The sequence below is a fragment of the Hymenobacter humi genome (assembly GCF_042665855.1).
Taxonomy (GTDB): domain Bacteria; phylum Bacteroidota; class Bacteroidia; order Cytophagales; family Hymenobacteraceae; genus Hymenobacter; species Hymenobacter humi.
The window spans coordinates 284,839-341,786 of sequence record NZ_JBHTEK010000001.1 but is presented as its reverse complement, the minus strand read 5'-3'; the positions used below and the strand labels follow the sequence as shown (position 1 = coordinate 341,786).

Annotated in this window: 51 protein-coding genes, 1 tRNA gene and 7 pseudogenes (2 of these 59 only partly in view); 32 read left to right on the top strand and 27 right to left on the bottom strand. The window is 61.6% G+C overall.

What is annotated here, in order from left to right:
- The 5 genes from ACFQT0_RS01875 to ACFQT0_RS01855 form a co-directional block, all read right to left on the bottom strand.
- Positions 1–537 carry the 5' portion of a hypothetical protein gene (locus ACFQT0_RS01875; RefSeq protein ID WP_380199914.1) on the bottom strand. 18 nt of this gene lie to the left of the window's left edge, so 537 of the gene's 555 nt are visible here — the first part of the coding sequence; it begins with the start codon at positions 535–537; its stop codon lies beyond the left edge, outside the window.
- A 206-nt stretch (positions 538–743) separates the two neighbouring features.
- The gene (locus ACFQT0_RS01870; RefSeq protein ID WP_380199912.1) at positions 744–2,807 is read right to left on the bottom strand and encodes a glycosyltransferase family 117 protein; all 2,064 of its coding nucleotides are present in this window, start codon (positions 2,805–2,807) and stop codon (positions 744–746) included.
- Positions 2,807–2,995, bottom strand: a complete 189-nt coding sequence (locus ACFQT0_RS01865) for a hypothetical protein (protein ID WP_380199910.1) — start codon at positions 2,993–2,995, stop codon at positions 2,807–2,809. The genes ACFQT0_RS01870 and ACFQT0_RS01865 overlap by 1 nt, the downstream gene beginning before the upstream one ends.
- A 273-nt stretch (positions 2,996–3,268) precedes the next feature.
- A complete protein-coding gene (locus ACFQT0_RS01860; RefSeq protein WP_380199908.1) occupies positions 3,269–3,613 on the bottom strand; it encodes a T9SS type A sorting domain-containing protein in 345 nt (114 codons plus the stop codon).
- Positions 3,614–3,916: 303 nt separating this feature from the next.
- Positions 3,917–4,654 carry a biotin--[acetyl-CoA-carboxylase] ligase gene (locus ACFQT0_RS01855; RefSeq protein WP_380199906.1) on the bottom strand — a complete coding sequence of 246 codons (738 nt, stop codon included), beginning with the start codon at positions 4,652–4,654 and terminating at the stop codon, positions 3,917–3,919.
- Positions 4,655–4,742: 88 nt separating this feature from the next.
- Here ACFQT0_RS01855 and rsfS point away from each other — a divergent pair, with 88 nt between their 5' ends.
- The 9 genes and pseudogenes from rsfS (at position 4,743) to ACFQT0_RS01810 (ending at position 14,138) form a co-directional block, all read left to right on the top strand.
- Positions 4,743–5,123 (top strand): ribosome silencing factor, encoded by a 381-nt coding sequence (rsfS, locus tag ACFQT0_RS01850; RefSeq protein WP_380199904.1) that lies wholly within the window; start codon positions 4,743–4,745, stop codon positions 5,121–5,123.
- Positions 5,124–5,229: 106 nt separating this feature from the next.
- Positions 5,230–7,353 (top strand): annotated as a pseudogene (gene ftsH / locus ACFQT0_RS01845) (ATP-dependent zinc metalloprotease FtsH).
- A gap of 127 nt (positions 7,354–7,480) precedes the next feature.
- Positions 7,481–8,143 (top strand): LutC/YkgG family protein, encoded by a 663-nt coding sequence (locus ACFQT0_RS01840; protein WP_380199902.1) that lies wholly within the window; start codon positions 7,481–7,483, stop codon positions 8,141–8,143.
- A 96-nt stretch (positions 8,144–8,239) separates the two neighbouring features.
- Positions 8,240–9,022, top strand: a complete 783-nt coding sequence (locus ACFQT0_RS01835) for a UDP-2,3-diacylglucosamine diphosphatase (protein ID WP_380199900.1) — start codon at positions 8,240–8,242, stop codon at positions 9,020–9,022.
- A 127-nt stretch (positions 9,023–9,149) separates the two neighbouring features.
- Positions 9,150–9,953 carry a hypothetical protein gene (locus ACFQT0_RS01830; protein ID WP_380199898.1) on the top strand — a complete coding sequence of 268 codons (804 nt, stop codon included), beginning with the start codon at positions 9,150–9,152 and terminating at the stop codon, positions 9,951–9,953.
- A 199-nt stretch (positions 9,954–10,152) separates the two neighbouring features.
- Positions 10,153–11,334, top strand: a complete 1,182-nt coding sequence (locus tag ACFQT0_RS01825) for a zinc-dependent alcohol dehydrogenase (RefSeq protein ID WP_380199896.1) — start codon at positions 10,153–10,155, stop codon at positions 11,332–11,334.
- A 274-nt stretch (positions 11,335–11,608) separates the two neighbouring features.
- On the top strand, positions 11,609–12,469 hold the full coding sequence (locus ACFQT0_RS01820; protein ID WP_380199894.1) for a S8 family serine peptidase: 861 nt from the start codon (positions 11,609–11,611) through the stop codon (positions 12,467–12,469).
- A 12-nt stretch (positions 12,470–12,481) separates the two neighbouring features.
- Positions 12,482–13,579, top strand: a complete 1,098-nt coding sequence (locus tag ACFQT0_RS01815) for a hypothetical protein (RefSeq protein WP_380199893.1) — start codon at positions 12,482–12,484, stop codon at positions 13,577–13,579.
- Positions 13,548–14,138, top strand: a complete 591-nt coding sequence (locus tag ACFQT0_RS01810; protein ID WP_380199891.1) for a T9SS type A sorting domain-containing protein — start codon at positions 13,548–13,550, stop codon at positions 14,136–14,138. The genes ACFQT0_RS01815 and ACFQT0_RS01810 overlap by 32 nt, the downstream gene beginning before the upstream one ends.
- Positions 14,139–14,277: 139 nt before the next feature.
- Here the strand turns inward: ACFQT0_RS01810 and ACFQT0_RS01805 are convergent, their stop codons facing one another.
- From ACFQT0_RS01805 to ACFQT0_RS01790, 4 genes are all read right to left on the bottom strand, one after another.
- On the bottom strand, positions 14,278–14,973 hold the full coding sequence (locus tag ACFQT0_RS01805) for a M57 family metalloprotease (protein ID WP_380199889.1): 696 nt from the start codon (positions 14,971–14,973) through the stop codon (positions 14,278–14,280).
- Positions 14,974–15,255: 282 nt separating this feature from the next.
- On the bottom strand, positions 15,256–16,008 hold the full coding sequence (locus ACFQT0_RS01800; RefSeq protein ID WP_380199887.1) for a M57 family metalloprotease: 753 nt from the start codon (positions 16,006–16,008) through the stop codon (positions 15,256–15,258).
- Positions 16,009–16,242: 234 nt separating this feature from the next.
- Positions 16,243–17,010, bottom strand: a complete 768-nt coding sequence (locus tag ACFQT0_RS01795) for a M57 family metalloprotease (protein ID WP_380199885.1) — start codon at positions 17,008–17,010, stop codon at positions 16,243–16,245.
- A 414-nt stretch (positions 17,011–17,424) separates the two neighbouring features.
- Positions 17,425–17,715 carry a hypothetical protein gene (locus ACFQT0_RS01790; protein ID WP_380199883.1) on the bottom strand — a complete coding sequence of 97 codons (291 nt, stop codon included), beginning with the start codon at positions 17,713–17,715 and terminating at the stop codon, positions 17,425–17,427.
- 31 nt (positions 17,716–17,746) lie between these two features.
- Between ACFQT0_RS01790 and ricT the strand changes: the two genes are divergently transcribed.
- Positions 17,747–19,189, top strand: a complete 1,443-nt coding sequence (gene ricT / locus ACFQT0_RS01785; protein ID WP_380199881.1) for a PSP1 domain-containing protein — start codon at positions 17,747–17,749, stop codon at positions 19,187–19,189.
- 142 nt (positions 19,190–19,331) lie between these two features.
- Entirely contained in the window at positions 19,332–19,799 is a 468-nt protein-coding gene (locus ACFQT0_RS01780) for a gliding motility lipoprotein GldH (RefSeq protein WP_380199879.1), read from the top strand.
- A 108-nt stretch (positions 19,800–19,907) separates the two neighbouring features.
- Here the strand turns inward: ACFQT0_RS01780 and ACFQT0_RS01775 are convergent, their stop codons facing one another.
- A complete protein-coding gene (locus ACFQT0_RS01775; RefSeq protein ID WP_380199877.1) occupies positions 19,908–20,102 on the bottom strand; it encodes a cold-shock protein in 195 nt (64 codons plus the stop codon).
- A 233-nt stretch (positions 20,103–20,335) separates the two neighbouring features.
- On the opposite strand from ACFQT0_RS01775, the gene ACFQT0_RS01770 reads away from it, so the two are divergent.
- On the top strand, positions 20,336–21,646 hold the full coding sequence (locus ACFQT0_RS01770) for a hypothetical protein (protein WP_380199875.1): 1,311 nt from the start codon (positions 20,336–20,338) through the stop codon (positions 21,644–21,646).
- Between the two features lie 75 nt (positions 21,647–21,721).
- Here the strand turns inward: ACFQT0_RS01770 and ACFQT0_RS01765 are convergent.
- Positions 21,722–24,098 (bottom strand): annotated as a pseudogene (locus ACFQT0_RS01765) (M1 family metallopeptidase).
- Between the two features lie 433 nt (positions 24,099–24,531).
- On the opposite strand from ACFQT0_RS01765, the gene ACFQT0_RS01760 reads away from it, so the two are divergent.
- Both ACFQT0_RS01760 and ACFQT0_RS01755 read left to right on the top strand, forming a co-directional pair.
- Positions 24,532–24,816 carry a DinB family protein gene (locus ACFQT0_RS01760; protein WP_380199873.1) on the top strand — a complete coding sequence of 95 codons (285 nt, stop codon included), beginning with the start codon at positions 24,532–24,534 and terminating at the stop codon, positions 24,814–24,816.
- Between the two features lie 129 nt (positions 24,817–24,945).
- A complete protein-coding gene (locus tag ACFQT0_RS01755; protein ID WP_380199871.1) occupies positions 24,946–25,128 on the top strand; it encodes a hypothetical protein in 183 nt (60 codons plus the stop codon).
- A 98-nt stretch (positions 25,129–25,226) separates the two neighbouring features.
- Here ACFQT0_RS01755 and ACFQT0_RS01750 read toward each other — a convergent pair whose 3' ends face one another.
- Positions 25,227–26,048: an outer membrane beta-barrel protein gene (locus tag ACFQT0_RS01750; RefSeq protein WP_380199869.1), complete on the bottom strand. Its 822-nt coding sequence runs from the start codon at positions 26,046–26,048 to the stop codon at positions 25,227–25,229.
- 176 nt (positions 26,049–26,224) lie between these two features.
- On the opposite strand from ACFQT0_RS01750, the gene ACFQT0_RS01745 reads away from it, so the two are divergent.
- The 7 genes and pseudogenes from ACFQT0_RS01745 (at position 26,225) to ACFQT0_RS01715 (ending at position 33,353) form a co-directional block, all read left to right on the top strand.
- On the top strand, positions 26,225–28,159 hold the full coding sequence (locus ACFQT0_RS01745) for a hypothetical protein (protein ID WP_380199867.1): 1,935 nt from the start codon (positions 26,225–26,227) through the stop codon (positions 28,157–28,159).
- Positions 28,069–29,871, top strand: coding sequence for a hypothetical protein (locus tag ACFQT0_RS01740; RefSeq protein WP_380199865.1), 1,803 nt, complete (start codon positions 28,069–28,071; stop codon positions 29,869–29,871). The genes ACFQT0_RS01745 and ACFQT0_RS01740 overlap by 91 nt, the downstream gene beginning before the upstream one ends.
- Positions 29,846–30,085, top strand: coding sequence for a hypothetical protein (locus tag ACFQT0_RS01735; protein ID WP_380199863.1), 240 nt, complete (start codon positions 29,846–29,848; stop codon positions 30,083–30,085). Before ACFQT0_RS01740 ends, ACFQT0_RS01735 begins: the two co-directional genes overlap by 26 nt.
- Positions 30,022–30,168, top strand: a pseudogene (locus ACFQT0_RS01730) (hypothetical protein); the annotation flags it as partial. The gene ACFQT0_RS01735 and the pseudogene ACFQT0_RS01730, both read left to right, overlap by 64 nt.
- A gap of 48 nt (positions 30,169–30,216) precedes the next feature.
- The gene (locus ACFQT0_RS01725) at positions 30,217–31,158 is read left to right on the top strand and encodes a hypothetical protein (RefSeq protein WP_380199861.1); all 942 of its coding nucleotides are present in this window, start codon (positions 30,217–30,219) and stop codon (positions 31,156–31,158) included.
- Positions 31,056–32,401, top strand: a pseudogene (locus ACFQT0_RS01720) (alpha-2-macroglobulin family protein). Before ACFQT0_RS01725 ends, ACFQT0_RS01720 begins: the two are co-directional and overlap by 103 nt.
- Positions 32,402–32,531: 130 nt before the next feature.
- Positions 32,532–33,353 carry a hypothetical protein gene (locus tag ACFQT0_RS01715; RefSeq protein ID WP_380199859.1) on the top strand — a complete coding sequence of 274 codons (822 nt, stop codon included), beginning with the start codon at positions 32,532–32,534 and terminating at the stop codon, positions 33,351–33,353.
- 148 nt (positions 33,354–33,501) lie between these two features.
- Here the strand turns inward: ACFQT0_RS01715 and ACFQT0_RS01710 are convergent, their stop codons facing one another.
- The 10 genes from ACFQT0_RS01710 to ACFQT0_RS01665 form a co-directional block, all read right to left on the bottom strand.
- Positions 33,502–34,953, bottom strand: a complete 1,452-nt coding sequence (locus ACFQT0_RS01710; protein ID WP_380199857.1) for a family 43 glycosylhydrolase — start codon at positions 34,951–34,953, stop codon at positions 33,502–33,504.
- Between the two features lie 843 nt (positions 34,954–35,796).
- The gene (locus tag ACFQT0_RS01705; protein ID WP_380199855.1) at positions 35,797–36,498 is read right to left on the bottom strand and encodes a sensor histidine kinase; all 702 of its coding nucleotides are present in this window, start codon (positions 36,496–36,498) and stop codon (positions 35,797–35,799) included.
- Between the two features lie 21 nt (positions 36,499–36,519).
- On the bottom strand, positions 36,520–37,203 hold the full coding sequence (locus ACFQT0_RS01700; protein ID WP_380199853.1) for a HAMP domain-containing protein: 684 nt from the start codon (positions 37,201–37,203) through the stop codon (positions 36,520–36,522).
- A complete protein-coding gene (locus ACFQT0_RS01695) occupies positions 37,179–37,448 on the bottom strand; it encodes a hypothetical protein (protein WP_380199851.1) in 270 nt (89 codons plus the stop codon). The genes ACFQT0_RS01700 and ACFQT0_RS01695 overlap by 25 nt, the downstream gene beginning before the upstream one ends.
- Positions 37,449–37,951: 503 nt before the next feature.
- Positions 37,952–38,968, bottom strand: coding sequence for a hypothetical protein (locus ACFQT0_RS01690; RefSeq protein ID WP_380199849.1), 1,017 nt, complete (start codon positions 38,966–38,968; stop codon positions 37,952–37,954).
- Between the two features lie 377 nt (positions 38,969–39,345).
- A complete protein-coding gene (locus ACFQT0_RS01685) occupies positions 39,346–39,807 on the bottom strand; it encodes a DinB family protein (protein WP_380199847.1) in 462 nt (153 codons plus the stop codon).
- Positions 39,808–39,924: 117 nt separating this feature from the next.
- Positions 39,925–40,374, bottom strand: coding sequence for a DUF7684 family protein (locus ACFQT0_RS01680; RefSeq protein ID WP_380199845.1), 450 nt, complete (start codon positions 40,372–40,374; stop codon positions 39,925–39,927).
- An 86-nt stretch (positions 40,375–40,460) separates the two neighbouring features.
- Positions 40,461–40,667, bottom strand: a complete 207-nt coding sequence (locus ACFQT0_RS01675) for a glycoside hydrolase domain-containing protein (protein ID WP_380199843.1) — start codon at positions 40,665–40,667, stop codon at positions 40,461–40,463.
- A gap of 116 nt (positions 40,668–40,783) precedes the next feature.
- Positions 40,784–40,855, bottom strand: a tRNA-Arg gene (locus ACFQT0_RS01670).
- Between the two features lie 43 nt (positions 40,856–40,898).
- Positions 40,899–41,882 carry a Pycsar system effector family protein gene (locus ACFQT0_RS01665; protein ID WP_380199841.1) on the bottom strand — a complete coding sequence of 328 codons (984 nt, stop codon included), beginning with the start codon at positions 41,880–41,882 and terminating at the stop codon, positions 40,899–40,901.
- Between ACFQT0_RS01665 and ACFQT0_RS01660 the strand changes: the two genes are divergently transcribed.
- The 9 genes and pseudogenes from ACFQT0_RS01660 to ppk1 all read left to right on the top strand — a co-directional run bounded on the left by ACFQT0_RS01660 (position 41,875) and on the right by ppk1 (position 50,987).
- Positions 41,875–42,249 (top strand): hypothetical protein, encoded by a 375-nt coding sequence (locus tag ACFQT0_RS01660; RefSeq protein WP_380199840.1) that lies wholly within the window; start codon positions 41,875–41,877, stop codon positions 42,247–42,249. The two genes, ACFQT0_RS01665 and ACFQT0_RS01660, sit on opposite strands and share 8 nt — an antisense overlap.
- A 444-nt stretch (positions 42,250–42,693) precedes the next feature.
- Positions 42,694–43,743: a metallophosphoesterase gene (locus ACFQT0_RS01655; RefSeq protein ID WP_380199838.1), complete on the top strand. Its 1,050-nt coding sequence runs from the start codon at positions 42,694–42,696 to the stop codon at positions 43,741–43,743.
- Positions 43,700–45,346, top strand: a complete 1,647-nt coding sequence (locus ACFQT0_RS01650) for a hypothetical protein (RefSeq protein WP_380199836.1) — start codon at positions 43,700–43,702, stop codon at positions 45,344–45,346. The genes ACFQT0_RS01655 and ACFQT0_RS01650 overlap by 44 nt, the downstream gene beginning before the upstream one ends.
- Positions 45,347–45,621: 275 nt before the next feature.
- Positions 45,622–46,434: a BamA/TamA family outer membrane protein gene (locus tag ACFQT0_RS01645; RefSeq protein WP_380199834.1), complete on the top strand. Its 813-nt coding sequence runs from the start codon at positions 45,622–45,624 to the stop codon at positions 46,432–46,434.
- 382 nt (positions 46,435–46,816) lie between these two features.
- The gene (locus tag ACFQT0_RS01640; RefSeq protein WP_380199832.1) at positions 46,817–48,088 is read left to right on the top strand and encodes a M43 family zinc metalloprotease; all 1,272 of its coding nucleotides are present in this window, start codon (positions 46,817–46,819) and stop codon (positions 48,086–48,088) included.
- Between the two features lie 256 nt (positions 48,089–48,344).
- Entirely contained in the window at positions 48,345–48,731 is a 387-nt protein-coding gene (locus ACFQT0_RS01635) for a SixA phosphatase family protein (RefSeq protein WP_380199830.1), read from the top strand.
- Positions 48,732–48,867: 136 nt separating this feature from the next.
- Positions 48,868–49,218: a hypothetical protein gene (locus tag ACFQT0_RS01630; protein WP_380199828.1), complete on the top strand. Its 351-nt coding sequence runs from the start codon at positions 48,868–48,870 to the stop codon at positions 49,216–49,218.
- A pseudogene (locus ACFQT0_RS01625) lies at positions 49,169–49,507 on the top strand (polyphosphate kinase 1); the annotation flags it as partial. The gene ACFQT0_RS01630 and the pseudogene ACFQT0_RS01625, both read left to right, overlap by 50 nt.
- Before the next feature lie 52 nt (positions 49,508–49,559).
- Positions 49,560–50,987, top strand: coding sequence for a polyphosphate kinase 1 (gene ppk1 / locus ACFQT0_RS01620; RefSeq protein WP_380199826.1), 1,428 nt, complete (start codon positions 49,560–49,562; stop codon positions 50,985–50,987).
- Between the two features lie 110 nt (positions 50,988–51,097).
- On the opposite strand, the gene arsS is transcribed toward ppk1, so the two are convergent.
- The 5 genes and pseudogenes from arsS to ACFQT0_RS01595 all read right to left on the bottom strand — a co-directional run bounded on the left by arsS (position 51,098) and on the right by ACFQT0_RS01595 (position 55,727).
- Positions 51,098–52,144 carry an arsenosugar biosynthesis radical SAM (seleno)protein ArsS gene (arsS, locus tag ACFQT0_RS01615; RefSeq protein WP_380199824.1) on the bottom strand — a complete coding sequence of 349 codons (1,047 nt, stop codon included), beginning with the start codon at positions 52,142–52,144 and terminating at the stop codon, positions 51,098–51,100.
- 44 nt (positions 52,145–52,188) lie between these two features.
- Positions 52,189–52,521: an arsenosugar biosynthesis-associated peroxidase-like protein gene (locus ACFQT0_RS01610; protein WP_380199822.1), complete on the bottom strand. Its 333-nt coding sequence runs from the start codon at positions 52,519–52,521 to the stop codon at positions 52,189–52,191.
- 230 nt (positions 52,522–52,751) lie between these two features.
- Entirely contained in the window at positions 52,752–53,834 is a 1,083-nt protein-coding gene (locus ACFQT0_RS31495) for a hypothetical protein (RefSeq protein ID WP_449272031.1), read from the bottom strand.
- Between the two features lie 189 nt (positions 53,835–54,023).
- Positions 54,024–55,354: pseudogene (gene hflX, locus ACFQT0_RS01600) on the bottom strand (GTPase HflX).
- Positions 55,355–55,415: 61 nt separating this feature from the next.
- Positions 55,416–55,727, bottom strand: coding sequence for a c-type cytochrome (locus tag ACFQT0_RS01595; RefSeq protein ID WP_380199820.1), 312 nt, complete (start codon positions 55,725–55,727; stop codon positions 55,416–55,418).
- Between the two features lie 118 nt (positions 55,728–55,845).
- Here ACFQT0_RS01595 and ACFQT0_RS01590 point away from each other — a divergent pair.
- A pseudogene (locus tag ACFQT0_RS01590) lies at positions 55,846–56,822 on the top strand (glycosyltransferase family 4 protein); the annotation flags it as partial.
- A 39-nt stretch (positions 56,823–56,861) separates the two neighbouring features.
- Positions 56,862–56,948 carry the 5' portion of a hypothetical protein gene (locus ACFQT0_RS01585; RefSeq protein ID WP_380206144.1) on the top strand. It continues 45 nt past the right edge of the window, so 87 of the gene's 132 nt are visible here — the first part of the coding sequence; it begins with the start codon at positions 56,862–56,864; the stop codon falls past the right edge of the window.

Sequence of the window (56,948 nt, the reverse complement as noted above, 5' to 3'; positions counted from 1 at the left end):
GTTCATCAGGCCCACGGCCTTTTCGCTGCGGGCCTTGTCGCCGCTTAGCTCGGCGGCGCGGTACACGCTTTGCAGGCCCAGCAGGTAGCCGCGCTGGTCGTCCTCAAACAGGCTGGCGTCGGGCTTGGCCGCGTAGTAAGCCAGCATTTGCTCGGAGCGGCGCGTCATGGTGTCGAGGATGTCGTCGGCTTTCTTTTCTCGCCGCCGGCTACCAGGGCGGGCACCAGCCTGCGGCGAGTAGTAGTCGTACGGGATTGTATTGTCAGGCATCAGCTCCAAGCACTTGTCGGCCACTTCCTTGGCCTTGGCCACGTTGCCGGCCGAGAGGTAGGCCGAAGCCAGGCGGGCGAACTTATCGCGGTAGTTGGCCGGGAAGCGCAGGTGGTTTTCGTCGTAGAAAATGTGCGGGTTTTGCAGGCCGCGGTACTGGAAATCCTTTAGCAAGTGCTTGTAGGTGATGTCCTTCTCCACAAATCCTTCTTCGCCGCTGCGGGGGTCGTAGTTCGGGTCCTTCAGCGGGAGTAGGCGGTAGGCCATGCCTTCGAGCCTGGAAGTAAGGCTGCAGGTTCATGTAGTCGCTCGGGGCCACGGTGCTGCTGAAGTAGATGGGGCGCTGCCAGTTGTTGGTGGCAATCATGTCGAGAATCACCAGGTTTTTCTTCTCAATGGCACGCTTGCCCATGCTCCATTCCATGCGGGATACGAGCTGCTTTTCGCGGTCCTTGGGGATGATGCCCAGCTTCTTAACCGCTGCCGTGTCGATGGGCAGGTAGAAGTTGGGCGTCGGGAACGACATCATGCCCGGGCCGCCTTCCTGGTACTGCACCTGCAGCAACGGGTTGTTGTCGGAAACCAGGCTGAATGAATTCCTTCAGGTTCACGCTCTGCACCGACGGATTGGCCGCGAAGGGCAGCATGTCGTTGGTGCCCTGGGCGTAGCGGTCGGGGCCCATGCTGATGGGGAAAGGCTGCGACAGGTAGGAGCGGCGCTTCATCTGGGCAATGTACCAGTCGGTGTTCAGGTAGCTGAGCACGGCCACGCGCACGTCGGTACGCACGCCTTCCACTTCCTGGGCGTACCAGAGCGGGAAGGTGTCGTTGTCGCCGTTGGTGAACAGGATGGCGTTCGGGGCGCAGCTGTTGAGCAGGTTCTTGGCCGAATCCACGGAGTTGTAGCGGTCGGAACGGTCGTGGTCGTCCCATCCCTGGGCCGCCATGATGCCCGGCACCAGCAAGCCGGCGGCCAGGGCTAGGCCGGCGCGCAGGCCGTCGGTTTTCACCACTTTGCCAAACAGCTCGGCCAGTCCCAGCACACCCAGGCCTATCCAGATGGCAAAGGCAAACGTGGCCCCGGTAAAGGTGTAGTCGCGTTCGCGCGGCTCGCGCGGGGGCTGGTTGAGGTAGAACACAATGGCCAGGCCGGTCATCAGAAACAGCAGGCCGGTTACCCAAGCGTCTTTGCTGTTGCGACGGCTCTGGAAAAACAGCCCAATCAAGCCCAGAATCAGGGGCAGGGCCAGGAAGTTGTTGTGGGCCGGGCTCTCGCCGATGCGCGGCGGTAGGCTGTTGGCGCCGGGGCTCAGCGGCGTAACCACGCCGGCCTGCTGCACGTCAGATTCGCGGCCCACGTAGTTCCACATGAAGTAGCGCCAGAACATGTGGCCCATCTGGTAACGGAACATAAAGGCCAGGTTCTGGCCCATGGTGGGCTTCACGCCGTCCTGAATGTCGACCCACTTCTTGTAGTTGGCCACCTGGTCGGGCTCGTAGTTGTAGATGCGCGGCAGCAGCATCTTGTCGCTTTCGGGGTAGCCGGCCTCTTGCTGGCGGGGTAGGATTTCCTTGTAAGTCCCGGTCTTGAGGTCGCGGGCGTAGCGCGGGGCGCCTTCCTCGTAGTGGTCGGGCTGCGAGAAGAGGTGCGGGCCATAGAGCAGGGGCCGCGAGCCGTACTGCTCGCGCTTGAGGTAGCTCACGAAGGAGAGCACATCCTCGGGGTCGTTTTCGTTGATAGTGGGCTTAAACGAGCTGCGAATCGGAACGATGAGGTAGCTCGAGTAGCCAATTAGGATGAACACAAAGCAGAGCATGGCCGTGTTCAGCAACCGACTGCGGCGCTGGAACGACAGCCGGAACCCGAAGTAAATCAGGCCCGCAAACACCAGCAGGAAGATAATCAGGCCGGCGTTGAACGGCAGTCCGATGGTATTCACGAAGAATACCTCGAAGTTGCCGGCTAGCGTGGGCAGGCCAGGGATGATGCCGACCATGATGAGGCCCACGATGGCCATGGTCACCACCAGCACAATAATGCCTCCCTTGGTAGTAGGATTGGCGGTGCGGCGGTAGTAGTAGATGAAGCCCAGGGCCGGCAGCGTGAGCAGGTTGAGCAAGTGCACGCCGATGCTCAGGCCAATTACGTAGGCGATGAGGATGAGCCACTTGTCGGAGTCGGGCTCGTTGGCGTGGGCTTCCCACTTCAGCATTATCCACACCACGGCGGCCGTGCACAGCGCCGACATGGCGTATACCTCGCCCTCCACGGCGTTGAACCAGAACGAGTCGGAGAAAGCAAACGCCAGCGCGCCGACCGCGCCCGCACTCAGAATAAGAAAGGTCTGGGAGCGTGAGGGCTCAATGGCCTCGGCCGCCAAAGCGCTGTTCGTAACGGCCTCGCGCAGCACCAGCTTGCGGGCCATGCGGGTGATAATCCAGAACAGAAACAGGACCGTGAAGGCGCTGCTCAGGGCCGACAGGGCGTTGATAAGCACAGGTACTTTGGTCACGTCGCCGAACGAGAACAGCGACATCAGGCGGCCCAGCAGCAGGAAGGTGGGCGCGCCCGGGGGTGGGGCACCAGCAGATTGTAGGAGCAGGCAATGAACTCGCCGCAGTCCCAGAACGAAGCGGTGGGCTCCAGGGTGAGCAGGTACGTGACGGCAGCAATGGCAAAAACGAGCCAGCCGACGAGGTTATTCAGGCTTTTGAAGGAACGCATAGAATCGTAGTGAGCGCGGGCCCCAATGGCCAACGCAGCAGGCAGAGGGTCGGGAAACGAAAGTTAAGAAACCAGTGAAAGGTCAAAAGTAGGCATTGTACCGTTGCGGTCACACCAAGTTCTGGCTTCGTGCTTCGCGGCAAATCAACGTGCTAGCTTTCGCCGGCGATTTGCGCGGCCCCCGCGGCAACAGGAGAACATCTGCCGGGTAGCTCACAAACGCGAAAAGCAGCCAGGGGCTGCTTTTCAATCGTCAAATCAGGAAATTTTAGCTCAATTCTGCAGCACGAGGCGTTTCGTGCTCACCACTTTGCCGTCGACCACCAGGCTGTAGAAATACATGCCGGTGCGCAGGTCGCTCAGGTCAACCTGCAGGCCGGCGCTGGAACTCTCGGGCTTGAGGGCGATGGTGCGCACTTCCTGGCCGATGATGTTGCTCAGGCGCAGTTTGTAGTCGCCGGCGGCTCGCTGGCTCAACTGCACCGTAATCTGGCCGCGGCTGGGGTTGGGGTACACGGTGAGCCCGACGGTGGCCGCGCGCTGCTCGGCAGCGGCGGGCGCTGGGGGTCCTTGCGCCACGGGGGCCGTGGCAGCCAGGGCCGATGCCAATGGCAGCACCAGCAAGAAAACTATGCAACGAGTAAAGAGGGTCATGACGAATGCAGAAAAAGCAGAAGGGAAAAGAAAAAGTATCCGGTGACTACCCGAAAGACAAGCACCGTGCCGGGTTGAGCCAGCCAAGGCTCCGGCGTGCGCAGTGGCCCTATTGTCAGCATTATAGACACGCAAACCGGCCAAAAGTTGCCAGGCCTGAGCAAAAAACATTTACGCCCTGGCCGCTGGGGTAGCGCGCCGGGTAGGTTTGGGGCCTTCGGGCTTTTTGGAATTACTTCCCTGATGCAAAACAGGAGGGAAGGGTTGCTACAGGTAGCGGATTTCCTGCAGGCCAAACCGCCGCAATTCCTGGCCGATGGCTACGGCCAGCCGGCCGTCTTCTTCGACCCCGACAATATGGCCGCTCACCGGCTTGCCGTCCACGACGAACGAATGGGTTTCCTGGTAGCGGTACAGTGCCTGCAGGTAGTCGCGCCGCAGCCGGCCCACCTGCCCGGCCCGCAGCTGCAGGTAGCGCCCCTCCAGGCACTCGAGTAGGCGGGCGGCCAGCACCGCGCGGTCGTAGGCGCGCCCCGTGAGCTGGGCCATGGACGTGGCCGTGGGCAATGCAAAATGTTGCTGGTTAATATTCAGCCCAATACCCACGACGCTGGATTGAATCTTTGGGCCGCTTAAGCTGTTTTCAATGAGTATACCACCCAGCTTCTGGTCACCGTAGTAGAGGTCGTTGGGCCATTTCAGCTTCAGCTTGGCGTTGGGGCCCAGCAGCGCGGCGGCCCAGTCGTGCACGCCCAGCGCCACGGCTTGGCTCAACTGAAACTGCTCGGCGGCGGCCAGAAAGGTAGGCTTCCACACCACCGAGAGCATCAGGTTTTCGGCGGGGGCGGCCTCCCACTGGTTGCCGCGCTGGCCCCGGCCAGCGGTCTGAAAGTCCGTAATTATGGTGCAGCCGTCGCTGGCCCGGTTTTGGACAATCAACGCCTGCGCCTCCGTATTGGTGGAGGCACACACCGGCAACCATATCAGTTGCTGGCCCGTGAACAAGGTTTGAGGGGTGAGAACCACGGCCTTCTTTCGCGTTTCGTTAACTTCGTAGACTTTTGGCTGCAAAGCTCAAACCTAACAACACAATATGAAAAGCACTTTGGTCCGTCAGGATTCAGACACATTGGCAGATTTGGTAATCCGCGGCATGCAAGACAAGAAAGCGTCTGACATCGTGGTGCTGAATTTGAAGGAATTAAAAAACGCCGTCGCCGACTATTTTATCATCTGCTCGGCCAATTCGGACACGCAGCTGGAAGCCGTAGCGCGCTCGGTAGAAGAGGAAATTGAAAAAGTAACCGGCGAAAGCCCCTGGCAGACCGAAGGCCGCACCAACCGCGAGTGGGTGCTGCTCGACTACGTGGACGTGGTTGTGCACGTGTTTCTGCGCGACCGGCGCAAGTTCTACGCGCTCGAGGAGCTGTGGGGCGATGCCAACATTAGCTACATCGAAGCCGAAGAAGCTTAGGCTGGGTTAAAATAAATAAGCTGGTACTGCGTCTTCCCCATACCGAACATTTGCTTTCGGGGTGGTGTTTCGCCTGTAGTTATACCTGATTTAACTAGCTATTTTCATGTCGGATAAAAATCCAAATAACAATAAAAAGAAGAAGGCTCTCATGCCGGCTCCCAACCCCGTCCGGGGGTGCAGCTGTGGGTGTTGGCCGGCCTGTTGGTGTTTTTGTTTGGGGTGATGTGGGTGAACAACCTGAACTCTCCCGCCAAAATCAACCAGAAGCGCTTCGAGCAGATGCTCACGGCCGGCGACGTGAAGGAAATCACCATCATCAACGAAAAGATGGTGGAGGTGGCCCTCAAGCCCGAAGCCCTGGCCAAGCCCGAGTACCGGCAGGAGCTCACCCGCCGCACGCCGTTTGGCGCCACCGGTACCGGGGCTCAGTTCTATTTCCCGGTAGTTGACGCCAAGCTGTTCCAGGAAAACTTGAACACTCTGCAGAAAGACGTGCCGGCAGAGCAGCGCTTGCCGCTGAACATTGACTCCCGCCAGAGCCCCGGCGACTACATCGGCACCTACGGCTTCATCATCCTGATGATTGTCGGCTTCTGGTTCCTGATGCGCCGCATGGGCAGTGCCAACGGCCCCGGCGGCCAGATTTTCAGCATCGGCAAAAGCCGCGCGGCCTTGTTTGAGGGCGGCGATAAAGTGAAAATTACCTTCAAAGACGTGGCCGGCCTCGAAGAAGCCAAAGAAGAAGTGCAGGAGATTGTGGAGTTCCTCAAGAACCCAAGCAAGTTCACTGTCCTTGGTGGCAAGATTCCGAAAGGCGCCTTGCTCGTAGGTCCTCCCGGTACTGGCAAAACCCTGCTGGCCAAAGCCGTAGCCGGCGAAGCCGACGTGCCCTTCTTCTCGCTTTCGGGTTCCGACTTCGTGGAGATGTTTGTGGGTGTGGGCGCGGCCCGCGTGCGCGACCTGTTTAAGCAAGCCAAAGCCAAGGCGCCCTGCATCATCTTTATTGATGAGATTGACGCTGTGGGCCGCAGCCGCAGTAAAGGCAGCATGCCCGGCGGCAACGACGAGCGGGAGAACACCCTGAACTCGCTGCTGGTGGAGATGGACGGCTTCGGCACCGATTCCGGCGTCATCATCCTCGCCGCTACCAACCGCCCCGACACCCTGGACTCGGCCCTGCTGCGTCCCGGTCGTTTCGACCGTCAGATTAGCATCGACAAGCCGGACATCAACGGCCGTACCGAGATTTTCCAGGTGCACCTCAAGCCCTGACGCTGGGCCCCGATGTGGACGCCCGTCGTCTCTCGGCCCAGACTCCCGGTTTTGCCGGCGCCGAAATCGCCAACGTCTGCAACGAGGCGGCCCTGATTGCGGCCCGCCGCGACAAGAAGATGATTACCGACCAGGACTTCACCGACGCCATCGACCGCGTAATTGGAGGCCTGGAGAAGAAGAATAAAATCATCTCGCCCGGTGAGAAGCGCATCGTAGCTTACCACGAAGCCGGCCACGCCATTGCGGGCTGGTTCCTGGAGCACGTCGACCCTTGGTAAAGGTGAGCATTGTACCCCGCGGCGTGGCTGCGTTGGGCTACGCGCAGTACCTGCCCAAGGAGCAGTTCCTGTACAACACCGAGCAGCTGACCGACGAAATGTGCATGGCCCTGGGCGGCCGCGCCGCCGAGGAGCCTGGTTTTGGTAAAATCTCCACCGGTGCCCTGAGCGACCTGGAGCGCATCACCAAGATGGCCTACTCCATCGTGACGATGTACGGCATGAACGCCAAGCTCGGCAACGTGTCGTTCTACGACTCGAAGGGGCAGAACGAATACGGCTTCTCGAAGCCTTACTCGGAAGCCACGTCGCAAATGATTGACGAAGAAGTTCGTACCATCATCGAAAACGCCTACACCCGCACCAAGGAGCTGCTCACTGAGCGTCGCCACGAACTGGAAGTGGTAGCCAAGGAGCTGCTGGAGAAAGAAGTGCTGCAACAGGAAGACCTGACCCGCCTCGTGGGCAAGCGGCCCTTCGACAACCAGACCAACTACCAGGCCCACATGGCCGGCACCGACCGCAGCGAAACCGCCAGCGAGGTGAAAGGTGAGCAGGCCGCCGGCGGCAAGCTCGGCAACGACCTGCCCGAGCTGAACCTGCCCGGCATGGATAACAACGACCACAATAACGAAACGTCCGCTCCGAGCGGCAATGCCGTAGCTGGCGTGTAGCACTCACTTCATTGCCACCAGAAGCCAGTCCGCAAGGGCTGGCTTTTTTGTGGGCTTCGCGTACCAACCGTTTCACTACTGGGAAGCCGATTACCTTTGAAGCTTCAACCCGGCTTCCTTTTATTCCATGGCAGAAAGTTCTCGCGACGCCGTGCTCGCCCGCATCCGCCAAAGCCTGGCGCAGCCTGCGCTGCTCCCACCTCAGCCCGATTTTGCTGCTCCGGTGCACCCGCCGCTGGCTAGTAGCGATGCCGTGGTGGCCTTTGCCGAAAGCTTTCAGCGGGTGGGCGGCGAGTTTTACTACTGCGAGTCGTTGAGCCACCTGGGCGCGCAACTAACTGCTTTTCAAAAGCGCAAGCAAGTGGGCGCGCCTTACGTGTGGGAGCCCCAGCTGCAGGCCTTGTTACGGACCGCTGGCGTCGCTTTTCGGGCCGATGAAGCGGAGTTTATTGAGCAGGCCGACTGGAGCCTGACTTCGTGCGAGGCCCTGGTGGCCAGAACGGGCAGCGTGCTGGTGTCGGCCGCTACGGCCAGCGGCCGGCGCCTGAGCATCTACCCTGACCAGCATGTGGTGCTGGCCCGCCCCAGCCAGGTAGTGGCCGAAATAGGGAATGCCCTGCGGGTAGCACAGGCCAGGTTCGGTGAGCAAATGCCTTCGATGGTGTCGCTCACCACCGGCCCCAGCCGCACCGCCGACATCGAAAAAACCTTAGTGCTTGGGGCGCACGGCCCCCGCCGCTTGGCCCTTTTCCTCCTGGAAGACGACGGTGCTGCGATTAATGAAGAATGAGGAATGAAGAATGAAAAATTGCTGCTCCCGAAACGGCAGGTACAATTTCTCAGTCCTCCTTTGCATTCCCTCTTCCTTCATTCCTCATCAATATTTATGAAGCATCCCCTGACCTTGCCTGACCTGGCATTGCCGCCCGGCAAGCGGGTGTACTTCGCCTCCGATTTCCACCTGGGCGCGCCCGATGCCGCGTCTTCGCTGGCCCGCGAGCGGCGCATCGTGCGCTGGCTTGATGAGGTGGCCAAGGACGCGGCGGCCATCTACCTGCTGGGCGACTTGTTCGATTTCTGGTTTGAGTACAAGCACGCCATTCCGCGGGGCTTCAGCCGGCTGCAGGGCAAGCTAGCGGAGCTCACCGACGCCGGCCTGCCCATCACCATCTTCACCGGCAACCACGACATGTGGATGTTCGGCTACTTCACCCAGGAAATGGGCATCCCGGTGCTGCGCCACGAGGTGTCGCAGCGCATCGGCAATCAGTTCTTTCACATCGGCCACGGCGACGGGCTGGGGCCCAAGGACTACAGCTACAAGGCCCTGAAACGGGTATTTACTTCGTCGCTGGCGCAGTGGCTGTTTGCCCGGCTGCACCCCAACTTCGGCATCGGCATCGCCAATAAGTGGAGCCGCCGCAGCCGCATGCAGTCCGGCAAGGACGACACCAAGTATTTCGGCGACGAAGAGTGGCTGCTGCAGTACTGCCGCGAGCTGGAAACCCTGGTGCACCACGACTACTACGTGTTTGGCCACCGCCACCTGCCGCTCGATGTAGCCGTGGGCCCCGGCAGCCGCTACATCAACCTCGGCGAATGGGTCAATTATTGCTCTTATGGCGTGTATGATGGCAACGAGCTGGCTTTGCGGCACTTTGAGCAGTAGCAAGCGTATTGCTAAGGAGCAGTTATGTGCTGTAGAGACGCAATATGTTGCGTCTCCGGGACTGCGCTTTTGGAACGATGACCACACGGCGCAGTCCCGGAGACGCAACATATTGCGTCTCTACCTTATGCTGGCGGTTCTGCTCTCTTCTGGAGCTGCTTATGCCCAGGTTACCGTGCCCTCAGCGGCTTCCGTCGCGCCGCCGTCCAAGGTGGTGGTCGCGCCGGTGCAGCCGGCACTGGCTCCTGAAACTAATGCTCCGGCCGCGGCCTCCTGGAAATTCATCCGCCTCATCAAGCTGCCCAATGCCGGCGCCGCCTCGCTCGACCGGCGCGGCGCCCTCTACGTAGCAGATGCCGATAACAACCTCCGCCAGTACGGGCCCGAAGGCCTGCCTCTAAATACGTACGCGCCCACCCAGCCCGGGCACGTGGCGCAGGTAGAAGCCTGGAACGTGACGAGCACGCTCGTCTTCTACGACGACCGCCAACAGCTGGTCCTGCTCGACCGGTTTCTGGCGCCCATTACCGAAGTGCGCCTGGGCGACGTGCTGGACGGCACGGTGCGCACCGCCACCCTGGCCCCTGACAACCGCATCTGGCTGCTCGATGAAAGCAATCTGGTGCTTCGCGAGTTGGATCCCAATACCCTGCGCGGCGGCCAGAACACGCCCCTGGATTTGATTATCGGCCGCTCCCGGCCCGACTTCCGGTTTCTGCGCCAATACCAGAACAACACCTACTTAGTCGACCGCAACACGGGCGTGTACGTGTTCGACAACCTGGGCACTTACAAAAAGAAGCTTCCTTTCGTTGGGCTGAATATGGTGGGCTTCCGGGGCGATGAGCTGTACTACTTCGATGCCGGCGCCATTCACTTTGCGCACCTCTATACGCTGGCCGAGCGCCGCGTGCCCTGCCAGCCGGCGTGAACGCGACCGAGGTACGCCAGGTGCTGATGGGAGAGTCCTATGCTTACATTTTCACTCCTCTGGGAATAGCTGTTTATCAGTATAAGTAGTGCGGCTAGTGTTGAGCTTGGGCTAGGGCCTGGCCCGGCAGGGGTAACCTCCGGGAAAGTGGGTCGTTAGGTTAAGAAGGTAATTCCTTTCTTCACCAACACCCTTTCCCATGAAAGCACTCCGAATTCACGGCATGAGAGACGTCCGCGTAGATAACGTCGACGACCCCGAACTTCAGGATTCGCGCGACGCCATCATCCGCGTCACCAGCACGGCCATCTGCGGGTCGGACCTGCACATCTACAACGGCAGCATTCCGCAGCCGCGGCCCATGACCCTGGGCCACGAATTCATGGGCATTGTGGAGGAAGTGGGCCGGGGCGTGGGCAACCTCAAGCGCGGTGACCGCGTGGTGGTGCCCTTCCCCATTGCCTGCGGGCATTGCCTGTTTTGTGACCACGAACTGCCCGGCCACTGCGAAAATTCCAACCCCGAGCACTACGGCCCCGAGGGCGGCCTGATGACCGAAAAAGGCGGTGCCCTCTTCGGCTACACCGATTTGTACGGCGGCTACGACGGCGGCCAGGCTGAATTTGTACGCGTGCCCTACGCCGACTTTGGCCCCCGCAAAGTGCCCGACAACCTCACCGACGAGCAGGTACTCTTCCTCACCGACATCTTCCCCACCGGCTACACCGGCATCGATTGGGCCGGGGTGAAAGGCGGCGAAGTGGTGGCCATTTTCGGTGCGGGCCCGGTGGGCATCATGGCGGCCAAATCGGCTTGGCTGCGCGGGGCGAGCCGCGTCATCATCGTCGATACCCAACAGTACCGCCTCGACAAAGCCCGGCAAACCGCCCACGCCGAAGGCATTCTGTGGGAAAACCACAAGCAGGTGGTGGACGAAATCCGCAGCAAGAGCAAAGGCTACGGGGCCGACGTGTGCGTGGAAGCCGTCGGGTTCGAGCCCGACCGCAGCCTGGGCGACCGGGCCAAGGCCGTCATCAACCTGGAAAAGGGCTCCGACAAGGTGCTGCTAGCCTGCATGAGCGCCGTGCGCCGCGGCGGCTTTGTGTCGGTGCTGGGCGTGTACTCCTCGCCGTTCGACAACTTCCCCATCCACCAGTTCTTCGACAAGGGCATCACCCTGAAAGGCGGCCAGGCGCCCGCCCACAAGCACATCGACCGGCTGCTCAAGCACGTTTCCGATGGCGACGTGCGGCTCGACGACATCATCAGCCACCGCCTGCCGCTGAGCGAAGCCGCCCACGGCTACGACATCTTCCGCAACAAGAAAGACAACTGCACCAAGGTGGTGCTCAAGCCTAGCATAGGGGCGTTTTCGTGCTGATTATCAAAGGAGCCTGCCCCACGCAGGCTCCTTTACGGGGCCGGCCGCGTATTTGGCTCAATTAAGAAACTGCTCTGTTTATATTTACCAGGGAGCGCACTTTGTCTCCTTTTCTACCAAACTATCTGCCTGCATGGGTCTACCAATACATTGGCTAACTGGCTATGGAAAGCTGCGACATAACCTGCTGAATTGGAGGACGCCGGCGCTCGTATTGCTGAGCGCCGGGCTGCTGCAGGCCCAGACTCCATCCCAGTCCACGCTTCAGCTCAAGTTGGCTCCCGGCTTGCAGACACCAGTAGCTCAACGGGCCGCTAGAACGGTGCGCGTACGCGTGGCCAACCCGGCGGCTTTCCAAACCTGGATGCGCCAGTATCTGCCGGGCGGGCATGTGTCGCAGCCCAGCGCTTCCACGCACACCTTAGCCGTGGCCGGCTTGGATGCTACCATGCTGGCTCAACTGGCCGCCTGCCCGCTCGTCGAGTTTGTGGACGTGGCCGACCGCCGGGCCCACGAAGAGCGGCAGCTCAATAATTCGGACTTATCGGTAAATGCCATTGCGACCGTGCACGCCCGATTTCCGGAGCTCGCCGGGCAGGGGCTGACGGTTTCGGTAAAAGAGCTGCCCTTTAACCCCGACGACATTGATTTTAAAGGGCGGGTGCTGAGTGCGGGTACTTTTCCTGGGCCGGCTTCTACCCACGCCACGGCCATGGCCACGCTCATCGGCGGCGCCGGCAATTCGCACCCGCTCGGGCGGGGCGTGGCCCGGCAGGTCAAGCTCGCCACGTCGGACTTTGCCCGCCTGCTGCCCGACGACGGCCAGCAACTAACTCAAGCCGGCGTGTCGGTGCAGAACCATTCCTACGGCGTAACCATCGAGAACTACTACGGCATTGAGTCGCTGGAATATGACCGGCAGGTGCGGCAGTTCCCGACCTTGCTGCACGTGTTTTCGTCGGGCAATGTGGGCACGCAGGCCAGCGCCGCCGGGCCGTACACAGGCCTGGCCGCGGTGGCCAACGTCACCGGGCAATTCAAAATGTCGAAGAATACCCTGAGCGTGGGCGCCACCGACCCCTCGGGCCAAGTGGCGGCGCTCGCTCGCGCGGGCCGGCGTACGACGGCCGCGTGAAACCCGAGCCTGGTGGCGTACGGCGAAGGCGGCTCATCCGAGTCGGCCGCGCTGGTGTCGGGCCTCAGCGTGCTCTTGCAGCAAGTGCACCGCGACCAGAACAACGGCGCCCTGCCGCCCGCGGCCCTGGTAAAAGCCGTGCTGCTCAACAGCGCCGACGACTTGGGCCGGCCGGAAGTGGACTTTGTGAGCGGCTTCGGCCAGGCCGATGCCCTGGGGGCCATCAGCACCATGCGCAGCCGACAGTACTTCAACGGCACCGTCGGGCAGGCCGCCGAGCAAGTATTCACCATCACCGTGCCAGCCGGGCAGCAGCAGTTCAAAGCCACCCTGGCCTGGACCGACCCCGAAGCCGCCGCCAACGCCGCCCGCGCCCTCGTCAACGATTTGGACCTGGAGCTGGTGGCCACGGCCACTGGGCAGCGCTGGCAGCCTTGGGTCCTGAGCACCTTCGCCAACACCGATTCCCTCGCTAGCCCCGCCCGCCGCCGCGCCGACCACGTCAACAATGCCGAGCAAATCACCCTCGCGGTGCCCGCGGCCGGCACCTACGAGCTGCACGTGCGCGGCTACAATGTGCCGCAAGGCCCCCAGGCATTTAGCCTGGCCTATGAAGTAAGTGCCCCGGGCGTGGAGTGGGTGAGCCCGCAACGTGCTGGCAACGTGAAACCGGGCGCGGCTACCACGCTGCGCTGGCACTGGAACGGCCCAATTGCCACGGGCCGCCTGGAGTACCGGCCCGTAGGCCAGGCGCAGTGGCGCATCGCCAGCCCAACCGTGGCTTTGGCCCAGAACAACCTGAGCTGGACCGCACCAGATACCGTGGCCCTGGCTCAACTTCGCCTGGTAGCTGGCAGCCAGACGTATCCATCCGACACTTTTGCCATCGTGCGGGCCCCAGCACTGCAAGTGGGCTACACCTGCTCCGACGAAACCCTGCTGCAGTGGGCGAGGTTGCCCGGCGTAGCAAAGTACCAGGTGTACCAGGGGGGCCACCACAATGGTGCCCCTGGCGCTTACGCCCGACACGGCTTTGGTGCTCAACGGGGCCCAAATGGCGGCCACCCGATACTATACCGTGGCGCCCCTCTTGCAGGGCAAGCTGGCTGAGCCCGGCGGCACCATTGACTATGTCACCCAGGGCACGGCGTGCTACTTCCGCTCGTTCCTGCCGCGCCAGCTGGTCGACAACAGCATTCAGTTCAACGTGGAGCTGGGGAGCGTGTACCGCCTGCGGTCGGCTACCTTGGAGCGCCTGGGCGCCGCGGGCTACGAAGCCGTGCAAACCATCGCGCCGCTTACAAAGACCAAGTTTGCTTTCACCGATTTGCCGCAGGCTGCCGGCCGCTACCTCTACCGCGTGCGGCTGGAGAACCTGGCCGGGCAACCCTTTTACAGCCAGGTCGAAGAAGCGTATTACATCCAGTCCGGGGCGGCTCAAGTCTTTCCTAACCCGGTGTTGGCCGGCGAAGCCCTGCGGCTGATTGCCGGTACGAGCAGCCCGGTGAGCATTCGCCTCTACGACATGCTGGGTAAGTTCCAACGCGAGACCACTGTCAATGGTCTCATCAACCAACTCGACACCAGCGGCCTGAAGCCCGGGCTGTATTTGCTCCGGGTGACCATGGACAGCCATGCCGAACAAACCATTCGGGTGGTCATCCAATAGAAAAGGCCGCCGGTCAAGCGCTTAGCCGCAAGCACACAGATAAGGCTTGTGGTGGCAAGGCACAACAAAAAGCCCCGGCTCTGATGAGCCGGGGCTTTTTGTTGTCGTACTACTTATAGTATACGAGCAGCCGAAGCAACTAGTACAAGTAAGTCAGGGCCGTAAGGTCGTTGGCGGTGAAAGGGCGGTTCACGCCGTTGCCCACGCAAGCCAGCATCCAGGAATTGGGCTCGGCAAGCGACGGCGTGCCAGGAATCAGGATGGCGCCCACGTTGCTGGCACCTTCGTTGGCAGTACTGCCGCCGCAGCTATACGCCCGGTTGTAGTAGTCGGTGTGGCGCATGCCGATGCAGTGACCCATCTCGTGGGCCATGATGGTGCCAATGTAATTGGTGTTCGTACTGTTAATTACGCTTGGAACCAGCGTGAAACCAGGGGCAGGGTTGCCACCGCTTGGGAAGCCGCCCGATTGGCCGAGTACGCCAGCGCCGAGGCTAGCCGAATACTTAACGGGCAGGTCAGAAGCGGCGTCATTGGCGACGCGGGTGAAGTGCAGTTGCAGGTTAGCGTTATTGTAGCGGAGAATGGCTTCGTCAATGGCCGCCGAGTACGCCGCTGGAAACTGGCTTGATAAGCTCACGGTCAGCGTGCGCGGCAGGCGGGTCACCAGTTTGGTGGTGCGGTACTGCTCTTCGCCGCCCACGCGCAGCGTGCCGTAGCCAGCTTCAGTAGCCAGCATTTCCTTGGTTAGCAGCATGTCGCCTTCTACCACGAAGCCGCCATTCACCGCGCGAACGTTTTGCGTGCTAAAGCCCAGGGCTTTGATTTGGCTCAAAACATCTTGTGAAACGGCCGTAGGGGCAACAGCGGCCTCCTCCTTTTTGCTGCACGAGGAAAGGGATAGGGCCGAAATGGCACAGAAAGCAGTAGCGGTAAGTAAGTTTTTGATTTTCATACAATCAGGTTGAAATGGGGAGTGGAAATGGTGGGAAAGATTAACAACTATTGTCTTCTGAGAAAAAATCCAAGCCTTGATGCTGCTAGTAACGGCTAAAAAACAAGGAGCCTCAGTTTAAGCTGAGGCCCCTTGTTTTTTAATCAGTGCAATCGGGTTAAACTAGTAAATGTATTGCAGGGCCGTGAGGTCGTTGGCAGTGAAAGGACGGTCAACGCCGTTACCTACGCAAGCCAACATCCAGGAATTGGGCTCAGCAACCGACGGCGTGCCGGGAATGAGGATAGCACCAACAGTGCTGGCACCTTCGTTGGATTTACGACCACCGCAGCTGTACTGACGGTTGTAGTAGTCGGTGTGGCGCATGCCGATGCAGTGACCCATTTCGTGGGCCATGATGGTGCCAATGTAATTGGCGTTCGTGCTGTTAATCACGTTGGGAACCAGCGTGAAACCCGGTGCGGGGTTGCCGTTGGAGGGGAAGCCGCCCGACTGGCCGAGCACGCCCGGGCCGAGGTCAGCCGACCATTTAACGGGCAAGTCAGAAGGGGAGTCATCGGCGACACGCGTCATTTGCAATGTCAGGTTGGCGGCATTGTACCGGCTAATGGCCACATCAATGGCCGACGAGTACGCAGCTGGAAATTGGCTTGATAGGCTCACGGTCAGTACGCGGCCCGTGCCCGCGGTCACCAGGTTGGTGGTGCGGTACTGCTCTTCGCCGCCCACGCGCAGTGTGCCGTAGCCAGGCGCGCTGGCCAGCATTTGCTTGGTCAGCAGCATGTCGCCTTCTACCACGAAGCCGCCATCCACCGCGCGAACGTCATCAGTACCAAAGCCCAGGGCTTTGATTTGACCTATAACTTCTTGTGAAACGGGCGTGGGGGCCACAGCGGCCTCCTCTTTTTGCTGCACGAGGAAAGCGCTAGTGCCGAAGCAGCACAGAAAGCAGTAGCGGTAAGTAAGTTTTTGATTTTCATGAAATGGGTTGAGAATGGGGTTGAAAAATGGGAAATTTGGAAAAAGTAAAAAGTGGAATCAAATGCAGAGGGTAAAATGATTGTTGTATAAGTCTTTAACACGTGGGCCCCGGTTGCGATGAACCGAGGCCCGGTGTTGACTTGCTTAGGATTTAAGCAAAAGGGTTGGCTAGTACACGTAGCGGAGGGCCGTTACGTCGTTGGCGTTGAACGGACGGTTGCCGCCGTAGCCGATGCAGGCCAGCATCCATGAGTTCGGGTCGGCGCCGCTGGGGGTGCCGGGGATGTACACGGCACCCACAGTGCTGGCACCTTCGTTGGCATAAGAGCCGCCGCAGCTGTAGCTCCGGTCCATGTAGTCGGTGTGGCGGAAGCCGATGCAGTGGCCGATTTCATGCGCCAGGATGGAGGCGATGTAGGTGCTGGCGTACGAGGTGCCAATGGCGCCATTGTTCACCAATACCTGCGAGTAGGGGTTGCCACCGGAAGGGAAACCAGCCGAAGCCAGGTAGCTGGCGCCCGACGGAGAGGGGTTCAGTACGATGTTGCCACCGGAGGTAACGCGGGTGAAGCGCACAAGCAGGCCCTGCGCGTTGTAGCGGGCAATGGCTGCATCGGCCGCTGTCACGTAGGCCGACGGCAACGAACTCGAGACCCGTACGGTGATGGTGCGGCCCGAGCCCACGCTCACGAGGTTGCTGGTGCGGTACTGCTCCTGGGCACCCACGCGCAACAGGCTGTACTCGGGCTTTTGAGCCAGGTTCTCGTCGGTCACTACGATGTCGCCTTCAACCAGGTAGCCGCCGTCCACGCGCTTGATGTCGGCGGTGGTGAGGCCCATCTCCCGGATTTGGCTAATCACGGCAGCCGAAACCTTGTCCTGAACCACGGGGGCCGCGGCCTCCTTTTCTTTCGAGCACGAGGATAGTGCCAACACCGAGGCGGTGCATAAGGCAGCGGCAGAGAGTACGTTTTTAAGTTTCATAAGCTTGTTGGGGGTTTGGTAGGTGGAAAAATGTTAAAGGATGGACGCAATTAGAGGAGAATAATTATCATCAGCAATATGAATATTGTGAAACATTAAAAATATTTCAAAGTATGCGTGCGCAGGGGCCTTCACGGGCCTGCACGGGGCATATGACTATCTCAATAATTTAGAATTGCCAAAATCTTATACGTTTCTGCCAAAAGTGCTAAAAATGAGATTTTATTGGACGGCGTAATGTTACCCCATCTATTCGCAGGTTTAGCAAGGCGTGCCTTATTTAGCCCAACCGCCTCGGCGGGGGTGCCCTTGTTGAATTTCGTACCTTTGTTTGGAACCGAATTTTCGTGGAAAATTTATTTTCCCTCAACTATATAATTTCTCGCTAGTGGCTTGTTCATCATGTTCTTCCGGAGGGGCTGCGGCACCAAACCGGGCGGCTGCAAATCCAATGGAGGATGCAGCACCGGAGGCTGCAACCGCCTCAATGTTTTCGATTGGCTGCAGGACGTAGCAGTACCGGACTCCTTTGCCGGCTTCGACATCGTAGAAGTCCGCTTCAAGGGCGGCCGTAAAGAGTTTATGCGCAACGACCTGCGCCTGCCGCTGGTCACGGGCGATGCCGTGGTGGTGGACGCCGCCGGCAGCGGCTGGCACCTAGGCCACGTGAGCCTGAAAGGCGAGCCTGGTGCGCCTGCAGATGCGCAAAAAGAAAGTGCCCACCGACTCCAAGGAAATCCGCGGCATCCTGCGCATTGCCACGCCCGACGACGTGGAGCGCTGGGAAGCCGTGCGCGACCTGGAAACCGGCACCATGTTCCGGGCCCGGGCCATGGTGGGCGAGCTGCGTCTGCGCATGAAGCTCAGCGACGTGGAGTACCAGGCCGACCGCACCCGCGCCCTGTTCTACTACTCGGCCGAAGACCGGGTCGATTTCCGGGAGCTGATTCGGCGCCTGGCCGACGAGTTTCGGGTGCGCGTGGAAATGCGCCAGATATCGCTGCGCCAGGAAGCCGGCCGCATCGGCGGCATCGGCGTGTGCGGGCGCGAGTTGTGCTGCTCCACCTGGCTGCAGGACTTCAAAACCGTGAGCACCACGGCCGCCCGCTACCAAAACCTGAGCCTGAACCCGCAGAAGCTGGCCGGCCAGTGCGGCCGCCTCAAGTGCTGCCTCAACTACGAGGCTCGACGCTTACCTCGACGCCCTCAAGGACATTCCGCAGGTGCAGCGCCCGCTGAAAACGTCGCGGGGCGAAGCCTTTTGCAGAAAACCGACATCTTCCGCCGCCGCATGTGGTTTGCCTTCAAAGGCGACAACAACTGGGTGATGCTCGACACGGCCCGCGTGCGCGAGCCTGCTGGACATGAACAAGCGCGGCGAAATCATCGAAAGCCTGCTGGCCCCCGCGAAGAGGCTCCCGAGCCCGAAGTATCGGCCATCGTGGAAGGCTCGCTCGACCGCCTCGACGATAAAATCAAGTCGAGCACCAAGCGCTCCAAGCGCAAGAAAACCCGTGGTGAAGGCGAGTCCGAAGCCCGCGCCCCGCGTGAGCCCCGCGAAGTCCGCGAACCCCGCGAGCCTCGGGCCGCCACCGAAACAAGCCCCGAGCCCCGCGAAGCCCGTCCGCCGCGCGAGCCGCGGGAAGGCCGCCCCGGCCGCGACGGCCGCCGCCCGGCGGGCGCCGCACCCGGCGGCCCCCGCCCGCCCGAGCAAATGACCAGCCCCGGCCCCGGCGACCTCGACAACCCGGTGCCTGCCCTGGGCGACGTGCCCGAGCAGCGCGGCCGGCGTGGAGCCGCCGCCCGGCCCCTCAACCGCCGTAGCGGGCGCAACCGCTCCGACGCACCCCGCCCCGAAGGCGAAGCCGGCGAGCCGCGCCCCGAAGGCGGCCGCAACCGACGGCCCGAAGGACCACGGCGCGCCGATAGCGCAGCCAATGCCACGCCACGCCCGCCTGCAGAAGGCACCGGGGGCGAGCCCCGGCCCCGCCGCGAGGGCGGGGAGCGCCGGCCCGAAGGCGGCGAGCGCCGCGAAGGCCGCGGTGGCCGCAACAACCGGCGCGGCGGCCGTGGGCCTGCCGGCGAAGCCGGCGCGGCGCCGGCTCCCGGGCCAGCCCCAGTCGGTGCCTAAATAATTGTTTTTGATTGCCAGTCTAGCAATTTTGTGGCAGCGGCAATGACAGGTAAAATGCCTGTCGTTGCCGCTGCCATTGGCTAACTGCCCGATTATTTAATCCCCCTTACCTGATATGAACCAACGCTTTGCATTTCGATTGGCTACGGCTGCCGGGTTACTGTGCGTGCTCACGGCCTGCGACCCCAATCGGGTGTTTGAGCAGAACATCGACTTCCCGAACTACTCCTGGGACGTGCAGCAGAAGCCGGCCTTCACCTTTGCCATTGAAGACACGGTGGCGCGCTACGATGTGTATTTCAACGTGCGGCACGCCTCCTCTTATGGGTTTTATAACCTGTATGTGAAGCACACGCTTACGGGACCAGCCGGCCCGGTGGGCCGGCCCTTGCTGCACCAGATGCTGCTGATGGACCCCAAAACCGGGGAGCCCAAGGGCAGCGGCACCGGCGATATTTACGACATCCAGCTGCTGGCCTTGCCCAACCAGCGCTTCGCCAAGGCCGGCAACTACACGCTTACCCTGGAGCAATACATGCGCCAGGCCCAGCTCCCGGGCCTCATGGCCGTGGGCATTCGGGTGGCCAAGCACGCCGAGAAAAAGTAAGGGGAGCTCAATTTTAGCTCAATCAGAAAGGCCGGCCCCGCATTGTGCAGGGCCGGCCTTTTTGAGTGGGTTGCTCGCTAATATGAGTGGGTTGCTCGCTAATACAGATTACTGCAAGCGGGTGACTTCTACGGCATTGGGGCCTTTTTTGCCCGCTTTAATGTCGAATTGAACCCGGTCGCCTTCCTGAATTTCATGGATAAGGCCGGTTTGATGGACGAAGATTTCTTCCTGGGTGTCGTCGGCGAGAATGAAGCCGAAGCCTTTGGTGTCGTCGAAAAACTTAACGGTGCCGGTAAGCATAAGTGTGTGGAGGGGTGAAATGAATGGGCTTCGTCCTAACGCACCCGCCCGGCCCGGGGTTGGCGGCTGGGGTGGGGTAGGGCGCGGCGCTGCAAAGGTAAAATTGCGCGGCCGAACTCCTCGCTGGCGGCTCGGAAATGAGAGCCGCTCAGGCCCAGGAAAACAACGGGATAGGGGGCGCGTATAGCAACAGTAGTTCATCCTTTCACAGATTGTAACGCCTACCAGACGCCATGGAAAACGAGCAAACAAACCTGAACAACGAGCCCAACGACATTGCCGGCAACCGCATAGACGGGCCCGTGGGCAACACGGCCGCCAAGCCCGGCCGGCCCGGCATGGGAACCGGAATTCCGGGCGGCCCGCCAGCCCAGGCCCCGACTAACGTGCCGGATATCAGCAGTCCGGAGGCGCCGGCCTCGAGCGAGTCGTTGGTCGAAGCCGAGGTGTTTCCCGGGGACGGGGCGGTGGATGCCGACGGCGAGAAACGGGAAAACCGGGAAGCCAACCCCGACGACCTTACCCCCAAAGAGACCTACGGCGGCAACTTCAGCAACAGCACCCAGGGCAGCTACCGCGACCAAAGCCGCCGCGACAACCAGGACAGCGACCCCAACCGGGGCGAGTTCGGCGCCCAGGATTTGGGCGGCACCACCCACGGCGGCTTCGGCAACCAGAACCGACTCGCCGACTACGAGCCGCAGGGCACGCCCGAAGACCGCTACTACGGCGGCCCGGGCCGCCCCGGCCACCAGGACAACGCCTACCGCAGTTACGACGGCCGCGACGAGCGCCTCGACACGCGCACCGAATACGGCTTCGAGGCGGGCACCGGCGTAGCCAATACCTCCGGCCGGGCCGCTGAAGCCGGGCAAGTGCGGGGCCAGGAGTTCCGCGGCCCCAACGGCGACAACCGCAACCAGCCCGACCGCACCGATGCCAACAGCGCCTTCCAGGTCGACAACGGCTCGGCCCAGGGCCCCGACAGCGGCTTTGCCAGCGACTACGGGCACACCTCGCTGCGGGGCGAAGCCGCCCGTGCCGCGGGCCTGGGGAGCCACGGCATCATCGGGGCAGAGCACCGCAACCAGACCGAGGACTACATGCCCGCCGAGGCCGGCTCCGACAAGCAGGGCCACCGCGAAGAGCAGCACCCGGGCTACTCGACCAACGCCCCCGAGATGGCCGACCAGCGCGGTCAGCGGCCGCCCAGCAGCCTGGGCTACGGCGACCGCGAGGAGCCCCGCCGCTCCCCCGACTTCCAGACCGGCAACGACCGCAACGGCTATGTACAAGCCAATGGCGGTGATGCCAACCAGGGCATGGGCTCACGCGGCGGCTCCTACAACGATGCCTACAACGACAGCCAGCCCGGTAGCAAAGCCGGCTCGCCCGCCCTGGGCGACCAGCGCGCCGAAGACCGGGACCAGAACTACGGCGAAGCCGCCCGCCAGCAGAACCGCAGCGGCAGCGGCGATGATGAGGCCGCCGACCACGGCGCCCCGCGCCGCAACGCTGGCCGCGACGGCGAAGGCGACGAGTAATAAGTCAGAATTTCAGCTCAACAAAAAAGCCCGCCGGATATCCGGCGGGCTTTTTTGTTGAGCTGAAAAATTGAGCTATTTGGTGCCCCCGGTGGAGCTTTCCGGCTTCTGCGTGTTGGCTTTGGGCGCGGCCTGCTGCATGGGGTTGGGCTGGGCTTGTTGCTGCTGCTGGAAGAGCTCGAAGCGGGAGGCGGCGGGCTGGCGCGGAAAGGCGTTGTTGCTCTGATCGGTGTCGGCCGTCTGCTGGAAAGGGTCGAGCACGAAGGCGATGACCGGCTGCTTGGTCACGATAATCTTGGTGACTTTCTCGTTGTTCTTGCGCCAGATTTCGGCCGGGATGGTCTGCACCTCGGTGGAGTTGTCGGCGTAGGTGAGCTGGACGATGACGGGCATGACCAGCCCGCCGACGTTGCGCAAGCTCAGGCTCGTAGAAGTGCTGGCTCTGGCCCAGGCGCTGGCGCTGCTCGGGCGAGAGCGTGCCCAGGTAGGCGGAGTAGCGCTGCTGGTCGGCCGCCGTCACGGCCAGCGGGTTGTAGGCGTTGTAGAAGTCCTTGAGCTCGGGCTTCTCGTCGACGAGCGTGCTCTTCAACTCCTGGGCGTTGCGCTGGGCCGAGATGGAGGCGGGGGCAGCGGCCTGCGCTGCTGCTGGCGGGCTTTCTCCACGGCCGGGTCCTGGGTGCTGGGCGTGTAGTACTTCACCGACTCGAGGGCCAGGTCGGTGCGGTCGGTGGTGTAGAACCAGCCGCGCCAGAACCAGTCCAGGTCCACGGCCGAGGCGTCTTCCATCGTGCGGAAGAAGTCGGCCGGCGTCGGGTGCTTGTAGGCCCAGCGCTGGGCGTACGTCTTGAAGGCGTGGTCGAACAGCTCGCGGCCCATCACCGTCTCGCGCAGGATGTTCAAGGCCGTGGCCGGCTTGGCGTAAGCATTATTGCCAAACTGCAGCGCCGATTCCGAGTTAATCATAATCGGGCTTTGCAGGCTCTTGTCGGTCTTCATATACTCCACAATGTTCTTCGGCTCGCCGCGGCGCGAAGGAAAAGTGCGCTCCCACTCCTGCTCGGTGAGGTACTGCATAAAGCTGTTCAGGCCCTCGTCCATCCACGACCACTGCCGCTCGTCGGAGTTGACAATCATCGGGAAGAAGTTGTGCCCCACTTCGTGGATAATCACCCCAATCATGGCATACTTGGTCTGGGCCGAGTAGGTGCCGTCTTTCTCAGGGCGGCCGCCGTTGAAGCAAATCATCGGGTACTCCATGCCGAAAATGGGGCCGTGCACCGAGATGGCCACCGGGTATTCGTAGGGAATGGTGTACTTGGAGTAAGTCTTGATGGTGTGCGCCACGGCCTCGGTCGAATACTGGCCCCAGAGCGGATTGCCCTCCTTCGGATAGTACGACATGCACATCACGGGTTTGCCGCTCTGCTGAATGCCCATGGCGTCCCAGATGAACTTGCGCGAGCTAACCCAGGCGAAGTCGCGCACGTTTTTGGCGGCGAAGTTCCAGGTCTTGGTTTTGGTCGAGCGGCTGGCTTCGGCCTTCACGGCTTCTTCCTGGCTCACGATGAGCACGGGCTTCTTGGCGTTTTTGGCCTGGGCCAGGCGCTTTTGCTGAGTGGCCGTCAGGACCTGCGCGGCATTCTGCAGCGTGCCGGTGGCGCCGACGATGTGGTCGGCCGGGGCGGTGATGCTCACTTTGTAATTGCCGAAAGGCAACGTGAACTCGCCACTGCCCAGAAACTGCTTGTGCTGCCAGCCCTGGTTGTCGGAGTACACGGCCATGCGCGGGTAGAACTGCGCGATTTCGTACAGGTAGTTTTTATCCTCCGGGAAGTACTCGTAGCCGTTGCGCCGCACCTGCTGGCCGTTGATGTTGTAGTGCCACTTCACGTTGAAGGCGAAGGACTGGCCGGGCCGCAGGGGCGAAGTCAAATCCACGCGCATCATGGTGTAGTTGGTCACGGTCTTGAGGGCTTTGCCGTCTTTGCCCGTCACAGCATCAATCTTGAAGCCGCCGTCGAAGTCTGATACCAAGGCTTCCAGGGCGTTGAACGACATACGGTCCTGCAGCTGGCTCACTTCCGTGGTGGCCGTGATGGAGTTCTTGGCCAGCACGTTCTGGTCGAGCCTGCACCCAGAGGTAGGGCAGCGCATCGGGCGAGAGGTTGGTGTAGGTGATGGTCTCGCGGCCGGTCAGGGTTTGCTTGGCGTCGTCGAGCGTGACCTTGATGTCGTAGTCGGCGCGCTGCTGCCAGTAGTCTTTGCCCGGGGCGCCGCTGGCGGTGCGGTACGCGTTAGGCGTGGGCAGCACGGTTTCGAGCTGGGCAAATTTGTCGGTGCCCGAGTTGGTGGTCTGGGCCCACACGGCCGGGCCGGGCAGCAGCGCCAGCCCAACCAGCGCACCGATTCGGCGCAGGGCAGGCAGGGCAAGCGGGGATATAAAACTTGGCATAGAAGCGCGCAAAAAGCAGGAAGAATGAGACGTGAAATTGAGCCGATGAAGCGGTGAAAAAGCCAGCCCGGAGAGCTGCCCGTCGCCAACGGCAAGCATTGCGGCCCCGAAAATAATTCAACGGAGCTAACCACGGGCCCTGGCCCGTTGCCGCCGGGCCCAAACGGGCTCCCGCCGGCAGCGCATCCGGGGCAAACGCCGTAGGGCTGGCCGCCTACCGGGCCGGGTTGAGCCGGACCGATGGCCGGAAACCCGAAAATGGCGTAGAAAGCGAGCTGTCGAGTGCACTACTACGCCCCAATCTTTGTTTCATCAGTCAGCTAAAAGGCCGGCTGGCAGGCAATTGACGAGCTTATGGCCGCGCCCCGAAGCTATTGCAAATTCGCAATCAGTCGCTAAATTGTATGTTTACGGCCCGTTAGCCCCCGCGCCTATGTCTGCTGTCGTCCGCGCCACCTCCGACTTTTTTGACCAGCTGACCGAAGACCTGCTGAAGTTGCGGGTTAAGGCTCAGCAGCGCTTCCGTACCCTGAGTACCGAAGAGCTCAACCTGCGCCCCGGCCCCAGCCGATGGAGCGCCGGCCAGTGCCTGGAGCACCTCAACATCGTGGGCGGCTACTACCTGCCCAGCATTGCGCGCCGCATTGCCAAGGCCCAGGCCCGCGGCTCCAAGCCCACGCCCACCGTCAAGCAAGGCTTTTTGGCGGCCGCTTCGTAAACGCCATGCGCACGCCGCCCAGCGAGAAAGCCTACACCAGTCCCCAGCGCTACGCGCCCACCGGCACGCGCTTGCCGCGCACCGTGGCCGAAGTGTTCAGCCGCCAAATCGACGAGCCTGCTGCGCCTGGTGCTGCTGGCCCGGCAGGTGAATGCCAACGCCGTGCTCATTCCCAACGCCGTGTTTCCGCCGCTGCTGCTGCGCCTGGCCGACCAGCTCGAGTTTCTGGTGGTACACATCCAGCGGCACGTGGCCCAGGCCGAGGCCGTGCTCGCCAGCAAGGGCGTGGGCTCCCGGCTCTCCGCCGCGTGAGGCTGCCGGCGATTTAAACATTAAAACAAGCCCCATCCCGGCCGCTGCCGGGATGGGGTTTTTAGTTGAAAAGCATCCTGCGACGCGGAAGCTTCGCCTTATTTGCCGGAGAAGAAATACGTGGCCGCGAGCTGGAAGCCGCGGTGGTAGCCCTTGCTGCCGGTGTCGTTGCCGTCGGAGTCATTGGGCGAGAAGTTGAGCAGGCCGAGGCCGTAGCCCACTTGTGCCTGCACGGGCCCCAGGCGGTAGCCAATTCCGCCGTTGAGGCCGGCATCGAAGCGCCGCGCCGTGTACACAAGCGGGGGCGCCGACGCACTACTGCCACCGATGCCGGCATTGGCGTTGTCGTTCTGCGTATCGCCGTATTCCACGGTCAGCGAGCCGGGGAAGTTGCCGTTGAAGGGCTTGTTGGGGTCGGTGGTCAGAATCGAGACCTTGTAGGAGCCGCCGCCGCCCACGCCGAAGGCCACGTAGGGCCCGGCAAACACCTGGAAGCCATGGTCGCCGCCTTCGGTGTACACGAAGTTTAGGGGCACTTCGAGGTAGTTGAGCTTGGGTGTCATGGTTACCTCCACGATGGTGGTGTAGCCGTTGTCTTCGAAGCGCTGGTTGGCCTTGAGCTCGGCTCCTTTCTGGGTGTAGAGCACCGAGGGCTGGAACGCCAGCTTGCCGAAGCTGATGTTGGCCGTGCCGCCCACCTGCACGCCGGTTATGTAATTTGTTTCGTTGATGGGCAGGTCGGCGCCGCTGTAGGAAAAGGTGGCGAGGTTGCCCCCAAGCGCGGGCCAAAGGTGACGGCCGTCTGGGCCTGGGCGGCGGTGGCGCCGCCGGCAAGGCCAGCTGCCAAAAGCAGTGCGGTAGAAAGGTGCTTCATAAGCGATAAAGGAGGATGAAAAGAGAGATTTGCTTGATTTGCCCAAGCGGCAATCGAAGCAAAAGTAAGGGCGGAAACTGCCCGGGCAAATTTTGAAAACACCCTCAGAATTTAAGTAAACTTGAGCCGTGGGTGTGCAATAAAAGCGAGTCCGGCATCTTTAAGTCGCCAACCTAGCTTCGTGCCTCGCCCATGCGTCTTTTCCTGTTTGCCTTACTGCTGATGACCATGGTATTTAGCGCCGATTCGGCTGCTCCTGCCCCGCCCGACCCCTACGCCGCGCAGTGGAAGAGGATAGACGCGCTGCTGGCCAAAAGCCAAACCGCCACGGCCGCGCCCCTAATCGAGAAAATATACCAGCAAGCCCGCACGCAGCAGCACACCCCCGCCTACGTGCGGGCGCTGCTCTACAAGATTCGCCTGCTGCAGGCCAAGGAAGAAGACGAGTCCGAAAAGGCCATTGCCCTGCTCAATAAGGAGATCAAGACGGCCACCTTCCCCGCACGGCCCATCCTGCACTCGCTGCTGGCCGAGCTCTACACCACCTACCTCAACCAGAACCGCTACCGCCTCTACAACCGCACCGCCGGCGCCGAGGCCACCGCGGCCCCCACCGCCGCGGCCGACGGCGGCACCGGCCTGGCCACGTGGGATATGGGCAAGCTGGGTGGTGCCATTGTGCTGCACTACTACCAGTCGGTGGAAGACGAGCCCCAAAAACAGCTCAAAACCACCCTGGCCGAGCTGGGCGACCTGGTAGGTGGCGGCAACGCCGAAGGCCGCGCCCTGCGCCCCACGCTCTACGATTTGCTGGCTCAGCGCGCCATCGAGGGCCTGAAAAACCAGGAGCTGTACCTGGCCCGGCCCGAGCAGCAGTTTCAGCCCACCGACCCCAGGCTGTTCGGTTCGGCAACTGAGTTTGCGGCCCTGCGCCTGCTGGCCCCCGATGCCGATTCGCTCAACGGGCAGCTGCACGCCCTGCACATGCTGCAGCGCCTCACCGCTTCGCGCCAGCAGCTCGCGCCCGCCCACGCGGCCGCCCTGGCCGATGTGGAGCTGACCCGCCTCGACTACCTGCGCAGCATCACGCAGGGCACCGCCCTAGCCGAGCAGTACGAGCCGGCCCTGGTGCGAATGGAGGCCACGTACAAGGCCCTGCCCATTGGCACCGAATTTCTGGCCCGCCGGGCTGAGCTGCGCCGCGAAATCGACCCCGTAGCGGCCGTGAAGCTGGCGCGGGAGGCCGAAGCCCGGTTCCCGAAGTCGCACGGCGCGGCGCGGGCGCGGGCCTTACGCGAGCAGATTGAGCGCCCGGAGCTGACGGTTACAGCCACGGAATTCGTGGTGCCCAATCAGCCCTGGCGACTGGACATGGCGGCGCGCAACGTGACCGAGCTGCACGCCGGGGCCTACCGGCTTACCCTAAAGGAATGGCAGGAGCTGAAGCAGAACCGCTACGGTCGCCCGGATGACATTGCGGCTTATAAGGCCCAGCTGAAAGGAGCCAGGCCCCTGGCCACCTGGGATATCCCGGTGCCACCGTCGGCTAAGCAGTACCAGGAGCAAAAGCTGCCCGCTGCCGGCGCGGCCCTGCCCGTGGGCTATTACCTACTGGTGGTCAGCACGCAGCCCAACAACCCCGGCCAGCCGGCCAAAGGAAACGTAGCTTCCTATGCGCTGCTGGGCGCCAGCGAATTGAGCGCCGTTCATCGGTTCGACCCTACCAATGGGGCCCCTCAACTGCTGCTGCTGCAGCGTCAAAGCGGGACGCCGCTCGCGGGCGTGCAGGCCCAAAGCGTGTACAAAGGCTTCGACCAAAAGCAGCAACGGCAAATCACCCGCCTGAGCGAAGTGCGGCAGACGACGGCTGCCGGGGAAGTGGAACTGCCCGTCTCTGCCAAATGGGACAAGAATGTGAACGAACGGCTGGAGGCCGTGAAAGTATGGCGGGGCGCTGATACGCTGGTCGTCGACAACATCGGCGGGTACTTCCCCGCTCGCCAAGCGAGCCCGAACCCAGGTGCTTTCTCTTCACCGACCGCGCTATTTACCGGCCCGGCCAGACGGTGTACTTTAAAGGAATCTTGGTGGAGCGGCAGGGCAGCAAAACCCGGGTGCTGGCCCGGGAAGAGCAGGAAGTTGAGCTACTCGATGTGAACGGCCAAACCGTGCAGTCGCTGGAGTTTGTGACCAATGAGTTTGGGTCGTTCCACGGCTCGTTTGTGCTGCCGGCCGGGCTGCTCAACGGCCAGTTTGAGCTGCGCGCCGACGACGGCTCCCTGGCCATCGCCGTGGAAGACTACAAGCGTCCGACCTTCTTCGTGCAGCTCGACTCGGTGCCCGGCCGGCCCCAGTTGGGCCAGCCCCTGACGGTGCGGGGGCAAGCCCGCGCCTACGCGGGCCAGCCCACTGACGGCGCCAAGGTGAGCTACCGCGTCACGCGCCGCGAACTGTGGCCCATGTTCTTCGGTGATTTTCGGGGCGGCATCTACCCGCCCGACCGCGGCAACACCCAGGAGGTAGCCCACGGAAAGGCTACAACCGATGCACAGGGCCGCTTCGCCATCACGTTCACGCCGCCGCTGGTGCCCAAGGCACCGGGTCGCCCGCGCTGGGAGCCCGGCTACCTGTTTGAAATCGTGGCCGACATAACCGACGCCGCGGGCGAAACCCGCACCGGCACCCGCAGCTTTCCCATCGGCCGCAACCCGCTCAGCCTGCAGCTCGCCGGGCCCGAGACGGCCGACAAGCAGCACCTGCCCACCTTCACGCTGCTGAGCACCAACGCTACCGGCGAGCCCCGGCCCGCTACCGGCACCCTGCGCCTGCTGGCCCGCCGCTACCGGCCCAACCCGGCCGGGGTGCCCGGCCCCGTGCCCGAAACGCCCGAAAACGAAGCCACGCCGGAGCTGGTCAAGACTTTGCCCTTCGATACCAAAAACGGGCCGGCACTCAACCTACGCGCGGCCCTGGCCGAACTGCCCACGGGCCGCTACCTGCTCGAAGCGCAAGCCGCCGGCGCCGATTCGGCCCGGGCGCGCCACGAGCTGACGCTCTACGATTCGGAGGCGGCCACCGTGCCCTTTGCCACGCCCGACTGGGTGGTGGTGCTGGCCGATAGCGTGGCGCCCGGCCAGCCCGCGAGTATCCTGCTGGGCAGCAGCGAGGCCGGAGCGCGCATTCTGGTGCAGGCCGAGCGCGGCGGCAAGCTCCTGCGCCAAGAGTGGCTGACGCTCAAGGCCGGGGAGCAGCGCCGCCTCGCCATTGCCAGCGGGCCGGCAGCGGCCCCGGGCCCGCTGCACATCCATACCGTGCAAGTGCGCGACAACCACCTGTATCGCCACGAGGCCACGGTGACGGTGGCCGAAAAACCCGCACCGCTGCAGCTGGCCATCAGCACGTTTCGTGACAAGCTCCTGCCGGGGCAGAAAGAAACCTGGCGGGTGAGCATTCGCCAAGCCAACGGCAAGCCCGCCGACGCCGAACTGCTGGCCACGCTCTACGACCAGAGCCTTGATATTTTTCGGCCCCACTCCTTCATGAGCTTGGGAGCAAGAGCAGAATACAACCCGCCGCGCTTTGGTTGGCAAGGGTACTTTAGGCCCGCGCCCTCATTTCCCTCGGGTGGCGCGCCCCAGGGCGATGGGGTCGATGCGCTTATCGAATACCCTGAGTTGAACACCTGGGGCGTTTTTGGTCGTGGGGGTGGGCTGGCCGGCCGAGTACCCGGACTGCAGGTGCAGCAGCTTGGCAGAGTAGCCGCGGGGCGGGTGACGTTAAGGGGGACACGGGCCCCCATGATGGCCGATGCCGCAGCGGAAAACAAGCAGGCTCAACGAAGTGGTGGTGACGGGCTACGGAGTGGCTAACCAGGCCCAGGAGGTAACCGGGGGTGTGGCCGCAGCGCCGCCCGCCCCACCCGTGGACTTATCCGGCGTGCAAGCCCGCACCGACTTCCGCGAAACGGCCTTTTGGCAGCCGGCGCTGCGCACCGATAGCAAAGGCGACATCGTGCTCGAATTTCAGATGCCCGAAGCCGTGACGCGCTGGCGCTGCTGGCCCTGGCCCACGATAAAAACCTAAACTCCGGCCAGCTCGCCCGCCGGCTGGTTACGCAAAAACAGATTCAGATTACGCCCAACGCCCCGCGCTTCTTCCGGCAGGGCGACACGTTCACGTTTCCGGCCAAGTTCTCGAACCTGACCGACCAAAAGGTGAGCGGCACGGCGCAGCTGTTTCTGCTCGACGCCGCCACCGGCCAGGACCTCAGCAGCCAGCTGCTGAAAAGCGCCGCCCAGCAGCCTGCCGTGGCCGAGGCCCACCAGAGCGCCGCGTTGGGCTGGGAAATCAGCCTGCCCGCCGACTTTGCGCCCGCCGCCGTGACGTATCGGGTAGTAGTGAGCTCTTCGCTGCCCGATGTCGCTCAGGCTAAGGCCGGCCAGCAGAAAAAAGCCAAGAGCAAAAGAAAGAGCCGTAATGGCCTGACAACTGACAACCAGCAACCAGCAACTGCCTACTCCGACGGCGAGGAAAACACCCTGCCCGTGCTGCCCAACCGCGTGCTCATTACCGAAAGCCTGCCGCTGCCCATCGTAGGGCCCGGCACCCGCACCTTTGAGCTCACTAAGCTGACCAGTACCAGCAGCCCCACGCGGCGCAACTACTCCCTCACGCTGGAGATGACGGCCAACCCCGCCTGGTACGCCGTGCAGAGCCTGCCCTACCTCATGGAGTACCCCTATGAGTGCTCGGAGCAAATCTTCAGCCGCCTCTACGCCAACCTCCTGGCGGCTCAGATTCTGAAGGCCAACCCGCGGTTCAAGACCATTCTGGCCGAGTGGACGCGCCAGGCCCAAAGCGGCACGGCCGCCCAGCACAACGCCCTCGCCAGCAAGCTGGCCCAGAACCAGGAGCTGAAAAACCTGCTGCTGCAGGAAACCCCTGGGTGCGCGACGCCCAGGGCGAAACCGAGCGCCTGGCCCGCCTCACCGAGCTGTTCGACGCCACCCGGCTGCAGGGCGAAACCAGCCGCGCCCTGCTCAAGCTGCAGCGCATGCAGCTGCCCAGCGGAGCGTTCCCATGGTTTGAGCGGATGCCCGACGACCGGTACATCACCCAGCTCATCGTGGCCGGCTTCGGCAAGCTCAAGAAGCTGAACGCCTTCGACGCCAACGCCGACCCGGTGGCCGGCCAGATTCTGCGCAATGCCTTGCGCTACCTCGATGGGCGAATGGCCGGCGACTACGCCTACCTGCGCCAGCAGAAAGGCGTAAAGCTCGCCGATAACCACCTCGGCGACCTGCAAATCCAGGCCCTGTACGCCCGCAGTTTCTGGCCGCAGGCGGCCATGGCCGGCGAGGGCCAGGCTGCCCGCACGTATTACCGCCAGCAGGCTGCGCGCTACTGGCCCGCCCAAACCCGCTACCTGCAGGCCCAGGTGGCGCTGGCGCTGTTCCGCGACAGCAAAGCCGCCCCGGCCGCCCAGGAAATTCTGCGCGCCCTCACCGAAAATGCCCTGCACTCGCCGGAGCTGGGCATGTACTGGAAGGAGGTGCGCGGCGGCTACTACTGGCGCGAGGCGCCCACCGAAACCCAGGCCACGCTCATCGAAGCCTTCGACGAAGTGAAAAACGACCAGCAGGCCGTGGACGAAATGAAACTCTGGCTGCTCAAGCAAAAGCAAACCCACAGCTGGGAAAGCACCCGCGCCACCGCCGACGCCTGCTACGCTCTGCTGCTGCGCGGCTCCGACTGGCTCACGCCCACGCGCCCGCTGCAAATCACCGTCGGCGGCCAGGCCCTGCAGCCCAGCGCCGCCCAGGCCGGCACCGGCTACCTCAAAACCAGGCGGCCTGCCGCCGAGGTACTGCCCGCGCAAGGCCAGGTCACCATCTCCAAGCCCGACGCGGGCGTGGCCTGGGGCGCGCTCTACTGGCAGTACTTCGAGGACCTAGACAAGGTGACGCCCGCCGCCACGCCCCTCAGCCTGGAGCGCCAGCTCTACCGCGAAACCCGCACGGCGGGCGGCCCGGTCCTGGAGAAAATCAGCGCCTCTGCGCCGCTCAAAGTCGGGGAGGTGCTGGTGGTGCGCCTCGTGCTGCGCACCGACCGCGCCCTCGAATACGTGCACCTGAAAGACCAGCGCGCCGCCGGCCTCGAGCTCATCAACCAGCTCAGCGGGTACCGCTACCAGAACGGGTTGGGCTACTACGAGACGCCGCGCGATGCCGCCACCAACTTTTTCTGAGCGAAGTGCCCCGCGGCACCCACGTGTTCGAGTACCGGCTGCGGGCCAGCCAGGCCGGCGATTTTTCGGCGGGCCTGAGCGAGGTGCAGTGCCTGTACGCACCCGAGTTTCGGGCCCACGCGGCGGGCACGCGGCTCCGGCTGGCTCAATAAATGGGTGGACGGGCGAAATATGCTGTTAGACGGCGCAAAGACCTTTCCGGACGTCTAAAACAACCTCGGCCTTGCATTTAACCGGGGCAGTCTGTAGTTTTGTCTTACGTCGGGTTTATTTTAAACATCTATGAAGCATCTATTTGTCTTTCTTTCGCTGCTACTTACCTGGAGCGGCGCCCAAGCTCAAAACGAGAAGCCCATTCCGGTGACGAAGCTGCCGGGCGAGGAAAATCTCAGCCTGCGCGAACGTGCCGAGCGGGATTTCCTGATGCCGGTGCGCCGCAAAAAGATTGTAGCTGAAGCCCCCAAAGCCAGCACTGAAGAAAATAGCACCGCCGCTCCGGAGTCCGACGCTACCGCTCATTATTCCGAATCGGCCGAGGAAGCCAACGCCGCCGTACCGGCCCACACCACCCGCAGCTACGAAGCCCGCAACACCGAGAAGCTAGCCGCGCGCCGCGCCGCCGCCCGCCGCGAAGAAGCCCGCGCCGAGGCCCGGGCTGAAGCCAGAGCCGAAGCCCGCGCCGAGGCCCGCCGCGCCGCCCGCCGCCATTCCAGCAGCAAGAGTTCGAAGTCAAAGAGCCACAGCAAGTCTGCCTCGCACAGCAGCAAGTCGAAAGCCAAATCCAAGTCGTCTTCTGCCAAAGCCAAGGCGAGCAAGAGCAGCAAGAAATCCAAAGCCAGCAAGCACGAAAGCATCTCCAAAAAGAAAAGCAGCGCCAAGAAGAGCACTTCCAAAAAGAGCAGCGCCAAGAAAAGCAGCTCCAAAAAAGTGGCTCCTCGGCCAAGAAGTCTACGAAGAAGAGCACCCCTTCCAAGTCGAAGTCTAAAAGCAAGTCGAAGCGCCGCCGCTAGACAGCCCAATAAGCAAAAGCAACGCCTGGCACCTTTGTGCCGGGCGTTGCTTTTTTCATTTAGCTCAACTATCGGGTCAGTTAAGTTGAGCTAACCGGAAGCAGACAGTTTGCTTCCTCGCGCCGTGCGGGTGGCGCGGGGATGCGAAGCGGGTCTCTCTAGAAGTCATCGGACACCAGATATCAGAAAAGGCCGGCTTCCCACACAGGAAACCGGCCTTTTCTGGTTAGCAGCTGCTGCAGCTACCGCTTGTTGCGGATGATGAAGTTGTTGAAAATGGCGTTGTTTTCTTCTTCGCCCTGGGCTACCAAGGCCACGCGCACGCCCCGGTCCCAGGGCGGGAGGTAGGTGCCGTTGAGGCTGAAGTTGTCGGTGGGCAGGGCCAGCCAGGTGGCGCCGTCGGTGCTGTAGGCGAAGCGGTAGCGCTGGCCGCCCCACACTTCGAGGCGCAGCGTGATGGTATCGCAGGGGTCCACAAACACCTGCACCAGCGACTGCTGCTTGCCGCTTTTCACGTGCCAGATTTGCACCTTGCCGTTACCCGCCATGATGGCCAGGGCGTTGTAGGGGTCGCCCACGGCGGCCAGGCCGGCGTAGGTGTCGGTGGGCAGGGCGGCAAAGTCCAGCGTGGTAGCGGCTTTGTACGTGGCCACGTGCGTACGCCGGGCCACCATAGCGCCCAGGCGCGACGCCCCGGCAGACAGGTGAAGCTGCCCATTGCGCACCACCGTGTTGGGGCGCTGGCTGATGGGCCACTGCCACTCCAGGCCCAGCTGGTCGCCGGCAAACTCTTCGGCCACGTTCAGGCGCTCCACGTTGGTGAGGGGCGCGGCCTGGGGGCTGCGGCGCTCAAACTCGGGCCAGTCTTCGGCGTTCCAGGTAAACTCGCTGAGCAGGCCCTGGCGGCCGACGAATTCGTGGCTGTCGGCCAGGTAGGCGTGGTGCAGCAGAAACCAGCGGCCGTCCAGGTGGGTCACGGTGCCGTGGCCGGGGCATTTCCAGGTGGTGTTGCGGTCGAGGATGGGGTTCTGGTCGTACTTCTCCCAGGGGCCGAGCAGGGCCCGGGAGCGGGCCACGCCGGTGGCGTAGTTGCAGCCCTTGCCGCAGCAGCTGTTGCCGGCGTAGAACATGTAGAAGTAGCCGTTGTGGTGCACCAGGGCCGAGCCTTCCACGAGGGGGCCTTCCCACCGCACGTCGTTGCCAAACAGCTCGGTGGCTTCGCCGATGAGGGCGGTGCGCTCGTCGTTGAGCCGCTGGGCCCAGATGGGCGTGTCCTGGTGGCAGGAGTTGCCGTCTTCTTTCCAGATGAGGTAGAGGTTGCCGTGCTCGTCGGGCATGGCAAAGCCGTCGATGGAGCCGGCTTCCTGTGCCACCAGCGGGCCGTGGTCGGTGTAGGGGCCGGCGGGGTGGTCGGCGCTGGCCACGGCCACCGACAGCACGCCGCCCTTCTGCCGGGCAGTGTAGTACATATAGGTGCGGCCGTTTTCGTAGTGGAACTCGGGCGCCCAGAAGTTAGAGCCGGCCCAGTCGGGCAGGTTGTCGGGGAATACGTGGCTCACCAGCTCCCAGTCGAGCAGGTTTTTGGAGGAGAAAATGGGGAACACCGCTCCCCACTCGGCCGAGGTGGCGCTGGCCCAGTAGGTATCGCCAATCTTGGTAACGGTGGGGTCGGGGAAGTCGCCGGGCAGCACCACGTGGTCGTAGGAGCGGCGGGTGGGGGCCGGGGCTATTTCGGGCGAATAGCCAAGGGCAAGGGGGCCAGCGGGGCCGCCAGTTCTAGTTCGATTGACACGGTGGGAGGTGCAAAAAGGTTAGAAAGGCACGCCGACCGTGGAGCGGTTCAGCTTACCATGATAGAAAGGTAATCAATCAAAAGTAATACCAACGGTAAAGTGTGATTTTTTCGGGCTAACCCCTGAAAATAGTTCGCATGATAAAAGTTGCAGCGGACGAAAAATGCTGAGAAAAATACGTAGTATTTACTCTCGTAACTAGCGTTTAGCAAGCACGTTTCACTATATTTGAAAAAGAGCGAAACCGATAAATACGGAAACGCGGTCCGTATTATACTGAGTAGGATAGAGGCGATAAGTGCGGCTTAAATATAACTTTATAAAGTAGTAATTTTGATGAGCGGATAAATTCCAATAGCTTCACCGGTCCAGGGAAGGCACCGCCTCGGCACCGAAATAGTCGGGCGCAGGCGCGCCGCAACTCATGCAAGCAGAAGCAGGCGAAGGGCAAGGCGGCGCGGTGGCGCTAGGAAGAAAGTTTTGGGAGTGACAATGCGACCGCAGGCAACGGCTCTGGTTGGGTCGGGGTCAGCGGGCCTTCCTGAAGTTAAAAAAGAAAAAGGTCACTTCCAATGAGGAAACGACCTTTTAACCAGCATTTAAAAGCGAGTATGCGTGACGGGAATTAAAGTTGATGCCTGCGATACCGCGGGCGGGGCTTTTGCGCGGTTTAGGTAAGGGCTTAGCCTGATTTAGCGTTGCATCCGCTGCTGGTGGAGAGGCGTTTTGGCCCCGCCCAGGCAATCAGCTCACCGGCAAGGCGGCCGCGCTGGGCAAGTTGATGGTAAACGTGGTGCGCACGTCCTGGCGCGTCTCCACGGTGATGTGGCCTTTGTGGGTCCGGACAATATCCTGGCTGATAAACAGGCCCAGGCCAGTGCCTTTGGAGGTGGGCTTGGTGGTGAAAAAGGGAGAAAACAGCTGCTCTTTCTCGACGGCGGAGATGCCCGCGCCATTGTCGTGAACCTGGATGGCGACGCCGGCCTCCTGAAAGACCGTGGCAATGGTGAGCGTGGGCTGAAAACTTGGGTCCCGCAAGGATTTCTCGTTAACCGCGTACATCGCATTGTTGAGCAGGCTAAACAGGACCGTGCTCATCTCCCTAGGCACTATTCTGACCGAGATATTTTCCGGGTTGTGGCCATTAATCAACTCTAGGTTAACATTCCGGTAGGCTTCGTCCAGCTCAGTTCTATAGGCCACCAGCTGCTCGTGAACGAACGAATTCAGGTCCACTTCGACGAAGTGGTTTGACTTGACTTGCAGCAGCTTGTCCATGCTCCGGACTATCCGGGTGAGGCTGGAGCCATGCTCCTTGATTTTGCCGGTATTGCTTACAACCATGGCGAGCAGGGGCATTAGCTCCGTCTGGAGGTATTCGTCGTCGGCGTAGGCATCCGAGGCGAGCAGGCTCCTGGCATTCCGCCAGCAGTTCGGTCGATACATCGGCGAAGTTGCTGACGTAGCTCAGGGGTTGAGCAGGCGGTCTACCAGCCCTTTGGTGAGCTGGCCAATGGAGGCCAGCTTCTCCTGCCGGATGAGCTGCTCCTGGGTTTCGCGCAGGTCGGCCAGCGTGCGCTTGAGACCTTCCAACAGGTCGTCGGACTTCCGCTGCTCAATCAGCAGCTCACTGGTTCGGGCTTCAAGCTCGTGGCGGGTCGTCGACAGGTCGTTCACCATTTTGTTGAACGCCGTGCCCAGCTCCCCAATCTCGTCACGCGAATTGCTCTGCACGCGCTGCGTGAGGTCGCCGCGGCCCACTTTGGTGGCGGCATCGCGCAGCTTCAGGACCGGCACGGAGATGTTTTTGGCCAGGCCAAAGCCAATCCCAATGCCGATGCTGAACACCAGGAAGCTGAAAAACAGCGAGGTAACGCGAATCTGCCGTTTGCTCTGCACAATCTCCCGGGTGGAAAACGCCAGCATGATTTCGCCGGTCATCATCGGCGTCTGGAAAGGCGTCCGCTTCACCACCGTGGAGTCGGTGGAGCCGGCGTCAACATCTATCCGCTTTCCTTCGGGGTAGGTCTTGAAAACCGTTCGCTTGATGCGGAAGCTGGTGTGGCTGGCGTTCCAGGCGGTATCGGTCTGGAGCAGGCTCACGTATTGCAGGAGGGGGTCTTTCTTCACAAAGTCCATGGCGGTTTGCACCCCTGGAAGTTTTGTTCGGTCATGGCAATTTTCACCCCCAGCCCCACCGTGTTGGCCTGGTTCTGCACGTCCTTGTTAAAGTTGTTGAGCAGGTTGCGCTCCTGAATGACGGGCAGGTAGAAGAGGACGAAGAAGGAGAACAACACGACAATGCTCGTCACCGCCAACCAGATTTTGGTCTTGACCGTGAGGCGCAAGTGGCTGAGGATGCGCAGGAAGGACGTGCGACGGGAGCTGTTTACCATACCAGGCAGGCCCTGGCGGAGCAGGGCGTATAAGGGCGAGTCTTATAGATATTTCTTCCCGTCGATGGTAATGGTTTTGCTGCTCGGCCCGGGCTGATTGACCACGCCGATGGCCCCGGTGGTTTGCGCCACGAATTCGGCCAGGCTCGGCTTCGGAGTTGAAGAAGTTGGGCGCGTCGGCTTTGCCCTGGAACACCAGCGCCAGCCAGTACTTATTGAGCTCGTTGGCGCTCATGTTGTAGATTTTTTTGCTGGTGTTCTGGCCGATGGGCGTGGTGGTTTTCAGCAGGGCGATTACCACCTTGCTGCCGTCGGGCCAGCGTAGCTTTTCCCCTTTCAGGGTAGACCTCAGCCTGCGCCAGCTTCATCTCGGGCGGCACCCCTTTGCCATTGCCAATTACGGCAAGGTTCTGGTCCTGCGCACGCGCCGGCGCGCAGCAGTACCCGATAAGGAAAAGCAAGCAAAACGTAAGTCGATAAACCCAGGCCATATGCATAACGAATTAAAAGCCAACGGCAACCTGGAAGGTGACCTTGTCGGGGGTGGGGTACAAGGGGCTTTTGGCGTGCTGGTATTCGAGCTTCAGCACAGCCAGATAATTCAGCTCGTAGCGCAGCCCGCCGACGAAAGATTGGGTGTTGCGGGAGAGGAAATACACTTCCCGGTTGCTGGTAAACCGAATGTCATCGAAGCGAACGTAGGGAATGAGCTTGTCGGTGAGGCGCAGGCCCGCGTAGACGTAGGTGGCCACCGCGCGCTGCGTGCCGAGGCTGTCGGAGCGGCTGTTGACCATGCTGCTCTCGGCCAATAGCTCAAACTTCTTCGAGAAAACCGAGTCGTTGTAGGAAATTGAGCCGGTCACGATGTCCTGGTTTATGCGGGTGAGGGCCACCGGCCGGGCCCCGGTCGAGTGGTTGTGCATGGTGCTGCCTTTCGAGATGGCATCGTGGTAGAGGGAGGCGCCCAGCCGCATGCCGTCGGTGGGCTTGATGTGCACGGCCAGCGTCGCGGACTTGAGCGGGTTGTTGTCCATCACATCGCCCGAGCCGATGCCGTTGCCCACCATGGCGTCGTAGCCGAAGCGGAGGCGGCCCAGGTTTTGGCCCTGCAGGCTCACGCCCGTGGTGTGGAGTGGGATAATGCCCTGCGCAAACAGCAGCGGCCGGTCGATGGTGGGGAAGAACACCCGCCCGTGGTGGTAGGTGTCGTTCCAGTAGTTGATGGGCGTGTGGTGCTTGCCCAGCAAGACGCTGTGGTTGCCGGCGTAGTTGTATTTCAGAATAATGCGCTCGACGCTGATGTTAAAATCGGTGGGCGAAGCGGGCGAAAACTTGAAAACGGTTTCCCCCAGGAACGACAGCCGCTCGGTTATCTCCGACGTGATGAACAAGTCCTGCTCGCCCAGGCCAAAGTTTACTTTGCCGTTTTGGTAGTAGGCCAGCGCGTCCACAAATCCCCGGATTTGCGTTCGTTGGGCTGCGGCGCGTGGGGCGGCGCCCAACAGCAGCCCAAGCAGCAAAAGCGCAGTAAGAGAGTAATTAGTTATTTTCATACGTTGTGCTTCACTGGCTTGCGGGAATGGGCTTGGGAAAGTCAGGCGGTAATTGATTCCTCAGCTGCATGCCGTTGCGGGAGAGAACCGGTAGAAGCAATGCTTCTACTAGTGGCACTGCTGGATGTAATTTTACAAATACTATAACAATTGCAATGTTAAATATTATAATATGAGCCTACCAAAGGTAGTTCAAGTTTATAGTCTTTTAGTCCCGTAAAGGCATAAGTCGAAGAATATTAAATACAGACATATAAGAAGGCCCCCAATGCTTTTGCTGCAAAGGCAGCAAAAGCATTGGGGGCATGTGAAGGAAGTTGACGGCGCTACAGACGACCCTCAAGCTAGCATCCGGGTAGGTGCTTGTCCAGCAAGCGGCGGTGGTAGTTGATTTGGCCCAGGTGGTAGGTGAGGTGGGTGGCGAGGTGCATCAGCATATAGCCCACGGAAGTGGACGCTTCGAACACCACCACGGGGTACTCAGCGGCGAGCTGCTCGTCGGCCAGCGGTGTAAGCGCCGCTTCCACCGCGCGCCGTGTCGCGGCGATGCCGGCGAGCAATTCGGTGCGGGGAACGTCCCGGGCCGAAAACTCCAGGTCACGGTGCCGGACGTAGCCACTGTGGCCCAGTTCCGCGCCGATGTAGGTGTTGAGGTTGCCGAGCAGGTGCAGGCAGAGGTTGCCGCCCGAGTTGCTGATGCCCGGCTCGATGCGCCACAGGGCTTTTTCGTCCTGGTATGCTTCGATTTCCTGGCGCAGCTTGTTCAGGTCGCGGTCGAAGAGGGTTTTGAGGACGGCTACTAGCATGGCGGGGGTGGGGGTATTAGTCGAAGCGCAGTCAAGACCGGCTGTGACGCCGGGGACTTGAGTTTCTGAGGGTTTGAAATAAAGCCGCCCACTTCCACTTGGGGCGGGCGGCTTGGTTTAAGTATTCATGTTCTCATTCTCTATTCCATTCAAAATTTCTTTGATTCTCTCCTGCTCTTTTCCTGCTGTCATATCCAATATGATTACTGTCTTTATTTCGACAGCATCCGCATACGCGGCGAAAATAGCAAACCAAATTCCCTCATCGAAATCATTATGCCATGTAGTTATAATGTCGTATTTAGGAAGACATAAGGGAGGCTCTTCTACTTCTCGATAGCATATTTCCTCATCCAATAGGTCGTGCACAAACTCACATTGGGCCCCGATGGTGCACACATAGCAGACATCTTGGTTTATGATTTTCGCAAGTACTTCATCAAGATAACGCCTTGGCGTTTCCTCTACACAGAGAATACATAGCCAGTTTTGACTTGGTAATTCTTTAAGCCAGTTCTTCTCTGTATTGTATTGAACTAGCCAAATTTCGCGCTCATTGATTCGCATGGGTTCTGGTATTTCTTGGCTGGTTTGGCGCCCATCATGAACACCAACAAGCCGCCCTTGGCCACGTCCTGCTGCGCCAGAAACGACTACGTCAGCTTTTGCCCATTGATGGTGACTTGCTGCACGTAGACGTTTTTGGCGCTTTGGTTTTTGACCTGGATGGTGAAGCGTTGGACTTTTTCGAGGTGCAGGACGGCGCTGTGTACGAGGGGGCTGCCAAAAGCATACTGGCCCGAGGCCGGGTCGACGGGGTAGAAGACAATGGTACGCAGCGGGGGCAAGTGCTTCTTCATGCCACGGGGTGAATGGCATTTGTCCTGCAGTTGGCGGGAGCGGAGCAGGCGGCTGAGTATTAAAAAAGCCGCTTTCGGAGTCGAAAACGGCCTTTTTTAGAAACAAATATGCTATGTGGCCGCGACGAGAATCGAACTCATATCAAGCGTTTAGGAAACGCCTATTCTATCCGTTGAACTACGCAGCCATGACGCAAAGGTAAGAACGCGGCGCGGCTGCCGAATGCTCACCTACGACTTATACAGCAGCACGATGATGAAGGACAGCACCGTCAGAATCAGCCCCACCATGAACACCGAATAGCTGGTGCGCAGCAGGCCATACTTGCGGGCCAGCACCTCGCCGAGGTAGTACACGTCGGTCACCATGTTGGTGTAGAGGCCTTCTTTCTGCTGCATCAGCTCGCGGATGCCGTTCTGGAAATTGTCGAGGCTGAGCTTGGTGAAGTTGCCGAAAAAGAGCAGGTTAACGCGGCGATTGGTCGCGATTTCGGGGCGTTTCTTGAGCCACTTAAAGCTCGTCACGTCGGGCTGGGCCGAGAGGATGGCCGTGACCACCGAGGCCAGCGAAGTGAGCAGCAGAATGCCCATGGGAATGGCCAGCACCGGGTTGCGGGTGAAGGCCGGGCCCAGGGCCGACGACTTGGCGCCCAGGTAGGTAATAATCACCGAGAGGAGCACCGCATTCAGCGAAATCATCATGCTGGCCTTCTTGTCGGCCATGTCCGAGAGCTTGATGTGGTTGCTGTACATCGTGCGAAACATGGTTTCCACGCCGCGCTTGGGGTCGGCGAAGGTGTCAATCAGCTCCAGGCTTTTCTTCTTTTTCTTCTTCTCGGTTTTCTTGAGCTGGTCGCGCTGTTCGGCCAGGTTCTTTTTGAAGTCCTTGCGGTACCGCTCCTTGCCCGCGTCCGACTCGTACTTGTGCTCCTGCATGAAGTTGAGCTGCAGCTCGGCCCACTCGGTATTGGAGTAGGTCTTGCCCAGCACCAGCTCCCATTCCGTGCGCAGCAGCTCGGCGTTGGAGCGGAAGTCGTCGCGGGCGAGGTTGCTCATGTCGGCGTCGGTGAGCAGCTTTTGCAGCTCCGTTACCGACTCCGAGTCGCGGTGCGTGGCCATGATGAGGTCCTGCACCAGCTGAATGCGCTCGGCACTCACGCCGTGCTCGCTCAGCCAGGCGCGGGCCCGCTCCATGCTGCGCAGGCTCGTGCCCATCGTACACGTCGAGGTAGCCGGTGTCGTGAAACCAGGCGGCCAGCAGCAGGGCCTCGGTGTCGTCGGGGCTCAGGTGGGCGGCGGGGGCCAGGGCGCGGCATTCCTTCACCACGGCCTCGGTGTGGCGCAGGGAGTGGTAGGTGAGTTTGGCGGCCAGCTCCTGGCCAAAAAGCTCGGTGACGTAGGCCTGCGCCTCTTTTACCAAGGGCGAAGCCTTGGCTTTGGTGGGCTGGTCGTTGGCGCCACCATCGGGCGCGGCGGGCAGGGCCGGGGAGCCGCTTTGGCGGGCGATGCTGTCGGTTCGGCCGGGGCAGCAGCGGGGGCAGTTTCGACAGTATCGGGGGTAAGTTCTTCCATGACAGGCTAAGCTACGGCTGGTTCATCCGGCGGGCTTGCCGGCATTGAACGCGAAGCGTCGGGCGGAAGTTAAAAAACCGCGACCTAACCGCACCGCTGTGCTTTGCGTAACGGGCCCTAGCAGGCCGGTCCCGCGCCGGTCGTAAGTTTACTTTCAGTACCCCGCGGCGGGGCTTCTGCAGCCCAACCTTTATCTTATTTATGCCCCTATTTTTCCGCTTTCGACCCGTGCTGCTAACGCTTTGCGCGGTTTTGGCGTTCCCCTTTAGCACGTTGGCCCAAGGCGAGTCCAGCGAGAACCCCAAAAATTCGCGCCCCAACTACCGCGGCGACGGCGTGAACTGGAAGTCCAAAACGCCGCCCGACAGCAGCCGCATCCGGTACACCGTGTTTTTAATTGGCGACGTGGGCAAGCCCTCGAAGCGGAAAAAGGCGGCGAGCCTCGCTCAACTTCATGCGCAAGCAAATGATGGCGGCCGGGGCCAAGAGCACCACGATTTACCTCGGCGACAACATCTACGAGTACGGCATGCCCGAAGAAGGCGCCTACGACCGCAAGGAAGCCGAGCGCCGCCTGCGCGACCAGATGGACATCCTGCGCGGCTACAAGGGCGAGAAATACATGATTCCCGGCAACCACGACTGGAAGCAGGGGCTGCAGGGCGGCCTCGAGCAGGTGCTGCGCGAGCAGCGCTTTGCCGAGAACTACATGGCCAAGGACTCGACCGCTTTTTCCTACACCGGCGACTTCATCACGCCCAGCAACGGCTGCCCTGGCCCCTACGAAATCCGCCTGCAGGACGACCTGGTGCTCATCACCATCAACTCGCAGTGGTTTCTGACCCAGCAGAGCGAGCGCCCCTACGGCGCCGACGGGGGCTGCGGCGTCGACGACGAAACCGACTTCATGGCTCAACTTGAAGACATCATGGCGCGCAACGCCGACAAGAACATCATGGTGGTGGGCCACCATCCCTTGTTCAGCGACGGCGTGCACGGCGGCTACTTCACGCTCGGCGACCACATTTTCCCGCTCAGCATCGTGCGCAAGTACGCATTTCTGCCGCTGCCCATCATCGGGTCCATCTACCCATTTGCCCGCAAGTACGGCGGCATAAGCCAGGACCTGGCCTACCCGGCCTACCAGGCCTACAAGCAGGGGCTGCTGAATATTTTCAACAAGTATCCCAACGTGGTGTACGCCGCCGGCCACGAGCACAACCTGCAGTACTTTAAGGAAGGCACCACGCACCACATCGTGAGCGGCTCGGGCTGCAAAACCCAGCACGTGAAGCCCGGCGACGGCGGCGCGGCCCTGTTTTCTGACAAAGAGAAAGGCTTTGCCCGGGTGAACTACTACGACGACGGGCAGGTGTGGACCGAGTACTTCGTGCCCGAAGGCAAGGGCGAGCGGGCCCGGCTGGTGTACCACCCCGCTGTATGCCAAAACCACCGGGCTGGTGGCCACGGCCGAGCCGGTAGCGCCCCGCACGCCGCTGGATAAGCAGAAAGTGCGCGAGAATAGCGAGCTGGCCAGCCCGAGTGCTCCGCCCGTGCCCGCGACGCGGGCTGATTTTCGCGACAGCAGCGTGGTGGTGGCCATTAACCCCGGCTACGCCAAGCACAGCGCCCTGCACGACTGGCTGCTGGGTGAGCACTACCGCAAGGAGTGGGCCACGCCCGTGAAATTCCCGGTGCTGGACCTGGCCACGGCCAAGGGCGGGCTGGTGCCCTACAAAACGGGCGGCGGCAAGCAAACCGCCTCGCTGAAGCTGCGCAACGAAGCCGCCCAGCTCTTTTCGCTGCGCGGCATCGACAAAGACCCCGCCGCCGTGCTGCCCGAGGCCCTGCGCTCCGGCTTTGCCAAGGACGTGCTGCAGGACCAGATTTCGGCCCAGCACCCCTACGCCTCGTTTGTGCTGCCGCCGCTGGGCACCGCTGCTGGCATTCTGCACACCAACCCCGAGCGGGTGTACATCCCGCAGGACCCCCTGCTGGGCCAGTACTACGGCGATTTTGCCAACACCCCCGCGGCCCTGGAAGAAGACGCCAAGGACGACCACAGCAACGTGGCCAGCCTGGGCTACTCCAAAAACCTGGTGGGCACCGACAAGGTCCTCGAGCGCGTGCTGGCCGACAACGACCACAAGGTGAACGAGGTAGCCTTCGCCCGCTCGCGCCTCTTTGATATGTGGATAGGCGACTGGGACCGGCACGAAGACCAGTGGCGCTGGGCCGAGGAGAAAAGCAAGGACGGCGACCGCACCTTCACGGCCGTGCCCGAAGACCGCGACATTGCCTTCTTCAAGGGCGATGGCGTGCTGCCCTTTCTTGCCAGCCGCAAGTTCGCGATTCGCAACTTCCAGAACTTCGGCTATGACTACGCCGACTACAAGGGCCTGAACCTGACGGCCATGGCCAATGACCGCACCTTCCTTGGCCGCGTGACGCGGGAGCAGTGGGTGGCGCAGGCCAACTATATGAAGGAGCACCTCACCGATGAGGTCATCGAAAAGGCTTTCCGTGAGCGGTGGCCCAAGGAAATCTACGACCTGCACGGCCCCGAAATCATTGCCAAGCTCAAGAGCCGGCGTGACCTGCTGCCCGACCTCGCCGCCAAGTACGCCAACGTGGTGGCCGGCATCGTGGAAGTGCGCGGCAGCGAGAAGAACGAGAAATTCGTGGTGGAGCGCCTGCCCAACGGCAACACCCACGTCACGGTGCGCAAAATCACGAAGGAAGGCCAGCTCAGCAAAACCCTCTACGACCGGGAGCTCGAGTACGGAGTGACCGAGGAGCCTGCGCCTCTACGGCATCAGCGGCAAAGACGTGTACGAGGTGAAGGGCGACGTCAACAAAGCCATCAAGCTGCGCATCATCGGCGGCACGGGCCGCGACACCATCACGGACCAGAGCCGCGTGGCCGGCTTCCGCCACAAAACCCAGGTATACGACGCCGACACCGGCAACGTGGTAAACGTGGGCAAGGAGGCCCGCCTGCACCTGGAGCCTGGCGTGGACGTGAGCCGCTACGACCACCCCAAGCGCTACGACCTGAAGGACTACCGGCTCAACTACACCGGCCCGGCCCTGTTTTTTGGCTATAACATCGACGACGGCCTGCTGCTGGGCGGCGGCATCACGCACCGCCGCTACGGCTTCCGCCGCGAGCCGTTTGCCTCCGAGCAAACCCTGGTGGCCAACTTTGCCCCGGCCCGCGACGCCTACAACCTACGCTACACCGGCCAGTTCACGCGCCTCATCGGCAAGTACGACCTGCACCTGAACGCCCAGTACTACGGCCCGCAGCCTGCTCTACAACTTCTTCGGCATCGGCAACAACACGGCCAACCTGGCCTCGCCCGACCGCAACCGCGGCGTGGTGACGGTTCGCACCGTAAACGAGTCGTACCGCGTGCGCTTCACGCGCCTGACCGTGGCGCCCACGCTGGAGCGCAACCTGTTTAGCTTCCTGAAGGCGGGCTTTGGGCCGCAGTACGACCAGTTCCGGGTAGAGAAGAGCCCCATCGGCAGCGTTATTCTGGACAGCCTCACCAGCCACGATGGTGATGTAACCTACGAAAACCGGCGCTTCGGCGTGCGGGCTACCGACTTCCAAACCAATCAGTACCTCGGCGGCCTGTTTTACCTCAACATCGACGCGGCCTCGTCGCCTAAGAACCCGCGCATCGGCATCCGCTGGTACAACGAAGCGCAGTACAACTTTCAGCTCAACGGCGAGCGGCTGCAGTTCGGCCGCCTGAGCTCAGAAATCCGGGCCTACCTCACGCCTAATTTCCCCTTCCAGATTACGTACGCCGGCCGCCTGGGCGTGACGCGCAACATCGGCGACTACCGCTTCTACCAGGCCAACACCCTGGGCGGCACCACCAACCTGCGCGGCTACCGCCGCACGCGCTACGCCGGCCGCAGCAGCCTGTACGGCAACTTCGAGGCCCGCCTGCAGCTGTTCTCCTTCAACGCCTACCTCTTCCCGGGCAAAGCGGGCGTGCTGGGCCTGGCCGACGCCGGCCGGGTGTATTCCGACAACGACACGCGCAAGGGCTTCTCGTCCCTGCACAGCGGCTTCGGCGGCGGCGTGTACGTCGACATTCTCAAGCAGGCCGTCATCAACGCCACGTATTCGGTGGGCGAAGAGAAGCTCTTGTTCGTCGGGTTCGACTTCCTGTTTTAAACCGATAGGGGCGTACTCGCCTCGGTAGCCATTGGGCCGCCTTCGGAAGCTTGCCGCGTTATCGCCGGTATGCTTCCGGGGGCGGCCCGATTTTATTGTGGCCCCGGGCCCCGGCTCAATTCCTTAATGAGCCGAACAAAATATTTTGGCTTTTGCTAAATGCCTGCTGGCAAGACGGGTTGGGTGCAGTCGGTTGAAAAAGCGGTTTATTGGCAGCAAAATAAATTTTAAATGAAATTATTGCAATTTATCGCATGTAGATAAGCTTAACCTTGTGCTTTTCACTGCGTTGGAGGCGTTGATAGTCAAGAAAAATATGTAGATTGACAATCTGTTAATTTCATTTTTTCACCTTTTCCCCAACCCTATTTCCAACAGCTACATGAAGCAGATTTATCTCTCCGCACTGGCCCTGCTGGGCAGCGCGACCTCATTGCTGGCGCAGCAAAACCCGCAAAACCGCACCGACGCCACCCGAGCTCCCCAGGAGGCAGTCACCATCAATGGCCGCGCCTGCGCGACCATGGAAGTATTCGAAAGCCAGGTTGCAGCCGACCCGCAGCGCGCCCAGCGCATGGAAGCCATCGAGGCCATGACCAAGCGGTACATGGCCCAGCCCACCATGTTCAAGCGGGCTACAACTACGGCCACCGTAGTTACCATTCCGGTAGTCGTGCATGTGGTGTACAACACCGCGGCTCAGAACGTGACCGACGCTCAGGTAGCGGCTCAGATTAAGGTGCTGAACGACGACTTCGCCAAGGCCAATGCCGATGCCAGCCAAACGCCCTCCATCTTCACGGCATCGGCCACCAACGTGCGTTTTGTACTGGCCCAGCGTGACCCCAATGGCGCTGCCACTACGGGCATCGTGCGTCGGCAAACCAAAACCCGCTCGTTCAGCAGCAACGACTTTGTGAAGTACACCAGCAAAGGCGGCAGCGATGCCTGGCCCGCCGGCAGCTACCTGAACCTGTGGCTGTGCAACCTGGGCCAGAGCCTGCTCGGTTACGCCCAGTTTCCCGGCGGCCCGGCCGCTACCGACGGCGTGGTGTGCCTGTATTCTTCAGTGCCTAACGGCACGGCTACCAACTACAATCTGGGCCGCACGGCCACGCACGAAGTGGGCCACTGGCTGAACCTGCGCCACATCTGGGGCGATGCCACCTGCGGTAACGACCTGGTGGCCGACACCCCCACCCAGCAAACCAGCAACGGCGGCTGCCCACAGTTCCCCCACGTTACCTGCTCGAACCAGGGCGACATGAGCATGAACTACATGGACTACACCTATGACCGGTGCATGTACATGTTCACCGCGGGCCAGTCGAGCCGCATGGATGCCCTGTTCGTTTCGGGCGGTGCCCGCGCTTCCCTGCTCACCTCGACGGGGGCTACGGCGCTGCGCACGGTGGCCACCACGGCCGCTACGCTCTACCCCAACCCCGCTACCGACGTGCTGAACGTAGAAGCCGCAGCTAAAGCCAGCGGTGCCTACTCGGTGAGCGTGTACGACCTGCGCGGCCACCAAATGACCGAAGCCCGCTACAACGGCGCCGGCCAGGTGAACGTGGCTGCGCTGCCCAAAGGCCTGTACTACATCCGCGTTTCGAACGGCGGTGAGGTGACGCATCAGCGTTTCGAGAAAGAATAGTGTGGTTGAGCCGCGCCGTACTCGGACCAGTTCAACCGCCTGTTTTTCAAAAAGAGCCGTCCCTGTGGGCGGCTCTTTTTTGCTTCCAGGCCCCCTACATAACCTTTTCGCAATACCTGAGGTAAGCAATACGCCCTTAGCTTCGTCCCATGAAAACCTTGTACCTTTTTCGCCACGCCAAATCCAGCTGGAACTTCGATGAGCTAAGCGACCAGGAGCGCCCCTGAATGACCGGGGCCGCGACGACGCCCCCGCCATGGGCCAGGCCCTGGCCAAGCGCCAGATTCATCCCGACCTGGTGGTGAGCTCGCCCGCCGTGCGCGCCATGAGCACAGCCGTGCTGGTGGGCCGCGAGATGGAGTACCCGCACGATAAAATCGTGGTTGAGCCGGGGATTTACGGGGCCGAAGTCGATGAGCTTGTGGATATTATCCACCACCTGCCCGATTCGGCTAGCTCGGTGCTTCTCGTGGGCCACAACCCCACCATCACCGAAACAGCCAACGCATTGTCGCCTAACCCCATCAAGGAGATGCCCACGGCGGCGGTGGTGTGCCTGCGCTTCGACTGCGAGCATTGGGCCGAAGTGAGCAAGGTGAACGCCGAGTTCTATTTCTACGACTACCCGCGCAACAACAGCTAGGTGCTGGCCCACCGGCCGCGGGAGCAAGCAGGGACGCAACAAGAGGAAGTAGCTGTCCGGCGCATAAAACCGTAAAGAGAACCCGACCGCAGGGCCTCGTCCCCGCGCGTCGCCCCTCACCCTTGCCCTTAGCAATTTGAAAACCCTTTCCCGTGACTTGAGCTGGCTGCGTTTCAACGCCCGCGTGCTGCAAGAAGCCCAGACGCCTACCGTGCCGCTGCTGGAGCGCCTCAAGTTTATGGCCATCTTCAGCAGCAACCTCGACGAGTTTTTCAAGGTGCGGGTGGCCACGCTGCGGCGGCTGGTGAAGCTGAAGAAAAAGACCCGCGCCCAGCTCGCTGATAGCCCCAAGCGGGAGCTGCGCAAGGTGCTGGCCGAAGTGGCCCGGCAGCAGGAAGAGTTCGGCAACACGTTTCGGGAGCAGGCTGCTGCCCGAAATGAATGCCCACCACATTCACCTGCTCAACGAAACCGAACTGACGGATAAGCAGCGGGAGTGGGCCACGCGCTACTTCCAGGACAAGGTGCGCGACCTGCTCTCGCCTGTGGTGCTCGACGACACCCTGCACCACCTGTTTCTGAAAGACCAGACCGTTTACCTCACCTTCCACCTCAGCCAGCTCCGCGACCCCAAATCCGGCGCCGAGCCCGAGCGGGTGCTGCTGATGGAGCTGCCCACCAAGCGCCACGGCGGCCGTTTTGTGCGCCTGCCCGACGAAGGGGAAGAGCGATACGTGCTGTTTCTCGACGACGTGATTCGGGTGGGGGCGGCCGGGTTGTTTCCGGCCTACGAGCAAGTGGCGGTGAACGCCATCAAGCTCTCGCGCGATGCCGAGCCTCGACATCGAAGAAGAGGTTTCGGGCGACCTGATGGAGAAAATCCGCAGCAGCCTGGCCAAGCGCGCCACCGGCTTTCCGGCCCGCCTGCTCTACGACCCCGAAATGCCGCAGGAGTCGCTGCGGGCCATCAAGCAAAAACCGGCATCACCGACGAGGAGCCTGGTGGAGGGCAGCCGCTACCACAACTTCCGCGACTTCTTTGGCTTTCCGCAGTTCGACGACCCCAGCTTTTACTATCCCGAGCGCCCGGCCCTGCCGCACCCCACGCTGCCGCGCACGGGCAGCCTGCTGGCCGCCATCCGGCAGCGCGACCACCTGCTTCACCCGCCCTACCAGTCGTTCGACTACGTGACGCGCCTGCTGCGCGAGGCCGCCACCGACCCGCGCGTGTCGGCCGTCAGCATCACGCTCTACCGCGTGGCCAGCAAAAGCGCCGTGGTAAAAGCCCTGCTCAAGGCCGCCAAACACGGCAAGCAGGTGACCGTGGTGATGGAGCTGAAGGCGCGCTTCGACGAGGAATCCAACCTGTACTGGGCCGATAAGCTGCAGCGGGCCGGCGCCAACGTCATTTTCACGCCGCCCGAGCTGAAAGTGCACAGCAAGCTGCTGCTCATTGCCCGCCGCGAAGACGACGAAAGCACGCACCAATATGCGTATTTCAGCACCGGCAACTTCAACGAAAGTACCAGCGAGCTCTACACCGACCATGGCCTGTTTACGGCCGACGAGCGGCTGACCCGCGACGCCACGGCCGTATTCGAGTACCTGCGCGACCAGAGCGTAGTGCCGCCGCTCCAGCACTTGCTGGTGGCCCCCTTCGGCCTGCGCTCCGGCCTCAACGCCCTGATTGACTACGAAATCAAGCAAGCCAAAAAAGGCAAAGAGGCCTACATCATCCTCAAGCTGAACGCCGTGGAAGACAAAGGCATGATTGCCAAACTCTACCACGCCAGCGAAGCCGGCGTCCGGGTTGAGCTGATTGTGCGGGGCATTGGCTGCCTCATGCCCGGCCAGCCGGTTTATAGCGAGAACATCCGCCAGCACGGCCTCGTGGACCGGTTCCTGGAGCACAGCCGGGTGTACGTTTTCGCTCACGGCGGCGAGGAAAAAGTATTCGTGTCCTCGGCCGACTGGATGACGCGCAACCTCGACCGCCGCGTGGAAGTGGCCTTCCCTATCCTGGACGAAACCCTGCGGGCGGAAGTCCGCCACCTGCTCGACCTGCAGCGGAACGACACCGTAAAGGCCCGCGATTTTGAGAACGAGTTTGTGGCGCCTGAGGAGGGAAAGAAGCCGGTGCAGGCCCAGGAAGCTACCTACGCATGGCTGAAAGGGCTGAAGCGGCGGCAGCGAAAAGAGGTGCCGCCGCGCGGAAAGGCACCACGCGAAAAAAGCAATAAAAAAATGTCATGCTGAGCGCAGCCGAAGCATCTCGCGTGCCGTCACTAAACCAATAGTTCAACGATGCGAGCGAGATGCTTCGGCTGCGCTCAGCATGACGCACAATTTAGTGACAGCGCTAGTCCTTACGCCACGGCTCCCCCACAGCTTGAGCCACTTCCCGCCGTGCACCCGTAGCAGTGCTGGTTCAGCACAATGGTGCGCAGGCCCAGGGCCGCCGCGTCGAAGTCGCGGATGTGCTGCACGGGGCTGGCCACGTACAAATCCAGCATCTGGTTGAAGTCGCAGTCGTAGAGGCCGCCGTCCCAGCCCACCGAAATGGTGTTGCGGCACATCACGCCCGTAGCGGCCACGGGGTTGAAGGCGCCCACCAGCTTTTCCATGTAGCCGGCGTAGTTTTTCGACTCAATCAGGTAGTCGAGGTAGCGACTCACGGGGATGTTGGTGATGGCATACAGCTCGTTGAACACGATGCCGAAGTCCTTAGCCAGGGCGCGCTTGAACTGGTCCTGCAGGCTCTTTTGCGAGCCCGGCAGGAACGCGCCGCTGGGGTTGTATACCAGGTTGAGCACCAGGCCCGAGCCTTCCTGGCCGTAGCCCACGGCGTTGAGCATCTTCAGGGCTTTGATGGAATCGGCAAAGACCCCGGAACCGCGCTGGCGGTCGGTTTTGTCCTGGCTGTAGAACGGCAGGGAGCTAACTACTTCCACACCGTGCTGCTTAAAGAAGTCGGGCAGGTCGTGGTACTTCTTGTTGGCCACGATGATGGTGAGGTTGCAGCGCACCAGCACCTTGCGGCCCAGCTTGCTGATTTCCTCCACAAACCACCGGAAATCGGGGTTCATCTCGGGCGCCCCGCCAGTGAGGTCCACCGTCTGGATGTTGGTTTGGGCCAGCGCGTCGAGGCACTGCTGCATCGTCGCGCGGGTCATGATTTCCTTGCGGTCGGGCCCGGCGTCGACGTGGCAGTGGCGGCACACCTGGTTGCACATCTTGCCCACGTTGATTTGCAGGACGGCCGGCTCCACCGGCAGGAGCGGAAACAGCCCGGCCCCACGCATCTTTTCGTGAAACAGCGGCAGGTGCAGCGTTTCGGCCACTTCGGTGCGTAGCACCGTGAGCTGAAAGGCCGAATCCGCCAGTTGGTGGCCCGTGGCCTTGAGTGACTTCATTCTTGCAAAGGAAAATAACAGCGCAGGCCCGCGGCCCCGGCCTGCTACATAGACAAATCTTTGACCTTATTCATCATCTGCACGCCGTGCACCAGGGTGGCCCCGCCCCGAATGGCGGCGGCTACGTGCACAGCTTCCATCATTTCGGGCTCGGTGCAGCCCTTTTCCAGGGTGTCCGAGGTATAGGCGTCGATGCAGTACGGGCACTGCACGGCGTGGGCCACCGCCAGGGCAATAAGCGACTTTTCGCGGGCCGTGAGGGCGCCCTCGGCAAAGACGGCGCCATAGTAGGAGAAGAACTTCTCGGCAAATTCGGGCTGGAATTCGCCGATGTTGCCGAATTTCTTAAGGTCGGCGGGGTTGTAGTAGGTATCCATGGGGCAGTTTAAGGTAAGTACGAAGCAGCAGCGGGCTCCGGGTTTGTGGCCGGGGTTACTCGTAGAAAGACCGCAGGCGCCGAATTGTTGTCAGCATTGGCTTCAACGTCTTCCATCAGGACAGTTCCTTTGCAAAAACGTTCCTGCCGCCCGGATGCGAAAAAGCCCGGAACCGACGCGTGGGCGCAGGCTCCGGGCTTTTCCTGGTTTTCAATCAGGCAAATAGGCGGCTAGCGGCGCACGCCGGCTTTTTCCAGCAGCTTGCGCGGCGGCGTGATGAACAGCTCGAGGCTGGCATACGGCGCGCCGTTGAACTTGGAGTCGATGATTTTTTCGCGGTCGGCGTTCGTGCGGTCGAAGGCGTCGAAGGCGTAGTTGTAGCGGTAGCCGCCTTCGGCACCCATCCACAGGAAGCTGAGCAACTCACGCTCCCAGCGCAGCCGGAACTTCACCTCCGTCTCGCGCAGCTCCAGCGAGTTCAGCGTCTTCTTGCTCAGGTCGACGCTGCCGTCGGGGTTTTTGCGCGAGAGGGCTCGCGGCTCAGGTGCACGATGTAGTTGTAGCCGTCCACGGTGTAGCCGGCGTACAGAATCGAGCTCTGCGAAATGTTGTAGCGGGCCGTGACGCGGGCCGGAAACAATGCCTCCACGCCCCAGCGGCTGTTGAAGGTGCGGTTGTAAATCACGGCCGGGTAGAGGCTGAGCCGCCCAAATGTGTAGCCGTACTGAAAGCCCACGCCCCATGAGAAGTTCGGACTGCGCTTCCAGCCGTAAATGGCTTCGGCCGAAAAACGGGTGTAGTCGGACCGGGTGAGCTGGTTGGAGGTGTAGTCGCCGGCCAGGCTCGCCTTTCACGCGGGCCAGGTACCAGTGCACCTCATCCACGGGCCGGATGACGGCAATCTGGGCCGCGGTGCTTTTCAGGCCTTTGTTTTCGATGTTGTCGAACAGCTCGTAGTTGGTGGGCCGCTGCTCAAATTTGAACTCTTCGCGCTCGTAGCTCAGGCCCACTATCACCTTGAGGTGGGGCCGGTTCCAGGCCGGAATGTAGCCCTTGATGGACAGGCGCGCGTTTTTGGTGACGTCGGTAGAGAAATCCGACAAGCCCGAAACCTGGGCCGAGGACGCCACCCCAAACTTGGGCATCCGCTCGTAGCGCACTATCAGGCCCTTGCTGGGGCCCATGCCCAGCACCGAGGGGTTGGCGAAGGTTTGCCGGTCGGCCACGCTGTCGGGCCCGATGGGCGCCGCCGGCGGGTACACTCTCGGAATCTGGGCTACGGCCGCCTGGCCAATGCTGAACAACGCGGCCACCCAGAGGCCGGTACGAAAAGTGAAAGCTGATGTCATAGGGAAACGCCGATATTAAGGCAGGCACATGTTGCCCTTACGCGAAAGCCGCAATAATGGGTATTGGGAGCACCTAAATGGGCGAATGGTGCAGCTGATTGCTCCTTAAAACCAGGGGCTTTTGCTGCTCCACCCGCCCATTTGTGGGGTTGCTTACTCGGCCTCTGTCCCGTAATCGTTCACGGCCTGGTAGGGGTAGCGCTTCTGGTGCAGGGCGGCCACGCGCTTGCCCAGCAGCTCGCGCAATTCTTCCAAATTGGTGCGTTCCTGAGCCGAAATGAAAACCACCGGGTCGTGCAGCTTGGCCATGTAGGTAGCCTGCAACTGCGCCAGCGGTGGGCGCGGGGCCGTGCCGTCGTCCTCGGCGTCCAGCACTTCGCCAAACGGGTCTTTCTCGGCTTCGTCGGGCCGGTACTGGTCTATCTTGTTGAATACCAGCAGCACCGGCTTTTCGGCCGCGCCGATATCGGAGAGCGTGTCGTTCACCACCTGAATCTGCTCCTCGAAGCCGGGGTGTGAGATGTCGACCACGTGGAGCAGCAGGTCGGCTTCGCGAATCTCATCAAGCGTGCTCTTGAAGCTCTCAATCAGCTTGGTGGGCAGCTTGCGGATAAACCCAACCGTGTCGGACAGCAAAAATGGGGTCTGGTCGAGCACGACTTTGCGCGTGGTGGCGTCCACGGTAGCAAAAAGCTTGTTTTCGGCAAACACGTCAGACTTGCCCAGCACGTTCATGAGGGTGCTTTTGCCCACGTTGGTGTAGCCCACCAGCGCCACGCGGATGCTGCCGCCCCGGGTTTTGCGCTGGGTGTGGGCCTGCTTGTCGAGGTCTTCGAGCTTTTCCTTCAGGAAAGCAATCCGGTCGCGCACGATGCGTCGGTCGGTCTCGATTTCCGTTTCACCCGGGCCCTTCATGCCCACGCCGCCGCGCTGCTTGTCCAGGTGGGTCCAGAGGCCAGTGAGGCGGGGCAGCAGATACTGGTATTGAGCCAGCTCCACCTGCGTGCGCGAGGTGGCCGATTTAGCCCGCAGAGCAAAAATGTCGAGAATCAGCAGTGAGCGGTCCACGATTTTCACCAGCAGGCTCGGCTTCGAGGTTGCGCAGCTGCGAGGGCGAAAGGTCATCGTCGAAGACCACCATGCTGGTGTTTTCGTGCTGCACCCAGGCCTTGATTTCGGCCAGCTTGCCCTCGCCCACGTATGTCCGGATGTCGGGCTTTTCGAGGCGCTGCACAAAGCGCTTGGTGGCGGTGGCGCCGGCCGTTTCGATGAGAAACGCCAGGCTCGTCGAGGTACTCGGAGGTTTGGGCTTCGGACTGCCGGCGGGGCGGCACGCTCACGAGCACGGCGGTTTCCTGCTCTTTGGCGGTGGCATACGCGCCGCCCGATTTGGTGGCCACGAAGCCGGCCTTGGCGTTGTCGGTGGTGAAGTGCCGGGTGCTGCCGCCGGGTTTGCGGCCGCCGGATGTGGGTTTATTTGCCATGGGAAGGTTATCTGTACAAATCCCCTACGCGGGGCAAGGAAAAACGGTGCCGCCTGCCGCCTTAGCGCAAGGTAAGCGAGTAGGCCACCACCTGCTGCACCTGCGCCGGGGAGAGGGTTTTGCCAAAGGCCGGCATCTTGCCCATGCCGTTGGTTACCATATAAGTACGCCCGAAAGCGTTGAGGTTGCTCTTGGTCAGGTCGTGGGCACCGTTGGCGCCTTTCTTGCCGTTGGCGCCGTGGCAGCGCAGGCAGTTTTTTGGTAAAGCACCTGGCCGGGCAGCACCGGCGGCGTGGCGGCAGCCGGCTGGAGCAACAGGGATAACAGCAGCGAAAAGGCCGCAACGCGTAAGTTCATAGCAAGCACAACACACAAAGAGCCCACAAAGTACCGGCCCAGCGCGCGAAGATTTCGTAAAGCCGCGCATTGCCGGCCGTAAGCCCGACCTTTGCTGTAAGTTATTCAGTCACTCAGTTACTCATTCACCGCTCGTGCGCGTCGCCCTCGTTATCAATACCGCCTGGAATATTTGGAATTTCCGCGCCAGCCTCGTGCGGGCCTTGCAGGCGGCCGGCCACGAGGTGCTGGCCATTGCCCCGCCCGATGACTATTCGCAGCGCCTGGAAACCGAGTTGGGCTGCCGCTTCGTGCCCATCCTGATGGAGAACAAGGGCACCAACCCGCTGAAGGACGCCGCGCTCACCCGCCGTTTCTACCAGATTTACAAGCGCGAAAAGCCCGACGTGGTGCTGCACTACACCATCAAGCCCAACATCTACGGCAGCATCGCGGCCAAGCTGGCGGGCGTGCCGTGCATCAACAACGTGAGCGGACTGGGCACGGTGTTCATCATCAAAAACTTTGTGAGCAAGGTGGCCCTGGGCCTCTACCGCTTCGCGTTTCGCTTCCCGCACAAGGTGTTTTTTCAGAACGGCGACGACCGCCAGCTGTTTCTCGATAACGGCCTGATTCGCCCCGAAATCACCGATTTGCTGCCCGGTTCGGGCGTCGACACCGACCGGTTTCAGCCGGCTGCGCAGTTCACGCGCCAGACGCCGTTTGTGTTCCTGATGGTGGCGCGTGTGCTCTATGAAAAAGGCGTGGTTGAATACTTTGAAGCCGCCAAAATCATTCGGGCAGCCGTGCCAGGCACCCGCATCCAATTGCTGGGTGGCCTCGACGAGGCCGGCGGTGTGGGTGTGCCCCGCGCCACCTTCGAAGAATGGCTCAAAAGTGGCGACATCGAGTACCTGGGCCGCTCCGACGACGTGGCCGCCCACCTGCACCTGGCCGACTGCGTGGTGCTGCCCAGCTACCGCGAAGGCACGCCCAAAACCCTGCTCGAAGCGGCAGCCGTGGGCAAGCCCTCGTCACGACCGACGTGCCCGGCTGCCGCGAAACCGTGGTTGACGGCCTCAACGGCTATCTCTGCCAGGTGCGCAACGGCCCGGAACTGGCCGCCAAAATGCTCCAGGTCCTGCGGCTTTCCGAAGCCGATTTGCAGCGAATGGGCAAAGCCAGCCGTAAGCTAGCCGAAACCAAATTCGACGAAAAGCTGGTGCTGGACAAGTACCTGACCGCCGTGGCCGAAGTA

Coding starts and splice junctions, on each gene's coding strand:
- ACFQT0_RS01635 (WP_380199830.1), top strand. CDS start 48,345: ATGGGCCAGGCCCTGGCCAAGCGCCAGATTCATCCCGACCTGGTGGTG.
- ACFQT0_RS01745 (WP_380199867.1), top strand. CDS start 26,225: ATGACCATGGTATTTAGCGCCGATTCGGCTGCTCCTGCCCCGCCCGAC.
- ACFQT0_RS01685 (WP_380199847.1), bottom strand. CDS start 39,807: ATGCTAGTAGCCGTCCTCAAAACCCTCTTCGACCGCGACCTGAACAAG.
- ACFQT0_RS01835 (WP_380199900.1), top strand. CDS start 8,240: ATGAAGCATCCCCTGACCTTGCCTGACCTGGCATTGCCGCCCGGCAAG.
- ACFQT0_RS01870 (WP_380199912.1), bottom strand. CDS start 2,807: ATGTCGCTGTTCTCGTTCGGCGACGTGACCAAAGTACCTGTGCTTATC.
- ppk1 (WP_380199826.1), top strand. CDS start 49,560: ATGCCGAGCCTCGACATCGAAGAAGAGGTTTCGGGCGACCTGATGGAG.
- ACFQT0_RS01655 (WP_380199838.1), top strand. CDS start 42,694: ATGCGCAAGCAAATGATGGCGGCCGGGGCCAAGAGCACCACGATTTAC.
- ACFQT0_RS01830 (WP_380199898.1), top strand. CDS start 9,150: ATGCTGGCGGTTCTGCTCTCTTCTGGAGCTGCTTATGCCCAGGTTACC.
- rsfS (WP_380199904.1), top strand. CDS start 4,743: ATGAAAAGCACTTTGGTCCGTCAGGATTCAGACACATTGGCAGATTTG.
- ACFQT0_RS01775 (WP_380199877.1), bottom strand. CDS start 20,102: ATGCTTACCGGCACCGTTAAGTTTTTCGACGACACCAAAGGCTTCGGC.
- ACFQT0_RS01610 (WP_380199822.1), bottom strand. CDS start 52,521: ATGGATACCTACTACAACCCCGCCGACCTTAAGAAATTCGGCAACATC.
- ACFQT0_RS01705 (WP_380199855.1), bottom strand. CDS start 36,498: ATGTATCGACCGAACTGCTGGCGGAATGCCAGGAGCCTGCTCGCCTCG.
- ACFQT0_RS01865 (WP_380199910.1), bottom strand. CDS start 2,995: ATGCGTTCCTTCAAAAGCCTGAATAACCTCGTCGGCTGGCTCGTTTTT.
- ACFQT0_RS01840 (WP_380199902.1), top strand. CDS start 7,481: ATGGCAGAAAGTTCTCGCGACGCCGTGCTCGCCCGCATCCGCCAAAGC.
- ACFQT0_RS01715 (WP_380199859.1), top strand. CDS start 32,532: ATGAAGCATCTATTTGTCTTTCTTTCGCTGCTACTTACCTGGAGCGGC.
- ACFQT0_RS01760 (WP_380199873.1), top strand. CDS start 24,532: ATGTCTGCTGTCGTCCGCGCCACCTCCGACTTTTTTGACCAGCTGACC.
- ACFQT0_RS01640 (WP_380199832.1), top strand. CDS start 46,817: ATGAAGCAGATTTATCTCTCCGCACTGGCCCTGCTGGGCAGCGCGACC.
- ACFQT0_RS01665 (WP_380199841.1), bottom strand. CDS start 41,882: ATGGGCACGAGCCTGCGCAGCATGGAGCGGGCCCGCGCCTGGCTGAGC.
- arsS (WP_380199824.1), bottom strand. CDS start 52,144: ATGAAGTCACTCAAGGCCACGGGCCACCAACTGGCGGATTCGGCCTTT.
- ACFQT0_RS01770 (WP_380199875.1), top strand. CDS start 20,336: ATGGAAAACGAGCAAACAAACCTGAACAACGAGCCCAACGACATTGCC.
- ACFQT0_RS01825 (WP_380199896.1), top strand. CDS start 10,153: ATGAAAGCACTCCGAATTCACGGCATGAGAGACGTCCGCGTAGATAAC.
- ACFQT0_RS01675 (WP_380199843.1), bottom strand. CDS start 40,667: ATGAAGAAGCACTTGCCCCCGCTGCGTACCATTGTCTTCTACCCCGTC.
- ACFQT0_RS01680 (WP_380199845.1), bottom strand. CDS start 40,374: ATGCGAATCAATGAGCGCGAAATTTGGCTAGTTCAATACAATACAGAG.
- ACFQT0_RS01695 (WP_380199851.1), bottom strand. CDS start 37,448: ATGGTAAACAGCTCCCGTCGCACGTCCTTCCTGCGCATCCTCAGCCAC.